Annotated in this window: 58 protein-coding genes, 3 tRNA genes, 1 pseudogene and 1 riboswitch (2 of these 63 running past the window's edge); of the genes and pseudogenes, 57 read left to right on the top strand and 5 right to left on the bottom strand. The window is 31.4% G+C overall.

All coding sequences use genetic code 11. From position 1 onward, the window contains the following. The 3 genes and pseudogenes from Ctaglu_RS04085 to Ctaglu_RS25845 all read left to right on the top strand — a co-directional run. Positions 1–824, top strand: the 3' portion of a protein-coding gene (locus Ctaglu_RS04085) for a retron St85 family RNA-directed DNA polymerase (RefSeq protein ID WP_207669446.1). 385 nt of this gene lie to the left of the window's left edge; 824 of the gene's 1,209 nt are visible here — the last part of the coding sequence; its start codon lies off the left edge, out of view; its stop codon occupies positions 822–824. Next, positions 824–2,209 (top strand): SH3 domain-containing protein, encoded by a 1,386-nt coding sequence (locus Ctaglu_RS04080; protein WP_124998325.1) that lies wholly within the window; start codon positions 824–826, stop codon positions 2,207–2,209. Before Ctaglu_RS04085 ends, Ctaglu_RS04080 begins: the two co-directional genes overlap by 1 nt. Positions 2,210–2,367: 158 nt before the next feature. Then, a pseudogene (locus Ctaglu_RS25845) lies at positions 2,368–2,892 on the top strand (DUF3387 domain-containing protein). Here the strand turns inward: Ctaglu_RS25845 and Ctaglu_RS25840 are convergent. Continuing rightward, the gene (locus tag Ctaglu_RS25840) at positions 2,873–3,190 is read right to left on the bottom strand and encodes a hypothetical protein (RefSeq protein ID WP_124998319.1); all 318 of its coding nucleotides are present in this window, start codon (positions 3,188–3,190) and stop codon (positions 2,873–2,875) included. The pseudogene Ctaglu_RS25845 and the gene Ctaglu_RS25840 overlap by 20 nt on opposite strands. Positions 3,191–3,306: 116 nt before the next feature. On the opposite strand from Ctaglu_RS25840, the gene Ctaglu_RS04060 reads away from it, so the two are divergent. Next, positions 3,307–4,272 (top strand): RipA family octameric membrane protein, encoded by a 966-nt coding sequence (locus Ctaglu_RS04060; RefSeq protein WP_124998317.1) that lies wholly within the window; start codon positions 3,307–3,309, stop codon positions 4,270–4,272. A 59-nt stretch (positions 4,273–4,331) separates the two neighbouring features. Here Ctaglu_RS04060 and Ctaglu_RS04055 read toward each other — a convergent pair whose 3' ends face one another. After that, positions 4,332–4,742, bottom strand: a complete 411-nt coding sequence (locus Ctaglu_RS04055; protein WP_124998315.1) for a TIR domain-containing protein — start codon at positions 4,740–4,742, stop codon at positions 4,332–4,334. Between the two features lie 248 nt (positions 4,743–4,990). Here Ctaglu_RS04055 and Ctaglu_RS04050 point away from each other — a divergent pair, with 248 nt between their 5' ends. The 6 genes from Ctaglu_RS04050 (at position 4,991) to Ctaglu_RS04025 (ending at position 9,902) form a co-directional block, all read left to right on the top strand. Next, positions 4,991–5,404 carry a TIR domain-containing protein gene (locus tag Ctaglu_RS04050; protein ID WP_124998313.1) on the top strand — a complete coding sequence of 138 codons (414 nt, stop codon included), beginning with the start codon at positions 4,991–4,993 and terminating at the stop codon, positions 5,402–5,404. Between the two features lie 569 nt (positions 5,405–5,973). After that, complete coding sequence (locus Ctaglu_RS04045; protein WP_124998311.1) at positions 5,974–6,573, top strand: recombinase family protein; 600 nt, start codon at positions 5,974–5,976, stop codon at positions 6,571–6,573. Positions 6,574–6,969: 396 nt separating this feature from the next. Beyond that, the gene (locus Ctaglu_RS04040) at positions 6,970–7,386 is read left to right on the top strand and encodes a 2-thiouracil desulfurase family protein (RefSeq protein ID WP_124998309.1); all 417 of its coding nucleotides are present in this window, start codon (positions 6,970–6,972) and stop codon (positions 7,384–7,386) included. Positions 7,387–7,621: 235 nt separating this feature from the next. Beyond that, entirely contained in the window at positions 7,622–8,260 is a 639-nt protein-coding gene (locus tag Ctaglu_RS04035) for a chloramphenicol acetyltransferase (protein ID WP_124998307.1), read from the top strand. Positions 8,261–8,482: 222 nt separating this feature from the next. Beyond that, a complete protein-coding gene (locus tag Ctaglu_RS04030; RefSeq protein WP_124998305.1) occupies positions 8,483–9,121 on the top strand; it encodes an HD domain-containing protein in 639 nt (212 codons plus the stop codon). 274 nt (positions 9,122–9,395) lie between these two features. Next, a complete protein-coding gene (locus tag Ctaglu_RS04025; RefSeq protein ID WP_124998303.1) occupies positions 9,396–9,902 on the top strand; it encodes a 2'-5' RNA ligase family protein in 507 nt (168 codons plus the stop codon). Between the two features lie 1,059 nt (positions 9,903–10,961). Here the strand turns inward: Ctaglu_RS04025 and Ctaglu_RS04020 are convergent. Continuing rightward, positions 10,962–11,048 (bottom strand) — tRNA-Leu (locus Ctaglu_RS04020). Between the two features lie 234 nt (positions 11,049–11,282). On the opposite strand from Ctaglu_RS04020, the gene glsA reads away from it, so the two are divergent. The 39 genes from glsA (at position 11,283) to Ctaglu_RS03830 (ending at position 46,930) form a co-directional block, all read left to right on the top strand. After that, positions 11,283–12,200, top strand: a complete 918-nt coding sequence (gene glsA / locus Ctaglu_RS04015) for a glutaminase A (RefSeq protein WP_124998301.1) — start codon at positions 11,283–11,285, stop codon at positions 12,198–12,200. Between the two features lie 36 nt (positions 12,201–12,236). After that, a complete protein-coding gene (gene polA, locus Ctaglu_RS04010) occupies positions 12,237–14,852 on the top strand; it encodes a DNA polymerase I (protein WP_124998299.1) in 2,616 nt (871 codons plus the stop codon). Positions 14,853–14,914: 62 nt separating this feature from the next. After that, on the top strand, positions 14,915–15,529 hold the full coding sequence (gene coaE / locus Ctaglu_RS04005) for a dephospho-CoA kinase (RefSeq protein ID WP_124998297.1): 615 nt from the start codon (positions 14,915–14,917) through the stop codon (positions 15,527–15,529). Next, complete coding sequence (locus Ctaglu_RS04000; RefSeq protein WP_124998295.1) at positions 15,519–16,085, top strand: lytic transglycosylase domain-containing protein; 567 nt, start codon at positions 15,519–15,521, stop codon at positions 16,083–16,085. The genes coaE and Ctaglu_RS04000 overlap by 11 nt, the downstream gene beginning before the upstream one ends. 117 nt (positions 16,086–16,202) lie before the next feature. Beyond that, a tRNA-Leu gene (locus Ctaglu_RS03995) sits at positions 16,203–16,284 on the top strand. A gap of 359 nt (positions 16,285–16,643) precedes the next feature. After that, positions 16,644–16,766 carry a hypothetical protein gene (locus Ctaglu_RS26135; protein ID WP_258880941.1) on the top strand — a complete coding sequence of 41 codons (123 nt, stop codon included), beginning with the start codon at positions 16,644–16,646 and terminating at the stop codon, positions 16,764–16,766. Between the two features lie 200 nt (positions 16,767–16,966). Continuing rightward, positions 16,967–17,500, top strand: a complete 534-nt coding sequence (locus Ctaglu_RS03990; RefSeq protein ID WP_124998293.1) for a hypothetical protein — start codon at positions 16,967–16,969, stop codon at positions 17,498–17,500. Positions 17,501–17,700: 200 nt separating this feature from the next. Beyond that, complete coding sequence (locus Ctaglu_RS03985; protein ID WP_124998291.1) at positions 17,701–18,231, top strand: GNAT family N-acetyltransferase; 531 nt, start codon at positions 17,701–17,703, stop codon at positions 18,229–18,231. Positions 18,232–18,297: 66 nt separating this feature from the next. Then, positions 18,298–18,446, top strand: a riboswitch (cyclic di-AMP (ydaO/yuaA leader). Then, on the top strand, positions 18,446–19,066 hold the full coding sequence (locus Ctaglu_RS03980) for a C40 family peptidase (protein ID WP_124998289.1): 621 nt from the start codon (positions 18,446–18,448) through the stop codon (positions 19,064–19,066). Its footprint overlaps the riboswitch before it by 1 nt. A gap of 136 nt (positions 19,067–19,202) precedes the next feature. Then, complete coding sequence (locus tag Ctaglu_RS03975) at positions 19,203–19,937, top strand: SPOR domain-containing protein (RefSeq protein ID WP_124998287.1); 735 nt, start codon at positions 19,203–19,205, stop codon at positions 19,935–19,937. Positions 19,938–20,185: 248 nt separating this feature from the next. Next, positions 20,186–20,446: a DUF4321 domain-containing protein gene (locus Ctaglu_RS03970; protein ID WP_373861654.1), complete on the top strand. Its 261-nt coding sequence runs from the start codon at positions 20,186–20,188 to the stop codon at positions 20,444–20,446. Positions 20,447–20,456: 10 nt separating this feature from the next. Further along, positions 20,457–21,032: a Maf-like protein gene (locus Ctaglu_RS03965; protein WP_124998285.1), complete on the top strand. Its 576-nt coding sequence runs from the start codon at positions 20,457–20,459 to the stop codon at positions 21,030–21,032. 12 nt (positions 21,033–21,044) lie between these two features. Next, positions 21,045–21,731, top strand: a complete 687-nt coding sequence (radC, locus tag Ctaglu_RS03960) for a RadC family protein (protein WP_124998283.1) — start codon at positions 21,045–21,047, stop codon at positions 21,729–21,731. A gap of 20 nt (positions 21,732–21,751) precedes the next feature. Further along, positions 21,752–22,759: a rod shape-determining protein gene (locus Ctaglu_RS03955; protein WP_124998281.1), complete on the top strand. Its 1,008-nt coding sequence runs from the start codon at positions 21,752–21,754 to the stop codon at positions 22,757–22,759. Beyond that, positions 22,760–23,626, top strand: coding sequence for a rod shape-determining protein MreC (gene mreC / locus Ctaglu_RS03950; protein ID WP_124998279.1), 867 nt, complete (start codon positions 22,760–22,762; stop codon positions 23,624–23,626). A gap of 10 nt (positions 23,627–23,636) precedes the next feature. Beyond that, the gene (gene mreD, locus Ctaglu_RS03945; protein WP_124998277.1) at positions 23,637–24,128 is read left to right on the top strand and encodes a rod shape-determining protein MreD; all 492 of its coding nucleotides are present in this window, start codon (positions 23,637–23,639) and stop codon (positions 24,126–24,128) included. Between the two features lie 16 nt (positions 24,129–24,144). Beyond that, positions 24,145–27,033, top strand: a complete 2,889-nt coding sequence (locus tag Ctaglu_RS03940) for a penicillin-binding transpeptidase domain-containing protein (RefSeq protein ID WP_124998275.1) — start codon at positions 24,145–24,147, stop codon at positions 27,031–27,033. A gap of 221 nt (positions 27,034–27,254) precedes the next feature. Continuing rightward, positions 27,255–30,119 carry a penicillin-binding transpeptidase domain-containing protein gene (locus Ctaglu_RS03935; RefSeq protein WP_124998273.1) on the top strand — a complete coding sequence of 955 codons (2,865 nt, stop codon included), beginning with the start codon at positions 27,255–27,257 and terminating at the stop codon, positions 30,117–30,119. Between the two features lie 330 nt (positions 30,120–30,449). Further along, positions 30,450–31,082: a septum site-determining protein MinC gene (gene minC, locus Ctaglu_RS03930; RefSeq protein ID WP_124998357.1), complete on the top strand. Its 633-nt coding sequence runs from the start codon at positions 30,450–30,452 to the stop codon at positions 31,080–31,082. A 14-nt stretch (positions 31,083–31,096) separates the two neighbouring features. Next, positions 31,097–31,903 (top strand): septum site-determining protein MinD, encoded by an 807-nt coding sequence (gene minD / locus Ctaglu_RS03925; protein WP_124998271.1) that lies wholly within the window; start codon positions 31,097–31,099, stop codon positions 31,901–31,903. A 12-nt stretch (positions 31,904–31,915) separates the two neighbouring features. Next, on the top strand, positions 31,916–32,179 hold the full coding sequence (gene minE, locus Ctaglu_RS03920; protein WP_124998269.1) for a cell division topological specificity factor MinE: 264 nt from the start codon (positions 31,916–31,918) through the stop codon (positions 32,177–32,179). A gap of 98 nt (positions 32,180–32,277) precedes the next feature. Then, positions 32,278–33,381: a rod shape-determining protein RodA gene (gene rodA, locus Ctaglu_RS03915; protein ID WP_373861658.1), complete on the top strand. Its 1,104-nt coding sequence runs from the start codon at positions 32,278–32,280 to the stop codon at positions 33,379–33,381. 20 nt (positions 33,382–33,401) lie between these two features. Next, positions 33,402–33,773: a methylglyoxal synthase gene (locus tag Ctaglu_RS03910; RefSeq protein WP_124998265.1), complete on the top strand. Its 372-nt coding sequence runs from the start codon at positions 33,402–33,404 to the stop codon at positions 33,771–33,773. Positions 33,774–33,966: 193 nt separating this feature from the next. Next, positions 33,967–34,353, top strand: a complete 387-nt coding sequence (locus tag Ctaglu_RS03905; protein ID WP_124998263.1) for an endopeptidase — start codon at positions 33,967–33,969, stop codon at positions 34,351–34,353. 29 nt (positions 34,354–34,382) lie between these two features. Next, on the top strand, positions 34,383–35,243 hold the full coding sequence (locus tag Ctaglu_RS03900; protein WP_124998261.1) for a M50 family metallopeptidase: 861 nt from the start codon (positions 34,383–34,385) through the stop codon (positions 35,241–35,243). A gap of 204 nt (positions 35,244–35,447) precedes the next feature. Next, entirely contained in the window at positions 35,448–37,301 is a 1,854-nt protein-coding gene (locus Ctaglu_RS03895; RefSeq protein ID WP_124998259.1) for a TIGR03960 family B12-binding radical SAM protein, read from the top strand. Then, a complete protein-coding gene (locus tag Ctaglu_RS03890; protein ID WP_124998257.1) occupies positions 37,252–37,992 on the top strand; it encodes a TIGR03936 family radical SAM-associated protein in 741 nt (246 codons plus the stop codon). Before Ctaglu_RS03895 ends, Ctaglu_RS03890 begins: the two co-directional genes overlap by 50 nt. 21 nt (positions 37,993–38,013) lie before the next feature. Next, entirely contained in the window at positions 38,014–39,456 is a 1,443-nt protein-coding gene (locus tag Ctaglu_RS03885) for an Rne/Rng family ribonuclease (protein WP_124998255.1), read from the top strand. A 141-nt stretch (positions 39,457–39,597) separates the two neighbouring features. Then, complete coding sequence (gene rplU / locus Ctaglu_RS03880; RefSeq protein ID WP_124998253.1) at positions 39,598–39,909, top strand: 50S ribosomal protein L21; 312 nt, start codon at positions 39,598–39,600, stop codon at positions 39,907–39,909. A 2-nt stretch (positions 39,910–39,911) separates the two neighbouring features. Then, a complete protein-coding gene (locus Ctaglu_RS03875) occupies positions 39,912–40,244 on the top strand; it encodes a ribosomal-processing cysteine protease Prp (protein ID WP_124998251.1) in 333 nt (110 codons plus the stop codon). A 4-nt stretch (positions 40,245–40,248) separates the two neighbouring features. Next, entirely contained in the window at positions 40,249–40,560 is a 312-nt protein-coding gene (rpmA, locus tag Ctaglu_RS03870; protein WP_124998249.1) for a 50S ribosomal protein L27, read from the top strand. Positions 40,561–40,613: 53 nt separating this feature from the next. Next, positions 40,614–41,150, top strand: a complete 537-nt coding sequence (locus Ctaglu_RS03865) for a Spo0B domain-containing protein (protein ID WP_124998247.1) — start codon at positions 40,614–40,616, stop codon at positions 41,148–41,150. Positions 41,151–41,216: 66 nt separating this feature from the next. Continuing rightward, positions 41,217–42,500: a GTPase ObgE gene (obgE, locus tag Ctaglu_RS03860; RefSeq protein ID WP_124998245.1), complete on the top strand. Its 1,284-nt coding sequence runs from the start codon at positions 41,217–41,219 to the stop codon at positions 42,498–42,500. 77 nt (positions 42,501–42,577) lie between these two features. Then, positions 42,578–42,868 (top strand): ribosome assembly RNA-binding protein YhbY, encoded by a 291-nt coding sequence (gene yhbY / locus Ctaglu_RS03855; RefSeq protein ID WP_124998243.1) that lies wholly within the window; start codon positions 42,578–42,580, stop codon positions 42,866–42,868. Between the two features lie 168 nt (positions 42,869–43,036). Next, positions 43,037–43,639, top strand: a complete 603-nt coding sequence (gene nadD / locus Ctaglu_RS03850) for a nicotinate-nucleotide adenylyltransferase (protein ID WP_124998355.1) — start codon at positions 43,037–43,039, stop codon at positions 43,637–43,639. Between the two features lie 49 nt (positions 43,640–43,688). Further along, positions 43,689–44,261, top strand: coding sequence for a bis(5'-nucleosyl)-tetraphosphatase (symmetrical) YqeK (gene yqeK / locus Ctaglu_RS03845; RefSeq protein WP_124998241.1), 573 nt, complete (start codon positions 43,689–43,691; stop codon positions 44,259–44,261). A gap of 4 nt (positions 44,262–44,265) precedes the next feature. Next, a complete protein-coding gene (locus tag Ctaglu_RS03840) occupies positions 44,266–45,528 on the top strand; it encodes an LCP family protein (protein ID WP_233439677.1) in 1,263 nt (420 codons plus the stop codon). A 69-nt stretch (positions 45,529–45,597) separates the two neighbouring features. Then, positions 45,598–45,981, top strand: coding sequence for a RidA family protein (locus Ctaglu_RS03835; protein WP_124998239.1), 384 nt, complete (start codon positions 45,598–45,600; stop codon positions 45,979–45,981). After that, positions 45,971–46,930: an RluA family pseudouridine synthase gene (locus Ctaglu_RS03830; protein ID WP_233439675.1), complete on the top strand. Its 960-nt coding sequence runs from the start codon at positions 45,971–45,973 to the stop codon at positions 46,928–46,930. Before Ctaglu_RS03835 ends, Ctaglu_RS03830 begins: the two co-directional genes overlap by 11 nt. A gap of 44 nt (positions 46,931–46,974) precedes the next feature. On the opposite strand, the gene Ctaglu_RS03825 is transcribed toward Ctaglu_RS03830, so the two are convergent. After that, the gene (locus Ctaglu_RS03825) at positions 46,975–48,264 is read right to left on the bottom strand and encodes a D-alanyl-D-alanine carboxypeptidase family protein (RefSeq protein ID WP_124998235.1); all 1,290 of its coding nucleotides are present in this window, start codon (positions 48,262–48,264) and stop codon (positions 46,975–46,977) included. A gap of 149 nt (positions 48,265–48,413) precedes the next feature. Between Ctaglu_RS03825 and Ctaglu_RS03820 the strand changes: the two genes are divergently transcribed. The 5 genes from Ctaglu_RS03820 to Ctaglu_RS25000 all read left to right on the top strand — a co-directional run bounded on the left by Ctaglu_RS03820 (position 48,414) and on the right by Ctaglu_RS25000 (position 53,999). After that, positions 48,414–49,121, top strand: a complete 708-nt coding sequence (locus Ctaglu_RS03820; protein WP_124998233.1) for a helix-hairpin-helix domain-containing protein — start codon at positions 48,414–48,416, stop codon at positions 49,119–49,121. 119 nt (positions 49,122–49,240) lie between these two features. Next, positions 49,241–50,269, top strand: coding sequence for a selenide, water dikinase SelD (selD, locus tag Ctaglu_RS03815; RefSeq protein ID WP_124998231.1), 1,029 nt, complete (start codon positions 49,241–49,243; stop codon positions 50,267–50,269). A gap of 66 nt (positions 50,270–50,335) precedes the next feature. Beyond that, positions 50,336–51,724 carry an L-seryl-tRNA(Sec) selenium transferase gene (gene selA, locus Ctaglu_RS03810; RefSeq protein ID WP_124998229.1) on the top strand — a complete coding sequence of 463 codons (1,389 nt, stop codon included), beginning with the start codon at positions 50,336–50,338 and terminating at the stop codon, positions 51,722–51,724. A gap of 43 nt (positions 51,725–51,767) precedes the next feature. Then, a complete protein-coding gene (gene selB / locus Ctaglu_RS03805) occupies positions 51,768–53,684 on the top strand; it encodes a selenocysteine-specific translation elongation factor (protein ID WP_124998227.1) in 1,917 nt (638 codons plus the stop codon). A gap of 218 nt (positions 53,685–53,902) precedes the next feature. Beyond that, positions 53,903–53,999 (top strand) — tRNA-Sec (locus Ctaglu_RS25000). Positions 54,000–54,089: 90 nt separating this feature from the next. Here the strand turns inward: Ctaglu_RS25000 and Ctaglu_RS03800 are convergent. Continuing rightward, positions 54,090–54,371 (bottom strand): hypothetical protein, encoded by a 282-nt coding sequence (locus tag Ctaglu_RS03800; RefSeq protein ID WP_124998225.1) that lies wholly within the window; start codon positions 54,369–54,371, stop codon positions 54,090–54,092. A 309-nt stretch (positions 54,372–54,680) separates the two neighbouring features. Here Ctaglu_RS03800 and Ctaglu_RS03795 point away from each other — a divergent pair, with 309 nt between their 5' ends. The 3 genes in view from Ctaglu_RS03795 to Ctaglu_RS03785 are tightly spaced (at most 38 nt apart) and all read left to right on the top strand, a layout consistent with a single transcriptional unit that may run on beyond the window. Next, a complete protein-coding gene (locus Ctaglu_RS03795) occupies positions 54,681–54,995 on the top strand; it encodes a hypothetical protein (protein ID WP_124998223.1) in 315 nt (104 codons plus the stop codon). Between the two features lie 12 nt (positions 54,996–55,007). Continuing rightward, positions 55,008–56,048, top strand: a complete 1,041-nt coding sequence (locus tag Ctaglu_RS03790; RefSeq protein ID WP_124998221.1) for a V-type ATPase subunit — start codon at positions 55,008–55,010, stop codon at positions 56,046–56,048. Between the two features lie 38 nt (positions 56,049–56,086). Continuing rightward, positions 56,087–57,671, top strand: partial view of a V-type ATP synthase subunit I gene (locus Ctaglu_RS03785; RefSeq protein WP_124998219.1) — the 5' portion only. The gene runs 383 nt beyond the window's last position; 1,585 of the gene's 1,968 nt are visible here — the first part of the coding sequence; its start codon is at positions 56,087–56,089; its stop codon lies beyond the right edge, outside the window.

Raw genomic sequence — 57,671 nt, 5'->3', positions numbered from 1 at the left:
ATATTCATAGAGAAAAAGTTTTTTATTTTTTTTATAACTTGGGATATAATAATTTAATATCAAACATTCTAAGTAATATTTGTACATTTAATGATGTTTTACCGCAAGGAGCAGTTACTTCACCAAGTTTATCAAATTTATTATGTAAAAAATTAGACTCTAGATTAGAAGGCGTAGCAAGCAAAAGAGGTATCTCATATACTCGATATGCAGATGATTTAATTTTTTCATGTAATGATAAAGTTCTATTAATAAAAACACAGAAGATGATATATGAAATAGTAGAGGACGAAGGATTCCAAGTAAATAGTGAAAAAGTGAAATTTATGGGACCAGCTACTAGAAAATCTATAACAGGCTTACTAATCGTAGAAAATAAAGTAATAGTACCTAGGTCACTTAAAAGAAAGGTAAGAAGGATGATTCACTATATGATAGCTACATCTGATTACTCGAGGTTGGATGTGGTTAAAGGGTACATTTCGTATATTTCTAGTATAGAAAAGAAATATATAGAAAAAATCAAAAGGTATATAAATAATATGGTTAACAATGATCAATATAAAGTGTTTGATGACATTGTTAATTTATATAACGAAAATATATTTTTAGAATGTAATGAAATGGAGCATGTTTCATTTGAGTCATGTATAGATATTGTAGATGGTACTGTGCTTGATTTTGGAGAGCATTATGTGGATGAGAGAATAACCTTTTTTAAAAAACATAATATATGTGGCAGGTTAAGTAGTCTAGGAATTGAATATGAAGAGATAGCAGCAACAGTGAATGTAACATCAGAAAACGATGGGGGGGGTAAATAGTGAAAGAAGATGGAGACAAGTTATCTCTAAAATTCACTTTAGGTTTGGCTGAAAATACATTAAGCAAACAATCTGAAAGTACAAGTAAGATGTTGAGTGGTATGGCACTTAGTAATATGGCGGCAATGAGTACATCATCAATTAGCGCATCAATACTAGGCATTAGTGAAGTGATGGAACAGTTTCAAAACAAATTGGGAAAACAGTTTAAAGGTAAAGACTTTAGCATGATTTCAGCACTGAGTACATATTCAACGAATACATCATCAATTATTGCATCAATACAAGGTATTAGTGGAGTGATGGAACAGTTTCAAAACAAATTGGGAAAACAGTTTAAAGGTAAAGACTTTAGCATGATTTCAGCACTGAGTACATATTCAACGAATACATCATCAATTATTGCATCAATACAAGGTATTAGTGGAATGATGGAACAGTTTCAAAACAAATTGGGAAAACAGTTTAAAGGTATAGACTTCAGCATGATTTCAGCACTGAGTACGGCAACACTAGGAATTAATGGAATGATGGCACAATTTCAAGATAAATTGAGCGACCAGCTTAAAGGTATAGACCTTAGTAATGTAAAAATAAATGAGAATGGAACAGTTGATTATTTAGATGAAACTATTAACATTAAAGATGCCATAGAGGATGTTAGTTCATATTTCTTAGAGAATATGGAATCAGAACAAGAAGTGGAACAGAGCGCTAAATCCGTAACAAAAATAAAGTCTATTATTAATATATTAATGTTTATTTTCATGTTTGTACTAATTATAAACACACAGCCCCAATTGGTTAGTACATCACTTGAAAAAACACCTATTAAACAGCAAATAGCAGAAAATATAGGGAAACTAAGTGGAAATGTTGAATCTGGATTAGATGAGATGGCAAAATTTTTTCTTTTTATTTTTGCATTTGGGAACAAAGTAAGTGGGGAAATAAATGGGTTTGCCATTGTGAATCCTGCATCGTTTATCTTTAGATATGAGGCAATAAAATATATTTTAAAAAGAATTTACAATACTCTAAAGAAAAAAAGAGAAAGCATTATCTATCCAGATGAGATTTTAAATGATAGAAAAAGGATTATAAAATTGATTAAAAGCCAATTTAAAGTTTCGATTGAAAAGCATTTTAATAGCGAAATAATCAATAAGATTTATCAAGGCAATTTTGGCTTAGTTAGTAAAAATTCATTAGATGTGAGGACAAGCAATAATTTTAAATCGCCAATAATATATAAATTGATATTAGGTGAGGTAGTTATTATTATAGGGAAAAATAGGGAATGGACGGAAATACAATTTGTTGGTAAGGACAATTGCGATTATTTGGGGTGGGTATCTACTAAATACATACACAGAGTTGATTAAAATAGAGGTCTTATATTATTATCTAGAGAGTAGAAAACATAAATTTCCAGTTTGTGGTACAAGCTCGGGGGACGTAAAAATAACTGGAAGTTATTGGTCGCTAGTGTCAAAATGAATTAAAAAGCTGAGGAACTACAGCAAGTAAGAAGTCTTAGTACATGAATAGTATCAAGAATATGAAGCATAAAAACATAGCTGCTGAGATGTTAAGAAAGCTACTGGCTGATAATATAAAAGTATTTCAAAGAAGCAATATAGTTAAATCAGAGCTGTTCTCTAAAAAATTAACAGACCTGATGAAAAAATATAACAATAGAATGATTACTAGTGCAGAAGTAATTCAAGAATTGCTTAACCTATCTAAAGAAATAGTGACAGCAGTAAAAGAAGGCGAAGAGAAAGGTTTATCTGTAGAGGAATATGCATTTTATGAGGCTTTAGTAGCTGACCCTAAAGTTCTAGAATAGATGCAAGATTCCATTTTAATAGCAATGGCTCATGATTTAACTGACATGATAAGAAAGAATAAGACTATAGATTGGGATAAAAAGGAATCAGCAAGAGCAGCTATGCGAAGAATGGTTAAGAGATTGTTAAGAAAATATAAATATCCTCCTGAAAAAGCAGATGGGGCTGTAAACATAGTTATTAAGCAGGCAGAGCTTATGAGTGCAGGGATATAAAATAGGAAATAACAGGCTTCACTGAAATGGAGGAATAAAGATGAACGATATAAAAATGGAAATGTATATTCCTACTGTCAATCCCTGAAACAATAGCATTTTCTAATTTTTGCTTCGGTTTCTTACTCACATTAAAGGTTAATCCACCGCCTTTGAACTGATGCTCAAACTTCTCCATTTTTTTAAATAGAATGTCCATAGTAACATTTTTAAACATCTTTATAGCGATTTCTAGCATGTATTCTGTCAAATAATTTTCACTTTTTAATCCACACTCAGGACACCATATTTCAATCACATCATCTGCTTGAACACGATAAAATGTTAAAAAACACCAAAAGTTATAAACGCATTAAGCCGTTTTTTACAATTTATCATTGATATATATAGGATACATTAAAAAGGAGCTAATCTATGAAAGTATTTTTAATACACTCATTTTCAGATAAAGTTGATATAGATAAATTTATAGATAAATTAAAAAAGTATAAAAAATTGAAATTTGTAAAACTTAAATATAATGAGTTGTTTAAATCGAAATTTACAAAGCGTGTAAATATATGTACTTGGAAATCAAGAGCTAAAAAAGGGATTTATAAGTCGAATTTTGTTATATTTATTGTAGGGGAAAATTCACATAATAGTAAACATATAAAATGGGAATTAAGGACTGCTAAAAAAGCTAAGAAAAAAATTTATATAGTTAAACTTGATGATAGTTTTGAAGTATCAGATGAAGTAGAGGACATAAAAATTATTACTGAGGAAGAGTTCGATAATATTATTGAACTTGAATTGAATATTAATAAGAAGATGGAAAAAGTTCTTTTTAATAAAAGAGAATTTGAACTATCAAATGTTGCAATTGCAATTGAATCAAAAAAAATATTATTTGATGAATATAAATTATTACTACAGACTTCAGAAAACCTTATTGCAAGAAGACAAATTATGAATACATTTTTTTTAACAGCAAACGGAGTATTAATTTCTCTGTTTGGCTTGATTACAGGCACAATAAAAAGTAACGTACACCTACATCAATGTACATTTGCTATTGTAGGGGCTTTATTATGCTTATCTTGGTACAGTCTAATAATTTCCTATGGACAATTAAATACAGGGAAATTTGCAGTGTTAAATAAATTAGAGCAATATTTACCAGTCTCTATTTTTTCTGCTGAATGGGTTGCTTTAGGTGAAGGCAAAGACAAGAAAATATTTAGGTCTTTCACCAAATCCGAAAAAAAAATCCCTCTACTTTTTTTAGCTATTTATAGTTTTTTATTTTTAGCTATTATTTTTCTTAATGTAGTTCCAATAATCAATGCGATATCTAATTATTATTTTATAATACGGCAAATGGTAATTCATATGTAATTTCCATAAAATATTAAAACCTCATATCAATAATGATGTGAGGTTTTAATATTTTTACATTAATTATTTTTACCTTCAGTCATTACTTTATCAATTTGAGAAGCTATTCCTTCCCATCCCCAAGATATTGTTCGACTGCGTACTAATCCGTTAGGCAAGGTGTTTAATGCAGTTGCACTGTCTACATAAACTCCGAAAATAGGGACATTACATTCTTTAGCAAATTGTATTTCTTTAACTACACCTGTAGCTGAAGCCATCTGTTTGCCAACTAGAACTATAAGCATATTGCATTTATTTATTTTTTCTTTAATTATCCTTTCCCATTCAGATTGAGTCAAAGATTGTTTTGACGACCAATCCTCAATATTAAATGGGGTACGTGAATTTTTCGATTGTCCAATAAAATAATTTTTCTGGCCTTCATTATTATCAAAATCAAAACTAATAAATGCTCTTGGATTTGCCATAATAATATCCTCCTCGTATAATGTAGTTGTATTACTTGTATATTTTACATAGCAATCTATATAAATTATACCATTATTGAACATTAAAAAAAAGAATTTAAATGTAAAACAACGGAAATTATAGTATAATTTAATAAATTTGTTTCATGGTAGAATTATTTATAATTATTCTACTATTAATAAAACAAAGAGTTTTTTTAAAAAAAGGAAAAGTTTTAGTGATGTGAATTTAAGGAGGAATAATAAATATGAAAAAAATATTTTTAGGAGGATCTGTTACTGGGACTAACCCTTTGTATGGTTGGAGAGGAAAACTAATACCCATGTTACAGATTGAGTATTTTAATCCTGTAGTAAAAAATTGGAATGAAAAAGCAATTAAAGAAGAATATAGACAAAAAAATGACGTATGTAATTTAGGATTATTCGTAATAACCCCAGATATGGATGGATATTTTTCTATAGCAGAAGCAATTGATTTCAGTAATAAAAAACCAAATGGAGCAATATTTTGTGTGATAAATGAAACTTTTGAGAATAATAAAAAATTTGATAGTAATCAGATAGAATCACTTAACAACGTGGGCCTATTAGTAGAAAAAAATGGTGGAAAATACTTTAAATCGCTTGAAGAAATTGTACATTATATAAATCAAAAATAATTCACAATCTTATACATTAAGGCATAAATTTCATAGTATATAAGGAGTTCGTAAAGAAATGTTAGCATAAAAGAAATTTATGTTAAATATGATAAAAATAATATAATATTCACACAAAAGGGTAAGGTTTTAACATAAAATTAAATGTTACGATAATTTAGTAATTTATGAATATTAGAAGGGACTGTCTCAAAAAATAGAAAGTGATTTCTATTTTGAGATGGGTCTTTTTTCTTTTTCAAATACAAAGTGGATAGAAAGTACAATTACACCTACTAAGTAGTAGTGAAGTGATTAGTGATATTAAAGCTAGCATAATATTGAGAAAAATCCTGCTATATTCGGGGAGAGTTTTGAACATTATGAATAAATATTGTTTCCTTTCTGAAATTCGTCGTCGCAAAAGGTATACTTAATGGAACAGTATTGTCAATACCATATATCAACAGTTTGTATAGTATCAATAAGTTAGAATTATATATTTGGAACGTTTCTAAAGTGTATTGACTATATGAAGCGTAAATTATATAATTAAGTATCACAAGGATAATAAAGGAAGGATTGATACTATGAAAACTGTAGCATATTTAAGAGTAAGTTCAAAAGACCAAAATTTAGATAGGCAATTAGATGAAATTAAGAAGTTAGGCATAGAGGAAAAATTTATATATACTGATAAACAGAGCGGTAAAGATTTTGATAGAATAGGTTATAAATATATGAAAAAAGGATTAGAAAAAGGAGACTTACTAATAATTAAATCACTTGATAGATTCGGTCGTAGTTATGAGGATATAATGAAACAATGGAATGATATTACTAAAACTATAGGTGCTGATATTAAAGTATTAGACATGGAGCTATTAGATACTACCAAACATAAAGATATCCTAGGTACATTCATTAGTGATTTAATATTACAGGTATTATCATTTGTAGCACATCAAGAGAGAGAGAATATTAAACAACGCCAAAAGGAAGGCATTGTAAGTGCTAAAAATAAAGGTATAAAGTTTGGTAGACCTAAGTTAGAAGTTAATAGTGATAGTTTTGAGGGTATATATAAACAATGGAAAGATGGAAAAGTTAAAGGTGTTGAGGCTACGCAGATGCTAAACATGACTAAAGCTACATTTTATCGTAGAGTTAAAGAGTATGAAGGTAGATAGGTCGTGGAATGAAGAGGAAGGACAAGTAAATAATAGCTTACGTAAATAATTTAAGCATGAGGTTAGAGAAATCTGGCTTTAGGCTTTATTTTTTACCTAAATTTACAAACGTGCAGGAAAAAGGTAGTTCCGTATTGAAATGAGTATATATATAAATATCATCTAGAGTTACAATACACGACATCAATGTCGGGAATACATCTATATTTTATGAATAGCCAGACATTTGTGTCGGGGTGACACTAGTTGAACTAAACCGCTTTCCAGCGGTGGCAAGGTGTTAGATAAATTTAAAATTTAGACAAAAATGAAATTTAATTTAGAGATTAGTAACTCCTTTATATGTTTTGGCAATAATAATGCGTGGATAAATCCGAATTGTTGGGAGCGATGTACATGAATATTTTAGTAAGTGCCTGTGTAATAGGACAAAACTGCAAATATAATGGCGGAAATAATTTGAATAGAAGTGTAGTTGAATTCATACAAAGACATAATGTGATTGAAATATGTCCTGAACTGCTGACAGGTATGAAATGCCCAAGGGCATGTGTTGAGATAGTAAACGGCATTGTAATGTCTGAGAATGGTGAGAATGTAGATGCAGAATATCGCAAAGGGGTAGAACTTGCAATGGAAAAAATTAAGGGACAAAAGATAGATTTAGCAATATTACAGTCAAGAAGTCCTACTTGTGGTGTAAACACTATCTATGATGGGTCTTTCAATGGTACTTTAATTGAGGGACATGGTTTATTTACTGAAGCCATCATTGAAAAAGGTATTAGGGTATTAGACTCCGAAAATTTTTAAGTTGCTGAATTCGTAAGTTAACTTATCTAAATGATACAGGGTATGAGAATCAACGCCAAGGCACATTCCTTCATCAAGCCCGTCGGGCTAAGGTTTAGGAACGTCGGCAACAAGAGACGTTAGCAGAAAGAATATTTTATCGAAAGTTTATGTTCCATTTTATCATATCTTTTATTTATAACAGTATGATAGTGTGCAATATAGATATTAAAATTTTTATGGAGAGTGATTACTAATGAAGTTTATAGATATAGAAAACTGGAAGAGAAAAGACCACTATAATTATTTAAAACAACTTAATTATCCCCATTTTAATATCTGTGGAAATCTTGATATTACAAGGTTTAATAGGTACATTAAAGAAAAGGAAAGCCCATTTTTTATATCCATGTTGTATGCTTCGGTAAAAACAGCAAACATCATAAAAGAATTTAGATTTAGGATAAGAGAAGATAAGGTGGTTGAACATGAAACTGTAAATCCCTCTTTTACAGTAATGACTGAAAATGAGGTATTTAGTTTTTGTACAGTAAAATTCATAGATGAATTTAATGATTTTAAGACTAATACATCAAAGGAAATCCAAAAAGCAAAGAATAATGGAAGTATAGAAGATGAACCAGAGCGTGATGACCTTTTATATATTACAAGTATTCCTTGGATTTCCTTTACTAATGTAACTCATCCAATTCAGATGAATCCTGTTGATAGCATTCCAAGAATATCATGGGGTAAATACTTTGAGGAAAACGGGAAAATTAAGTTACCGATATCTGTACAGGCACATCATGCTTTGGTTGATGGTATACATGTTGGACAATACTTTAGTACAATTCAAGAAATTTTAGACAATCCTGCGAAGCACCTTGATTAGATAATCCTTGAAGCGGGACAAACTATACTGACAAGTATACATTTCAAATTAAGAAAATTAAAAAAATAACGCCAAGGCACATTCTTTCGCCAAGCGCGTCGCGATAAGACTCAGGAATGTCGGCAACACGAAACGTTATGTGCCATATGAAATTGGTGCTAGGGCGGGGCTTCGAAGGATTTTGTACATTAATACACAGTTAGAAAAGGGGGTATCTATTATATGGGTTATTTTAAAGAAATTGAACAGGAAGCTAGAAAGATATTGATAAATACTAGAAAAAGCCATGATTGGGAACATACATTAAGAGTATATAATTTATGTCTGAAAATTGCATCAGTAGAAAAAGCTGACTTAGATGTTTTAAAGTTATCAGCTATATTGCATGATGTGGGCCGAGAAGAAGAGGACAAAGTTAAAGGAGAGATTTGTCATGCAGAATTGGGAGCCAAAATTGCTTTTGAAATATTAAAAAAATATAATGTTGATCAATTTATGATTAATAAAGTTTGTCATTGTATCGAGACACACAGATTTAAGGGAAATAAAAAACCAGAGAGTGTGGAAGCTAAAATACTATTTGATGCGGATAAGTTAGATGCAATTGGTGCTATTGGATTGGCAAGGGCGTTTGTTTATTCAGGAGAGATAGGTGCAAAAGTACACAATATAAATTCAAAAATAGATGAAACACTTCCCTATACGGAGGAAGATACTGCGTATAGAGAATATTATTTTAAACTAAGAAAAATTAAAGATACATTATTTACAATTACAGGAAAACTAATGGCAGAAGAAAGACACCAATTTATGGTTGAATTTTTCGAAAGATTGAATAAAGAGGTTGAGGGTGAAGTATAGATTTATTTGAGTTATGCTTCGTAAGAAGCAATTTCATACGTCACATAACAAAATGTTGCCATTCGCCTTGGCTAGAGAGTTCTTTGAAGAAGGAGAAGTTAAGTACCCAAGTATATCTTTCAAACCAAGAAAATCATGAACCAACGCCAAGACACATTCCTTCACCAATCCCGTCGGGCTAAGGTTAAGGAACGTCGGCAACAAGAAACGTTATACGCCATTCAGCGTTTATCGCAGCCTCGTGCCGCGGATTAATAGAGAGAGAGGTAATAGAATGTTTAGTCGTGCAATCGTAATTTTTCCCCAATTCAACAATGTCAGGTTAATAAATGAAATACGAGAGAAATATGACCCACTTTTTGACTATATTGCTCCACATATAACGTTAGTATTTCCGTTTGAAAGTAATATTACGACAAGTGAATTAATTAAGTACATTAAGCAGTCACTTGTTGGGGTTGAGAAGTTTAGCCTTGCTATGAGAAGAATAACTGGAAGCTCAGATGAATACATCTTTCTAGATGTGAAGAAAGGTAATGACAAGATAATCGAAATACATGATAAGTTATATGAAGGACTTCTTAAAGAACACCATAATAGGTTTATTCCATACTTTACGCATTTGACATTAGGCAGATTAAGAGATGAGAAGATGCATCAAGAAATCGTTAAGTCATTGTTTACATTTGATGAGATATTCGAGATCGAAGTAGAAGAAGTTGCAGTTGTAAGGTTAGATGAAGAAGAGAAATCAATAATTGAGTATATACATAAGTTTTAATGTTTTTGGGTGCTTGGCCTCCTTGCCAAGCTCTGAAGTTAGGGCCGCTGAACAGCTTATAACAATGAACCCGCGCAAGGGTTCTAGGCTTTTCGTGTTCTGCTTAGGACTCAGTGTTTTTAGAAGCCCATCCCCACATCCCTTCAGCCTAAGATAGGAGCTATCTAAGGCCGAAGGGCGTCACGTGTTCGAAGTCGTTATGCGTCATTTACAAAATGGCGCCAAAACATATTCCTTCACGGCGCAAGCGCAGCCCGGAGGTATTTCTTTGGGTCCGGTATTGATGTAGCACGATAGATAACTCTTAAGTAAGATTATTCATATAAATAGCAGACTATAATGTCTGTTTGAATAATTCATTTTGTTCGTATTGTATGAAGTAAAATAAAGATTATTTAAATAGGTTCAGCCGAAAATGTAACGGCTAAAGCTGCATATAACAATGCACTCAAGTTTGCTTTGGCTAATTAGGGCAAGCCTTCGAAGAAGTCAAAGCACATTCCTTCACCGGTGCAGCACGCCAAGGAGTATTCCTTTGGGGTCCGGTTCACGAACGTCTAGAGTGCAAATATACATTTAAGAAATAGTTAATGTAACGTTGGGGATGTTTATATCAGCCATAATAATTTTTGCCCCTTTTTTTGCCCCTTATAGTTTAATATTAATAGGGATAGACAAGTATAGTTTAAAAAGTAAAATGAGCATTTAAGCCACTTTGAGTACTATTTAAAATTGCTTAAAACATCACATTACGAACCAGTTGGTCGCAGGTTCAGCCGTTGTCAGCAACTCTAAAGAGAGTTGTCTAACTTATTTAAAATAGCTTTAGTTTTCACTTGATTGGGAATTAAAGCACATAGAGCTATTTAGGTTATAATCTAAATAGCTTTAATACATAAAAACTATAAAACTTAAGATAATATAATCTCGCACAAAGATATTTATATGGTGTATTGATATACATTTAGTCTAGTAGTACCAATTATAGTACCAAATAAATAAAAAAGACTGCATCATTTAGCTTTAAAACTAAGTGATACAGTCTTTCTTTAAAATACATGGTGCCGGAGGCGGGAATCGAACCCGCACGGTATTGCTACCACTGGATTTTGAGTCCAGCGCGTCTGCCAGTTCCACCACTTCGGCATGTCTGACAAGAATTATTTTAACATATATTTATAATTAATGCAATAGTTATAGTGAAAATTTATATCTGCTTTCATTTTGATTAAAGTATTCATTCCATATTAAGCAATGTAACATTTAATTTTCCACAATCAATTGAAAAAACCACTCAAGGTATAGTATTATATGTAGTGTACATGTAAATACTAATATAAAAAAATACATTTTATTGTATTGTTTAGTCAGGGGGGTAACATGAAAAGAATATTGGATACTATCATTGAAAAAAATAGACACTATACTAAGGAAGGCAAAGTTGCCTCATATATACCAGAACTTTCTAAAGCAGATGGAGAGGCTCTAGGTATTTGCGTAACTACTCTTGATGGAGAAGAATTTTCCGCAGGGGATTATGAAACAAAATTTACAATACAAAGTATATCAAAGGTTGTTACACTTATGCTAGCAATAATTGATAATGGAGTAGATTATGTGTTTACTAAAATAGGAATGGAGCCTACAGAAGCTGGTTTTAATTCCATAATAAATTTAGAGAAAAATATTGACCAAAGACCCATAAACCCAATGATAAATGCTGGAGCGATTGCAGTAGTTTCATTAATTACAGGTGATACTGCAGAGGAAAAATTTAATAGGATTTTAAAGTTTACGAGGAAAATTACAGGTAATCCTGATATTAATATTAACGAAGGTGTTTATACCTCTGAAAAAGCTACAGGGGATAGAAACAGATCACTGGCTTATTTCATGAAGAGCACAGGTGTTATTGAGGGTGATGTGGAAGAGGTTTTAGATGTATACTTTAAGCAGTGTTCAATGGAGGTCAATTGTAGGGATATAGCAAGAATAGGAGCTATGCTTGCTAATTCAGGTGTGATTTTTTCTAAGAATGAAAGAGTTTTATCTAGAGAAGCTACTAGAATAATTAAAACTATAATGGTTACTTGTGGCATGTATGATGGTTCAGGTAATTTTGCAGTACATATAGGAATACCTGCAAAAAGTGGCGTAGGTGGAGGCATAATGGCAGCAGTGCCTAGGAGAATGGGTGTTGGCGTAATTGGACCCGCGCTGGATCAAAAAGGTAATAGTATTGGTGGTATAAAGGTTTTAGAAGAATTGTCTAAGGAATTAGATTTAAGTATATTCTAAAAAAAATGTAATCATAGCAGAAAGAAGGGATTTAAAATGTCTAAAGAAAGGTTATTAATTTTAGATGGTCATAGTCTTATGTATAGAGCGTTTTATGCATTACCAGCCCTAACAAATTCAGATGGGATATATACTAATGCAGTTTATGGTTTTACAAATATGCTCTTAAAAATGAAAGAGGAATTTGAGCCAGATTATATTGTTACAACCTTCGACAGAAAGGCACCTACTTTTCGTCATGAAGAATATAGTGATTATAAGGCAGGCAGAAAGAAAATGCCTGATGAGCTTATAGGACAGTTTGCTATAGTTAGGGAACTTTTAGAGAAAATGGCTATAGACATTTTTGAATTAGATGGATTTGAAGCAGATGATTTAATAGGAACACTATCTGTAATTGGAGAAAAAGAGGGACTAGAAGTCTTTATAGTAACAGGAGACAGAGATGCACTTCAGCTTGCTACAGATAATGTTAAAGTTGTAATAAATAAAAAGGGAATGTCAGAAAAAGAAATATATGATAGAAATCGAATAATAGAGGATTTTGGAGTAACCCCTACTGAATTTATAGATGTAAAGGGCTTAATGGGAGACGCCTCGGATAATATTCCAGGAGTGCCAGGAGTTGGTGAAAAAACTGCGTATAAGCTTATAAAAGAGTATAAGAGTATAGAAAATGTCCTTATGAATATTGAAAAAATCAGTGGCAAAAAGCTTGTAGAAAATTTAATGACTTATAGTGAGCAGGCTATTTTTAGTAAAAAATTAGCTACTATTATTACTAGCGTGCCTATGGAAATAGATTTAGATTCAATTAAATCAAAAGAAAACTATGATGTACGTGCTGTAAAAGATTTATTCTATAAATTGCAGTTTAAATCACTAATAGGAAAAATAGCAGATGATAAGGATTCAATTGAAGAAATATTTTCAGCTGATTTTACAGTAATAGATAAGTTACCAGCGCTTAAAAAATTAGTAGAAGAGGTTAAAGATACAATTTATATAATATTTGATATTACAGACGCCAATGTTTTTTCTAAAATTACTTTAAATAACATATACCTGAGTTATAAGGAAAAAAACTATGCTATTAAGGTTATTGACCTATTTAATGAAGATGAAGAAAAAGCTATAGGTTATTTAAAAACTATGCTTGAAAGCAAAGATATTAAAAAGGTAAGCCATTCCTTAAAAAATGCTTATACAGCTCTTAATAAAAAAGGGATTGTGCTAGAAGCAGTAAAATTTGATACAGAACTATCAGCTTATTTGATAAATTCAGCCCAAAGTGAATATAGCTTAGAAACTCTTATTGATACATTTCTTAGAATTAGCATAGTAGGTGAGGGTGATGCAAAAGAGATTAATAAAGTAGCATTACTAAAAAAACTTTATGAACTATTAGAAGTGAAGATTAAAGAGTATAAAATGGAAGAACTTCTATATACCATGGAGCAACCATTAACAGAGGCTATATCATATATGGAGGCAGAAGGGTTTACAATAGACAAAGATAAATTAACGGAACTTAATATAAAATTTGCAAAAGACATAAATGAAATGGAAAGCACTATTTTTGCATTAGCTGGAGAAGAATTTAATATTAAATCTCCAAAACAATTAGGAAAGATATTATTTGAAAAATTAGATTTACCTGTTATAAAGAAAACAAAAACAGGATATTCAACTAATGCTGAGGTTTTAGAGGCACTAGTAGATAAGCATCCTATTATAACAGAAATAACTCGCTATAGAGGGCTTACAAAGATTTTTTCTACTTATATAGAGGGACTACAAGCTGTTATTGATACAGATTGTAGGATACATTCCAACTTTACTCAAACAGTAACTACAACAGGAAGATTATCAAGTACAGAGCCTAATTTGCAAAATATTCCTATAAAACATGAAATGGGTAGAGCTATAAGACGAGTATTTATACCACACAATGATCAGTGTGTTATATTATCTGCGGATTATTCACAAATAGAGCTTAGAGTTTTGGCTCATATATCTGGGGATGAAAATTTAATTGAAGCTTTCATTAACCATAGTGATATTCATACTAAAACTGCTTCAGAGGTGTTTAATGTACCGCTTCAAGAAGTTACATCACTTATGAGAAGTAATGCTAAAGCTGTAAACTTTGGAATAGTATATGGCATTGGAGAATTTAGCTTAGCAAAGGATATAAATGTATCTAGAAAAGAAGCTAAAATTTATATAGATGCCTATTTTGCAAGATATCCAAAAGTTAAGCAGTATATGGAGGATATAGTGGTTGAAGCTGAGAAAAATAATAGTGTTACCACAATCTTTAATAGAAGAAGAGCAATCCCTGAAATAAACTCCTCAAATAAAATTGTCCAGTCCTTTGGAAAAAGGCTTGCTATGAATACACCAATACAAGGGACAGCAGCAGATATCATTAAGCTGGCTATGGTAAATGTATTCCATAAATTAAAGGAGTCAGGGTTAAAAAGTACTCTAATACTTCAAGTACACGATGAATTAATATTAAATGTATATAAAGATGAGGCACAGCAAGTTGAGAGTTTAGTTAAAGAGCAGATGGAAAATGTTATAAAACTTTCAGTTCCTCTAGAAGTAGGAATAAGTATTGGAGAAACTTGGTATGAGGCGAAGTAATTAAAAATTGAGAATTAAAGCCATAACTTTCAATTCTTAATTTAAAAAAAGGGAGGGAGAATATGCTTAAGGTAGGGATAACAGGTGGTATTGGTAGTGGAAAGAGCACAGTAACTAATATGCTAAAAGAAAAGCTCCTTCCTATTATTGATGCTGATATTGTAGCTAGAGAGGTTTTTATAATAAATCCTGAGCTAATCTCTCAAATTAAAGAAGAATTTGGGTATGAGTTTTTTGACGAGGAAGGTAAACTAAGGAGAAAAGAGTTTGGAAATTATATATTTAAAAATGATACCCTAAGAAAAAAGCTAGAGTGTATAATTATGCCTTTTATAATAAATGAAATAAATCGTAGGATAAAAGCCTATGAACAAGATAATTGTAAGATATGTTTTCTTGATGCGCCTACTTTAATAGAGAATAATTTACATACCAGTATGGATGTAATTATATTAGTTTGGGTAAGTAGCGATGTTCAGATACAAAGGATTATGCTTCGGGACGATTTAGATTTAGATGCGGCAATAGATAGAATAAGAGCTCAAATGCCAATAGATGAAAAGAGGAAGTTTGCGGATTTTATTATTGATAATGGAGGAAGCATTGAAAATACAAAGTTACAACTAGATTTGATTATTACACAATTAGAAAGGTTAGATGTGAAAGATGAAGTTTAAAAAAATTATAAAAATTTTATGCATAATTTTTTTGTGCATTATAGTAATTAATATTAAAAGTATTTTTAAAAGTTTTTATCCAATAAAATATGAAGAGCATATAGTTACGTATTCTCAAAGGTATAATGTAGATCCCTGTTTGGTTGCAGCTGTAATTAAAGCAGAAAGTGATTTTAATGGAAAGGCTATGTCTAATAGAGGTGCCTATGGGCTTATGCAGATAATGCCAGATACTGGACTTTGGATTGCTCAAAATATGCAATTAAAAGACTATAAAGTAGAAAAATTATACGATAATGAAATTAATATTGCTATGGGATGTTGGTATATTAATAATTTAAATACCGAATTTAATGGAGATATAGATTTAGTGCTGGCGGCCTATAATGGTGGGCGTGGAAATGTTCAAAAGTGGCTTAAAAATAAAGAATATTCACAGGACGGAAAAAAAATAAATAACATTCCTTTTGGAGAAACCGATAAATATGTAAAAAAAGTAAAGACAAATTATAAAATTTATTTTAAACTATATGGTGACAAATTTAAGGTATCTTAAAAAACAACTAATATATTGACAATTCATATTAAACTGATATATAATAAATCTTGTAGTTGTAAGCGGTGTAAGCCAATATGGCTATAAGATTTCCCTTTTATAATAAAAATAACATTTGCGATAGTGGCGGAATGGCAGACGCGCACGTTTAAGGGGCGTGTGGGAGACCATACGGGTTCAAGTCCCGTCTGTCGCACCAAGGTTTTATGGTTTTGGAATACTAGAAAAGAGAGGCGTACATGCCTCTCTTTTCTCAGTTATATAAATAAATTATCAAGAGTAGGGTAGACTGTTTTTATCATCTAGAAGCGGTTATAGAAGTAAAAGCTTGGAATGCAGGTAGGAATGTTCATAATCCAAGTTATGATGTGGTTAAATCGCAGATTACAGCGCGTTATGAAGTAGATCAGGTTTATAGTTCCACTTGCAAATTTTTATTTAGCAGAAGCGTATCATCAAGACTTTTCCATTAAAAATAAAGAAGATAGAGAAAAATCCAGGAGATATGAATTTTTAAAAGAAATATGGAAAAACTAACATCTGAAAGAGGTGTTGTTTATGAAAGATAAAAAGAATAATTCCAATGAAAAACAGGAGAAGTCATTTAAGAATAAAGAAAATAATCCTGTTACTATGAACGGTGACAGTAACATGAGTAAACCTGTAAGAGGATTAAAGTAGCAAGGCAAATAAAGAGGGTGTGATTACCCTCTTTATTTTTATGTCATTTTTTCATTTGGTACCGTGAACAAAGGGTATATTACGTGAAATGCATTTGTAGTAAAATACCCTTTCAAAAATTTATTATAAAAATTAGTATCAAAACGTTGCCTCTAGCATAAATTGTTAATGTATTAGTAATATGGAAAGTAGGGAGGGCAATGATGAATCTAGAGGGCAGAAACTTTGAAGATACAGACATGGATGAAGAATATGAAATGATTCCATTTGAACCTATGATGTATGGGTATGGGCAAATGAATAGCATGCCGAATATGGGTATGAACACAAGTATGGGTATGAACCCAAATATGGGTAGGCCAATGGAATACATGCAAGATGTGAATCCAAATATGGAAATGGACCCAGGTATGGGAATGAATCAATTTAATGAAGATATGTCTATGAATGGGCTTGATTCAATGTCTATGATGTATGGAGATGCATCTATGAAAGATTATGGGGATGAGAATGAAGGATTAAGGCAAATGGATAAATATGAAGATGAAGGTGAATATAATAATCAAAATAGAGTTAATCCAAAATACAATGATGTTGATGCTATTGTAAGAAAAATTGAAAGGTATAATCCTGCTATATTTAGAAGTTTGACTAGGTATGGTATGCCTTATGCAGAGGCAAGAAATATAGTTAGAAGAATTGTTAGACTTACACTTATGTATAGTGAGGAATAAAAATAGTCTTAAGTTCAACATAGAGCACAAATAAATTACAGAAATCATTTATTTTATAACCCTATAAAAAAATATAGGGTTATAAAATTTATATGGCATTTTAAATGCTTAGTAATATATACTTTTTTTATTGAAGGAAATTTAAATGTAATGTAGAATTAATTACTAACGTAGATTTTAATTATCCAAGAGGTGAGAATATGTTTAATATAGATATTATGTTTGATGATGTTAGTATCATGAGTGTAGAAAAAGAAGATATTACTAAAATTGAAGATTGGATTAATTCTAAGCAAGGATTTAATATAGATGCGAGTCAGGATTACGGGATTGTGGATTTCTACGAAAGATATTTAGAGTATTATGTAAGTGAGGGAGAATACTTTCTTAAAGTTTTAAGGGATAGTGAACTTATAGGAATTATTAAAGGGAGAATAGAATTTAAAAATCCAAATGAAGTGTGGATTATGTGCTATTTAATAGAACTTGGATTATGTGATGTTGATGTAGCTACTAAAATTATTGATGAATTCATAAAACATTTGTATAAAAATTATGGAATACGTAATTTCTATACTTTTGTTTCAGCTGATAATAAGGGTATGATGAAAATATGGAAAAATAATAACTTTGAAATAAGTAGAGTAACAAGTAATTTTTTAGAGATAAATAGCAAAGACAAGGATATTTTAATTTTAAAAAAAGAATTTAATGTCAATAAAATGAAATAATGATTATAATATTCAGTTCTTTTCAAAGGCCATTAAAGCTATTGACATTTTTATGAAAAATATTTACAATAAATCAAGCTGAATCCTATTTATATATAGGTACGGAGGAACCAAGAATTATGGGGTTAATCTAGAAAATAGTAGATATTTACTAGTAGGGAGCCTTCAATCCCGAACCCGTCAGCTAACTTCGGAAGCTTTAGGAGGGAGTGGAGTGAACACTTTAAAATCTAATTTAGTCAAAATGCCAGTTTTTCTATTATTCATAGTTTTTTTTACAAGTATGAAAACAGAAATGGTAAAAGCTGATATTGTAATTAAAGGGCCCACACAAGTGTTTCTTCGTTGTGTAACTTTTAAAACAGATAAGGTTATTAAAGTTCCAGAAAGAAGTGCGCAAAAAAAGAAAAAAGAAGTGGAAAAAAGATTATCTAGAGGTGGAATTTCAACTAAAGAATTAGTTGAAGGTAGCGAAATGGATTTAATTTCTTATGCCTATGATTTTATTGGGAAACCATACGTATGGGGAGCTTCGGGACCTAAATCTTTTGATTGTTCAGGCTTTACAAAGTATGTTTATAATGCTTTTGGAGTAGATTTACCACATTATACAGGTTCTCAAATAGGTGAGGGAAGTTCAGTACCTAGAGACAATCTAAAACAAGGAGATTTAATTTTCTTTAATACAGATGGACCAGTTTCACATGTTGGTATTTATGCAGGGGATGGAGAGTTTATACATGCCTCATCAGGAAGTAGGAAAGTTACAGTGAGTAATTTAGATAAAAGTTATTACAATGAAAGATTCGCTGGTGCAAGAAGAATACTCAATTAGATATACTATAATCCGACATTCATTGTCGGATTTTTTTATCTATATATGCCTAATATATTTTCCTTTTTTTATTCTAAAATTAGTTTTCAAATAATAATATTTTAAATAAGGATTTATTAAGTTGGGGGATGTTAGAGTGAAATATACTAGATATAATTATAAACCACCTAGGAAAAAAAATAATTTTATGCTGGTTTTTATATTAATTATAATAGCAGCTATTGCACTGGGCAGCATATTTTCCAAACTATTACCTAAGAATAATACAAATGCAACTATAGGGGATAAAACTACTAAAATAGGTTTAGAAAAAGATAAAGTAACAAATAAAAATACTAAAGATACTTCTAAAGTAGTTTCTGAAAGCATTATTAATGAGTATGTAGGAATACAATGTGGTAACTTTAGTAACAAGGCAAATGCTTTGGTTTTGAAAAATAGTTTGATGAAGGCTGGTACACCCTTTATTATTGAAGAAAATAATTCAAATAAGGTTTTACTTGGTATTTATCCCAAGGCTAGTATTGATATTATAGCTAAACAGTTACAAGCAAGTAAGATAGATTATGTTAAAATAAATTTTCAAGTGATTGGCAATGATGCCACCGGTTCGCAAATCATTGAAATGGTAAATGCAGACCTTAAAATATTAAATAAACTTTCGGAAAAAGATATTAGTGCAGTTCAAACTGTGGAATTAAAAAAGTGGCTAGGAACGCTGCAAGGGGAGGATAAAAAAAGTGCAAGTTTTAATAGCATGACAGAAATAAAAGCATATTTAACAGCGATGCCTGCGGAATTAAAAAAAGAAAAAACAGAGGAAGGTTATATATATATCTATAAATTTATAAAAAAGCTATCAAAGATATAAGTAAATATTTTTTTGTATTTTGTAAACAAATTGTAAAGAAGTCCTATGAAATAAGATGTAAAATATAAAAATACAAGTGGATTATTAAAATCTATTTGTATTTTTTTAATGCAACTTTATAGACGTTGCAACCATAACTAAACCTTCTGCAATTATAAACTTTTCTTGAATAATATTTTATACACTTGTTAATGAATTTATTAAATGTTAAAATGTATAAGATATATAAGTAAAGTGGGGGTTATAATTTGAAAAGTGCAGAAAAAAGAAGTTCATATTTTATTTTTTTTATGCTTATAGGAGCCATTTCTGGAAGTTTTATAGGTGAGTTATTAGGAAATAATATAGGTGCACTGAAATTTTTGAAGAATACATACACCATAGGCATGAATAAACCTATGCTTATAGATCTGAAAGTATTAGCCATAACTTTCGGTATAAATTTTAATATTAATATTATGTCTATTATAGGCATAGTTTTGGCAATAATATTATATAGAAAATATTAGGAGTGATGTAGTGGATATTATTTTAGCTTCTGCTTCGGTGCGAAGAGCGGAACTTTTAAAAAAAATAACTAGTAATTTTAAGATAAAGGTAAGTGATTTTAAAGAAAGTGACATACCGTTTTCTGGAAATTGTGGGGACTACGTTATGAACTTAGCAAGAGGAAAGGCCATGGATATTTGTAGTAGTGTGAAAAAACCAGCTGCTATAATAGGCTGTGATACTATTGTTTATTTTAATGGCAAGGTTCTTGGAAAACCTAAAGATAGTGTGGAAGCTTTTCAAATGCTTAGTGATTTAAGTGACAATACGCATGAGGTATATACAGGAATTGCTGTAATAAACACTGAAACCCAAAAGATTTCAACGGAATATGTTTGCACGCAGGTGAAATTTTCAAAACTCTCCGATGTTGAAATAACTAAGTATATTGAGACAGGAGATCCTTTTGATAAAGCAGGAGCTTATGGTATACAAGGAGCAGCGTCTTTATTTGTTGAAGAGTTAAAGGGTTGCTACTATAGTGTGGTGGGGCTACCGGTGAATAAATTATATTTTATGTTAAGGGAGATGGGGGTCAATCTATAAAGGAGTTGTTTTATGGGTATGACCTTCAAAATCATGGATTTGCCTCAAAATGAAAGACCAAGGGAAAAGTTATTAAGGTATGGTGCTGAAACGCTTTCAAATAATGAACTATTAGCTATAATACTTAGAATAGGATCCAAAAATGAAAATATTATAAGTCTTTGTGGTAGAATTATTTCTGAGTGTGGCGGACTAAATGGACTTTTAAATTCAAATGCAGAAGAATTTATGAATTTAAAGGGTATTGGGAAGGCTAAAGCAACACAACTTTTGGCTCTTACAGAAATTTCAAAAAGATTTAGAAGTTTTAAATCTGGAGAAGAGTATAAAATTACCACGCCAAAGGATGTTGCTCAGTATCTTATGGAGGAAATGAGATACTTAAAAAAAGAATATCTTAAATTAATTATGTTAAATACAAAAAATGTAATTATAAGCATAAAAGATATCTCAATTGGTAATTTAAATACTTCAATAGTTCATCCAAGAGAAGTTTTTTATGAAGCTATTAGAAAGTGTAGTGCTTCCGTGGTTATTTGTCACAATCATCCTTCGGGAGATCCAACTCCCAGCACGGAAGACATAAACATTACTACAAGACTTAAAGAATGTGGTAAATTACTAGGGATAGAATTGCTTGATCATATAATTATTGGTAATGGAACTTATACAAGTTTAAAAGAAAAAGGAATGCTTTAGATACGAAAGGAGAAATTATAATGGGAATATTTGGAACGTCTCGTGATATGGGAATAGATGTAGGAACAGCAAATACATTAATTTATATGAAGGGGAAGGGAATTGTACTAAGGGAACCTTCTGTTGTAGCTATAAATATAAATACTAATAAGGTACTAGCAGTTGGTGAAGAAGCAAAGCAGATGATAGGTAGAACTCCAGGTAACATTGTTGCCATTCGTCCTATGCAAGATGGAGTAATTGCAGATTTTGATATTACTGAAAAAATGCTTAAGCACTTTATTAACAAAGTCAGTTCAAAGGGATTTACAAGCCCGAGAATTGTAGTTGGATTTCCATCTGGTGTAACTGAAGTTGAAAAGAGAGCATTAGAGGATGCAACTAAAAGAGCAGGGGCAAGAGAGGCATATTTAATGGAAGAGCCGATGGCAGCTGCGATTGGAGCTGGACTTCCTGTAAATGAACCCACTGGAAGTATGATTGTGGACATTGGAGGCGGAACTACAGAGATTGCAATAATTTCACTGGGTGGAATTGTAACAAGTAAGTCTCTAAGAATGGCAGGGGATAAGTTAGATCAATCCATAATAGCCTTTATTAAAAAACAGTACAGTCTTATGATAGGTGAGAGAACTGCAGAAAACATTAAAATTGAGCTTGGATCAGCATTTGTACTCGAGGATGATGATATGAGTATGCCTATAGTAGGAAGAGATTTAATATCAGGGCTTCCAAAAGTTATAGAGATAACACAAAAAGAAGTAAGAGAAGCACTTAGTGAACCAGTTCAAGAAATAATTGAGGCCATAATAACAACTCTTGAGAAAACTCCACCAGAGCTTGCATCCGATATAATGGAAAAAGGAATTATGTTAACTGGTGGTGGAGCACTACTCAAAGGAATTGATACACTTATAAACCGCGAAACACATATGCCTGTGCACATTGCTGAAAACCCACTTGATTGTGTTGCTATAGGAGCAGGAAAAGCTCTTGTTAATATAGACGTTATGAGTAAAAGAAGATAGATGAAATTCGCAAAAAATAAACTGGCAGTAGTTATTATAATACTGTCAGTTACATTTTTATCTTTAATAGGGTATAGTGCAAACAGAGAAAAAATGTCTTTCGTGGAGAACGGTGTGGGGGTAACTATAAACTCAGTGCAGGGTTTATTTTATAATGGGTTTCATAAGGTAATAAATTCTTTTAAATTTATAACAAATATCACAAATGTTAAAAAAGAAAATGAAGAGTTGAAAAAAGCTAATACTGAGTTCAAAATGAAAGCATTACAATATGATACTTCGATAAAAGAAAATAAAAGATTAAAAAGTATGCTTAAATTTTCAGAGCAAAGTGATAAGTACAATTATATTGGTGCTACTATAACTGGATTAAGTGGAAGTAGTTTTTCAGATGGCTTTTATATAAACAAGGGATCAAGTGAAGGTATAAAAAAATTAATGATAGCTGTGACTGGAGAGGGGCTCGTAGGTCAGGTTACCTCCGTAAGTTCCAATTGGTCTATAGTGCAATGTTTATCTAATGAAAATATTGCAGTGGCGGGTCGTGTTGAAAGAACAGGCGATAATAATGGTATGGTAAAAGGCTATAAAGATGAGAATAATAAATTGCTTGCAGAAATACAAGATCTTTCTTTAGATTCGGCTATAAAAAAAGGTGATGTAATAACCACATCTGGTCTTGGTGAAAGATATCCAGCTGGAATTAGAATAGGAAATGTGCTAAGTGTACATGCTGATAAAGGCAAAGTAATGAAAAGTGCTATAATAAATCCATATGTTGACTTTACAAAGATTGAAGAAGTTTTAATAGTGGTACCAAAAGACGCTATAAAAGATGGAGAAATGAAATATAAATATAAATATTAGGGGTTGTATTATGAAAAGAATATTAACAGTGGTATCTTTATGTATTCTATTTTTAATATTAGATAATACTTTGATGCCTTTACTTAAGATACGTGGTGCATGTCCAAGTTTAATATTTACTTTTGCGCTATGTTATTCTATAGTTAGTTCTCCAAAAGATGCAGTGATAATTGGAGTTTTTACTGGAGCTCTTCAAGATTTGTATCTTTTAAACTGTTTTGGAATTAGTATGCTAACAAATATGCTTATGTGTCTTGTAGCTGCTCAAATAGGAAAAAGTATATTTATTGAAAAGGCACTTTTGCCAATAATATCATCTTTCATTTTAAGTGTAGTAAAAGGTTTAATAGTAGTTTCTATGATGTTCTTGATAAAGCAATATACCCATATAAATACAATATTTTATGACGGGATATACAATTTAATAGTTTCTATTTTTATGTATAAATTCGCATATAAACTTTCTCAAAAACAATACATGAAGAAAGAATGGAGATTTTAACGAGGTTGGTGAAATAGTGAGTAAGAAAAATAAAAACAAGAATGAATTTTCTAGATTTAACGTTTTAGTTGTAATTATGATCTTGATTTTTTCTGCTATTATTTGGAGACTAGTAAATATACAGGTAATCAATGGCGAGTTATATAGGGAAACTGCAAATCAACAAAATCACAAGATGATATCAACAGTGGCCCCAAGAGGTGATATAATTGATAGAAACGGTAAAAAGCTGGCTGAAAGTAAACAAAGCTATATATTAACATTTACTAAAACCCAGGAGAGTGAAGCCAGTTTCTTTCCCACTATGGACAATGTATTTAAAACTCTTGATGCAAATAAGACAATTCAGATAGATGACTTTTTGCTTAAGATAAAGACTAGTGAAGATAAAAAAAGTACGGAGTATAGTTTCGATTTTGGTAAGACCCTAGATAAAACAACACAAAATTGGATCGAGCTTAGATTTAAAAAAGATAGAGGCTTTGAGGAGATAGTAATTAAAAAGCTTTATAAGGATAAAAAGATAGATGATTTAACAGATGAGCAAAAGAAAAAAGTTGACGAAGATATTTTAAAGATTACTCCAAAAGAAGTCTATAATGAATTAATAAAACAATACGGAATGATCGAAATTAAAGATTCTAAAAGCAAAGAACTGTTGAGGCGCTATATGTTGGTTAAGGATACTTTGAAGATGCAAAGTTTTTCTGGATATAAACCTATAACTATTGCTAATAATTTATCTAAAGACGTTGCTGGTATTTTTGAACAAATGCAGCCTGAAATTCCAGGCATAAGTGTTACAACTCAGCCAATTCGAGTTTATCCGGGCAAGGATCTAGGGTCAGCTTTCCTAGGGTATATTTCTAAGATAAATCCTTGGGACACCGATAAATATGAAGAACAAGGCTATGATATAAGTTCAGATTATATAGGTACGTCAGGAATTGAAGCAGCCTTTGAAGATGTTTTAAGGGGAACTAAGGGTCAAGAAAGTATTGCAGTTAATAAACAAGGCCGTAAAGTTAGTACACTAGGTCAGATTGAAACTTATCCTGGTCAAACAATACAACTTAACATAGATAAAAATATGCAATACGCTGCAGAGAAATCTTTAGATGCTGTGATGCTCGGTTTACAAAAGGCAGGGAAAAACACGGGGCAAAGTGTAGATACAACAAATGCAAACAGAGGTGCAGTGGTAGTGCTTGATGTTAATACAGGTAAGGTATTAGCGCTGGCAAGTAGACCTGGCTATGATCCTAGCATTTTTGCAGAATCTGGGAATTCCACTAGTGAAATTAATAATTTATTAAATCCCAATATAGCTGGAATGGGACTAAAGTATATTCAAGATCGAGGGCTTGCTAACATTACAGGTGTGCTAAGCGATAAAGACATGGCGGAAAAATCTAAAGCTGAAAGAGAAAATATATTGCTTAATTATATGTTTCCTTTAGACAAAAGTGTAGCGGGTAATACTACAATAAGGAAGGATAATAATGATATTTTCCCAAAATCAACATTCAATTACGCGACTAAATCTCTAATACCACCGGGTTCTACTTTTAAGCCACTTACGGCTATTGCGGGACTAGAAGAAGGAGTTATACATGCAACTGATACAGTGGATGATGGTGGGCCATACAATAAGAGGTATCCATCTGTTACTGCTGCCTGTTGGTTATATAATGAGCAAGGTTATGGTCATGGACTAGTAGATTTAAGAAAGGCAATGAGAGTATCTTGTAATTATTATTTTTATGATGTAGCTGATAAACTTTTTGCAAAGGCTGGCGAAAATAAAGCAGGACTGGATCTACTAGCAAAATATGCATGGAAATTCGGTCTTGGTATAGACCCTAAAAGTGGTGCAAAACCTGCTACAGGAATAGAGATACCAGAAAATTTTGGTCAGGTATATAATTATCAATCTAGTAAAGAAATATTAGCTAATATTCATATAAGTAATCTTGTAGGTTTTCTGCAAAAGGGAATAAATTCTACAGGAAGTAAATATAAACCGCTTGATACTGTTTCACAAAAGGAAAGTGGCACTAAGGATCAAATACAAGAAATTAAAAAAGTAAATGAAAAAAAACTTAAGTTTCAAGCTTTTCTTAAGACTGAAATGAAAAAAGATAATAAAAGCCCCTATAATTCAATTAAACAAAGTTCACAGATTGCTATAAAGGAAGTTATTGAAGCTTCTAAGACATTAAAAAACAATAATTACACAGATAGCGATATAAGAACTATGTCAGAAACTATATATTCGGAAATAAGTAATGCTAATACTGAAATTAATTCTGCAGCTAATGCATATTATGCAGCTATAGGGCAAGGGTTTAATGCGTTTACACCATTACAGTTAGCAAATTTTGTGTCTACTATGGTGAATGGTGGAAATAGATATGAAACGCATTTGGTAGATAAATTTTTAGATCCGGATGGAAATATAATTAAAGAAATTAAGCCTGTAGTTTTAGAAAAAACTAACGTAGATTCTAAAACAATTGATTTAATTAAAGAAGGAATGCTCGAAGTTACTAGTGATATTAATGGAACAGCATATTCTGTATTTAAAGATTTCCCTATACAAAGTGGGGGGAAAACAGGTTCTGCTACTTTTAACGATCTTACTCAAACTGCCTTAGGAAGGACTTCCTATGGATACTATATAGGCTTTGCACCCTATGACAAACCTAAAATAGCTGTTTGTGCAGTGGTTTTTGATGGAGGTCATGGTGGATGGGTTGCACCAGTTGCAAAAGCAGTTTACGAGCAATATTTTAAAGCAGAATTATTAAAATCAGATCCTAAATATAAATTTATGGTTAATCCAGATGAAAACACTAGTAATATAGATTTAAATACTGATGTAACTGGCAATGGTCACGATTAGTTTAATCATGAAAAAATGACTATTTTAAATAAACTCTAACAAATTTATTTGTTAGAGTTTATTTTTGTTTGGGCACATCAAAGCAATTTAGAATTTATTCTCAAATAATAAAAATATTCATAAAAATATACTTATATTGAATTTTAGCAGGAATTTGACTGTAATGCATAGAATAAGTAGTTTAAGTTGAATTATGGAAAAAAGTTTAAAAGGTTGGTGAAATGGTGAGTAAGAAAAATAAAAAGGACAATGAGTTTTCTAGGTTTAATATTGTAACTTCCATTATGCTTGGAATTTTTTTTGTTATTATTTTGAGGTTGGTTAATATACAGATAGTTAATTGTGAGTTATATAAACAAACTGCAAATAAGCAAAATCACAAGGTGATATCTACAGTAGCTCCGAGAGGTGATATTATTGATAGAAAGGGTAAAAAATTGGCTAAAAGTAAGCAAAGTTATATATTAACATTTACTAATACAAAAGAAAGTGAAGAAAGTTTCTTTAGCACTATGGACAATGTGTTTAAAATTCTTGATGCTAACAAGGGAATTCAGATAGATGATTTTTTACTTAAGGTAAAGACTAGTGCAGATAAAAAAAAGACAATATATAGTTTTGATTTTAATAAGACTGTGGATAAAAAAACACAAAACTGGATAGAGCTTAGATTTAAAAAGGATAGAGGCTTTGACGATGAAGTTATTGAAAAGCTGTATAAGGATATAAAGAAAACTGATTTAAAGTCTGAGCAGGTAAAGAAAGTTGATGCAGCTCTTTTAAAGATTACTCCAGAGCAAGTATTTAATAAACTAATTAAAAATTATGGAATGGACGAAATTGTGGATTCTAAAAATAAAGAATTACTCCGTCGCTACATGCTAGTTAAGGACACTTTATACATGCAGAGTTATTCTGGATATAAGCCTGTAAATATCGCTAATAATTTAACAAAAGATGCTGCAGGTATTTTTCAGCAAATGCAACCTGAAATTCCAGGTGTTAGTGTTGCAACTGAGCCTATTCGAGTGTATCCTAATAAGGATTTAGGGTCAGCTTTCCTCGGCTATATCTCTAAGATAAATCCTTGGGACAAAGATAAGTATGAGGAACAAGGCTATGATATAAGTACGGATTATATAGGTGCTTCAGGAATTGAGGCAGCCTTTGAAGATGATTTAAGGGGAACTAAGGGTCAAGAAAGTATTGAAGCTAATAAACAAGGACGAAAAATTAAGACATTAGGTGAGATCGAAACCTATCCTGGTAAGACAGTACAACTTAATATAGATAAAAATATGCAATACGCTGCAGAGAGGGTTTTAGATGCTGTATTGCTAGATTTACAAAAAAAAGGAACAGTCAAAGATGTAGACATGACAAATGCAAATAGAGGTGCAGTGATTGTAAGTGATGTTAATACGGGTAAGATATTAGTATTAGCAAGTAGACCTGGGTATGATCCTAATTTATTTGCAGCATCTAGTGGGTTAACTACTGAAAAGTATGATGAATATTTAGGCCCAGTTACGGAAAAAATGGGACTCGCTTATATTCAAAAGCGAGGGCTTGTAAATATTAAAGGTATACTAACTGATGATGATATGGCAAAATCCAAAGAAGAAAGAGAAAAAATACTACTTAATTATATTTTTCCTTTAGATAAAAGTATAGAAGGTAACACTACGATTAGAAAGGATAATAATGATATTTTCCCAAAAGCAACTTTCAATTTAGCGACTAAATCTCTAATACCACCTGGGTCCACATTTAAACCAATGACAGCCATTGTAGGGCTAGAAGAAGGCGCTATAACCAAGACAAGTCAGGTGAACGATAGTGGACCATACAATACACGTTATCCCACCCTTACTGCTGCATGTTGGAAGTATAATGACCAAGGTTATGGTCATGGAATCGTAGATATTCAAACGGCAATGAGAGAATCTTGTAATTATTATTTTTATGATGTAGCTGATAAGCTTTATCATAATGCAGGAGAAAATAAAAAAGGTCTAAACTTAATAGCAAAATATGCATGGAAATTTGGTCTTGGTATAGATCCTAATAGTAATAAAAAACCCTCTACAGGTATAGAGATACCAGAAAGCTTTGGCCAGGTATATAATTATGAATCTAGTAAAGAAACATTAGCGAGTATTCATAGAAGTAGTTTGGTTTCGAAATTACAAAAGGGAAAAAAATCACTTGACCTTGAATCACAAAAGGAAAGTGGCACCAGCAAAGAAATAGACGAAATTAAAAAATCAAATGGAGGCAAAGTTAAGTTTCTTGCTCTCATTAAGACAGAAATGAAAAAAGATAAAATAAATTCCTATGAGGTAATTATAAAAACTATGGAAATCGCCTTAAAGGAGCTAACTGGAGCTTCTCAAACGTTAAAAAACAATAATTATACAGATACAAATATAAGGGCTATGGCTGAAATTATATACTCGGAAATTAATTCTGCTAATACTGAAATTAATTCTGCGGCTAATGCATATTATGCCGCCATAGGGCAAGGATTTAATGTTTTTACACCGCTACAGTTAACCAATTATGTAGCTACTATGGTGAATGGCGGAAATAGATATGAATTGCATTTGGTGGACAAATTTTTAGATCCAGATGGAAAAGTAATTAAAGAAACTAAGCCCCTAGTTTTAGAAAAAACTAATATAAGTGCTAATACAATTAATATAATTAAAGAAGGTATGTGGGAAGTTACTAGTGTTTATGGAGGTACAGCATATAGCACATTTAAAGATTTTCCTATTCCAAATGGAGGAAAAACAGGTTCAGCTACATTTAAAGAGGATATTCAATCTGCACTAGGAAGGACTTCTTTTGGATACTATATAGGATTTGCTCCCTTTGAAAAACCCGAAATAGCTGTTTGTGTTGTGGGTTTTGATGGAGGTCATGGTAATTATGTTGCACCTGTTGCAAAAGCAGTTTATGAGCAATATTTTAAAGCTGAAATACTTAAAAAAAATCCTAAATATGAATTTATGGTTGATCCAGATAAGGAAACTAGTAATATAAATTTAGATACTAGTATAACTGGAAATGGTCATGATTAGTTAAATTACAAAGAGCTAGGAATTTTAAATAAACTCTGACATATTTATATGGCAGGGTTTATTTAATTGTTAGAACATAAAAATCATAGGAAAATTCACTTTAAACAGTAAAAGTAATTAAAAAAATAAAAAAAATATATTTATATTGAAATTAAGCAGGAATTCAACCATAATATGTTGAAATATTAGCTTAAGCTCAATTATGGATAGAACAATTAATAACTGATTTAGACACATGAAAATAAACAAGGCTAGAATAGACTCGCATACCGATTTTGTATTTATTTGAATCTTCCATAAACCGCAGGGCAGAGCTAGGAGGTTAAAATGATGGTCACAGATAAAATAGTAATTAAGGGAAATAAAGAGGGATTAAATGTAGTTATAAATATGAATCATTTCAGTGATTTTGACGATATGTTAGAGTCTTTAGTTAAGAAGCTCTCACAAGGGAAGAAATTTTACAAAGGAAGTACTTTGAAAATCACTACTGAACTTAAATACATAAATGAAAAAGAAAGCATAAAATTAAAAGAAATATTATTCGATGAATTTTTAATTAGTGATTGTATTTTTCAGGATCAAGATGAATCCACGGTTAGGCTGTTTACAGGTATATACGAGGGAAAAACTAAATTTTTGAGAAAAACCATAAGAAGTGGACAAAGTATAAATTATCCTGGTAATATAGTTATAGTTGGGGATGTAAACCCAGGAGCTGAAATATATGCAGCAGGAAATATAATTGTTCTTGGTAATTTAAGAGGAGTGGTACATGCAGGCACAACTGGTAATGAAAAAGCTATAATTGCAGCATTGAAGCTAGAGCCTCAAATACTTCAGATTGGAAGTATTGTCACAAGATCCCCTGAAGACAACCTTAGGCCTCAATATCCTGAGGTGGCAAAAATTAAAAACGGAAATATTATTGTGGAACCGTATTTAGAGAATAAATATATTTAATGGAGGTAATGAACATGGGAGAAGCTATAGTTATAACATCGGGTAAGGGTGGGGTAGGTAAAACAACTACCACAGCGAATATTGGAACAGCTCTTGCATCTATGGACAAAAAAGTAGTAGTTATTGATGGAGACACTGGACTTCGCAACCTTGATGTGCTAATGGGACTTGAAAATAGGGTAGTATTTACATTAGTAGATGTTATTGAAAAAAGATGCAGACTAAAGCAAGCACTAATAAAAGACAAAAGATTTAGTAATTTGTATTTAATGCCAACAGCTCAAACTAGAGACAAAAATGATGTTAATATAAAAGATATGCTACTAGTAGTAAATGAATTAAAAGAAGAGTTTGATTACGTTATAATAGACTGCCCAGCAGGTATAGAACAAGGCTTTGAAAATGCTATAGTGGGAGCTGATAGAGCTATTATAGTGGTTAATCCAGAACTTACTTCAATTAGAGATGCAGATAGGGTAATTGGAAAATTAGATTCTAAGGGTTTAGATAGACATGAGGTTATAATAAATAGAATAAACTATGAGATGACAAAAAGTGGAGATATGCTTTCTGTAGATGATATTATAGAGTGCCTGGCAATTAAATTAATAGGAATTGTCCCAGATGATAGGAAGGTTACCATTTCAACTAACAAAGGGGAGCCAATTGTTTTAGACGACAATTCTTTGGCTGGTATAGCTTTTAAAAACATTGCTAAAAGAATAATGGGAGAGGAAGTACCATATGCTACATTAGATGGATCATCACGTAGTGAGATGGGATTCTTTGCTTCTCTAAAAAAAATATTTAAGGGAATATAGGGGTGAACTTTAATGAATTTATTTAAAATGTTTTCTAATAAGGATCTCTCAAAAGATATTGCCAGTGATAGATTAAAACTAATTTTGATACATGATAGAGCAGATTTCTCACCTGATTTTTTAGAAATGATTAAGTGTGACATATTAAAGGTAATATCAAAATATGCTGAAATAGAAACCGGAGAAATTGAAGTTAGATTAACAACAACGGAAGAATATGAAGGAAGCTCGCCAGCACTAGTAGCAAATATTCCTATAAAAAAAATAAAAAGATAATGTATTAAAGACTATGTATAATTAACAACTTATGCATAGCTTTTTTTTTGCAATATGATATAATCATATTTGAGATGGAGGTAGGTCAAAGCATGAAAATTTTACAGAACCTAAAGCTTAATAAAAAACTTTTACGAGAATTGGATTATAGTGTAATTATATATGCAATTTGTATAGTCATTTTTGGTTGCTTGAATATTTATAGTGCCACTAGAGGATCATATTATCCTAAATTGCAAGTTGCGTGGATGATATTAGGCCTTATAACAGTGTATCTTATTTTAATATTTGATTATATTTTAATTAAAAATTACGCTATTATAATATATTGGGCAGGGATTTTGTTGCTAATAATTGGTGATTTTGTTTTTAAAACTATTACTAATGGCGCAAATTCTTGGATAAAAATTGGTAGCATAGCGATACAACCATCAGAATTTGCTAAAATTGGTATGATAATAATACTAGCTAAGAAGTTAGATGACATGGAAGGTAAAATTAATGATCCTAAAAATTTATTTATATTAATATTTTATGCGGCAGTGCCAATGTTATTAATTATTATTCAGCCGGATATGGGAATGACTATGGTTAGTTTTTTTATAGTACTAGGGATATTTTATTGTATAGGACTGGATCAAAAAATTATAATCGGGGGGATAACCTCAATTATATTGCTAATTGTAGGGGTTTGGAATTCACCAATTATGAAAACTTATTGGAAAGGAAGATTAACATCTTTTCTAAGTCCTGAGCAATCTGAACTAACTTATGGGCTTCAGCTTATTCAATCAAAACTTGCTTTAGGTTCAGGGGGGGTTCTAGGTCGGGGCTTCGGAAAAGGAATTCAATTTAATTCTGTTCCAGAAAACCATACAGATTTTATTTTTGCGGTACTGGGAGAAGAATGGGGACTTGTTGGTGGGTTACTATTAATACTTTTATATGGACTTCTTATATATAAATTAATAAAAATAGCAAAAAATTCTAAAGATGTTTTTGGAACTGTAATATGCGTAGGATTTATTTCTAATTTATTATTTTCAATAATGCAAAATATAGGTATGACCATGGGTCTTATGCCTATCACAGGAATAACCTTGCCATTTATGAGTTATGGTGGAAGCTCGCTTTTAACAGCATTTATGTCGCTAGGACTTGTGCTCAATGTAGGTATGAGGAAAAAGAAAATAAACTTTTAATAAAATTAGGGGGAGAGAATATGAGAATAGCACTAATAGCACATGATAAAAAAAAGGAAGATATTATTGACTTTGCAAATCGTTATAAGGATACACTAATGCAACATGAATTATATGGAACGGGAACAACAGGAAAATTAATAACTGAAAAAGTGGGACTGACCGTTAGTAGATTTTTGTCAGGACCTCTCGGAGGCGACCAGCAAATAGGTGCAAAGCTAGCACAAGGGGAAATGGATATGATAATTTTTTTAAGAGATCCACTTACAGTACAACCCCACGAGCCTGATATTTCAGCACTTCTTAGATTGTGTGATGTCCATTGTGTTCCACTTGCCACAAATTTAGGGACAGCGGAAGTTTTGATGAGAAGTTTAAGAAATCGTGAATAAAGCAACGTAAAATAACAAGCACTGCATATTCTGCAGTAAACACTGCATATTCTGCAGTAAGCACTGCATATTTTGCAGTGCTTTTTATTTTTAAATCATAAATATATACTTTTTCTTTTTACTTATAATATGTAATATAAATGGATAATTTTAAATATATATAAATAGTAAAATAATGAATTAGGAGGATAAAATGGGCAATTATAATACGCAGTATCAAAGCTATTATAATAATTTGGCTAAAAGACAAAGGGGCACAAATAATTTTGCCAGTGAAAGTAACAAGCAAGGTGGAATATGGAATTTCTATATAAAGAGATTAACAAGGGAACTTATTGGCGTACTCACATTGTTTATAATTGTATTACTTTGCAAAGTAGTAGTCACGACTAAAACTCAATATGTTTATAATTATTCAAAGGAAATAATAAATAAAAAATATGATTATAGTATATTAATAGATAAGGCCAAGGGTTTTAAAATAAAAGATATAGAAATTATTACAGTAAATTTTATGGAGAAGATTAAGAGCACAATTTCAAATGAAAATGAGTTAAATAATAAAAACATTGGGCTTTGATTATTTTAGTAATTACTATGGGGGATTAATTGATAAGAATAAGTAAATTCTTTTTGCCGTACATTATATTGCTATTGATACTAGGGTTTAAAGGAGAAATTATAATAGCCTTTTTTCTAGTGTTCATCCATGAGTTAATGCATTATTTAACTGCCAGAATTTTGGGGTTTTCGGGTTTTGATATAGAAATACTTCCTATAGGGGCCGTACTTAAGGTTAAGGATTTAGACGAGGCAAATGCTAAAGAGGATATAATTATTTCACTATCAGGCCCTTTATTAAACCTAATACTGGCAGCTGTTTTTTATATTTTATTTATATTTTTTAATAGACCCTATTTGCATTTAATATATAGTAGTAATTTAGCTATAGGTATTTTTAATCTTATCCCAGCCTTTCCACTGGACGGGGGAAGGGTACTTCGGGATATACTTAGTATTAAAACTATATATAGAAAAGCTAATGAAATTTCTGTTAGGGTTAGCATGATCCTTGGAAGTATTTTCATGTTCATATATTTTGTAAGTGTTGCAGCAAATAAGAGTAATTTCAATTTAGGACTAATTTCTATATTTATTTTAATATCTTCAATTAAAGAGAAGGAAAGGATAGTATATTTGATTATGGGCTATATTATTAAGAAAAAATACAGATTTATAAAGAGAGGATATATAGAGAATAGAAGTATGTCTATTTTTTATAAAAAGGATTTATTATCGGCTCTAGGAATGGTTGATAAGAATAAGTACAATTTATTTACGGTACTCGATGAAAATATGGCTGTGCTAGAAATTTTATATGAAGAAGAAATAATTCAGGCAATAAAGGCTTATGGAAATATAAGCTTACTTTCATACATTGATATTAAGAAAGGGAAAAACACACTATGAAATGTAATCTTAAAAAATAACTAGTAAATATATCGGTTTATTAAAGACTGATATATTCACTAGTTATTTTATTTGAGATGAATAAAACTAATTTTCGTTTTGAAATTTAACTTTCATGTGTTAAAATAAAATAATGCAAGAAAGGTAAGGTAGATTGAGATGCAATTATTAGCTACCTTAGTGAAAAAACCAGGAGGGATTTCTATGAACAAAATTTCTGATGATATTTTATTTAAAGTTGAAAAGCCTGCCAGATATGTAGGCGGAGAACTTAATTGTTGTTATAAAGATATAGACAGTGTGGATATAAGATTTGCTTTTTGCTTTCCAGATGTATATGAGGTGGGTATGTCCCATTTAGGAAGCAGAATACTTTATCATGTGTTAAATTCTAGGGCTGACACCTATTGCGAAAGGGCTTTTGCTCCTTGGCCAGACATGGAAAAACAAATGAGAGAAAATAATATAGCCTTGTATGCACTAGAGAGCAAAGATTCACTAAATGAATTTGATTTTTTAGGGTTTACTCTCCAATACGAGATGAGTTACACTAATATACTTAATATGCTAGATATGTCAGGTATAACTATAAGAGCCTCAAAGAGAGGCGAAGAGGAACCTATAATAATGGCTGGGGGTCCTTGTGCTTATAATCCAGAACCACTACATGATATAGTGGATTTCTTTGAGATTGGTGAAGGCGAAGAAATAATGAATGACGTTTTAGATGTTTATAAAAAGTACAAAGGAAAAGGGAAGAAAAAAGAATTTCTAAGAGAAATATCTAAAATAAGAGGAATATATGTGCCTTCATTATATGAGGTATCTTATAACGAGGATAACACTATTCGTGAATTTAAACCTAAATACCCAGATGTTCCTAGTCGCGTTGTGAAAAGGTTCGTTGCAGATTTTAATAAGGTTGCCTATCCAGAAGAAACGGTAGTTCCATATATAGAAATAGTACATGATAGAGTAATACTCGAGACCTTTAGAGGATGCACCAATGGATGTAGATTTTGCCAAGCGGGCATGATATATAGACCAGTAAGAGAAAAAACTACGGATACCCTTGTAGAGGCAGCAGATAAGCTACTAAAAAGTACAGGATATAGAGAAATATCACTAAGTTCACTGAGCATTTGTGATTATTCAGATATACATAACCTTATAGCTACTCTTATGGAAAAAAACAAAGAAAACCACCTTAGCGTATCTTTGCCTTCCATTAGAATAGATTCTTTTTCTGTGGATTTAATAAATCAAATACAAAAGGCGAGAAAAACTGGCTTAACATTTGCACCAGAAGCAGGAACTCAAAGAATGAGAGATATTATAAACAAGGGTGTTACAGAAGAGAAAATATTAGAAGCAGCTAGTAGTGTATTTGCTTCCGGTTGGTCAACTATAAAGCTTTATTTTATGGTGGGGCTTCCTTATGAAACTATGGAAGATGTACGTGGTATTGCAGAGTTATCAGATAAGGTTGCAGGAGAATATTTTAAAATTCCTAAAGAAGTAAGAAAAAGAGGACTAAGGGTCACTACAAGCTCTGCTATATTTGTACCAAAACCATTTACACCTTTTCAATGGGCACCGCAAAGCACCATGGATGAGGTAGTAGAAAAAATTAAAGCAGTTAAGTATGCTATAACAAGTAAGGCAGTTACATACAACTATCATGAATCTATAGTTTCATACTTAGAGGCGGTTGTTGCTAGAGGAGACAGAAGAATTTGTGATGTTATAATAAAGGCTTTTGAGAAAGGTGCAAAATTCGATGGCTGGTCTGAGCATTTCAATTTTGAAATATGGAAGGAAGCTATGGAGGAATGCAACGTGGATGGTAGTTTCTATGCTTATAGGGAGAGAAGTTACGATGAGATACTTCCTTGGGATTTCATAGACATTGGAGTGAATAAAGAGTACTTAATTTTAGAAAATGAAAAAGCTAAAAAAGCAGAATTAACACAAAATTGTAAACTAGGATGTACGGACTGCGGTGTTAATGTTAATTTTAAAGAAGGGACGTGTTTCCATAGTGCGTTATCTAATTAAGTATACTAAAGACAGTGAGATAAAATTTATTGCTCACTTAGATTTAATGAGAACACTACAAAAAATAATTAAAAGATCGGAACTTCCAGTAGAATACTCAAAAGGTTTTAATCCTCACATGGCAGTGTCTATTGCACAGCCATTGTCTGTAGGAACATATTCTAATGGAGAATATATGGATGTAGTTTTAAATTGTGAGCTAGAAGAAAAATATATCATGGATAAAATGAATGATAATTCGCCAAGGGGAATCAAAGTTTTAGACGTGGTAAAAGTTATTCCTGGTGAGGGAAAAAAACCGTCACAAGCTATGGCAACTATAGATGCTGCAAAATATACAATTAAACTAAAGTGTACTCAGGAAGAGGACGCATTAGAAATTTTACAAAGCCTCCTTGACAAAAGCGAATGGAACATTATTAAGACTAGTAAAAAAAGTGGTGAAAAAATGGTTAATATAAAACCATTAGTGTATAAATTCGAATATGAGGTAGAGGGTTCTATACTTGTTATAAAGACGCTTGTTGCTTGTGGAAGCCGCAATAATTTATCAGCGCAGCTATTGGCAGATTATATTGTAGGAAATACTGCTTATATCAATAAAGAGGCTTTTGTTGATATAGAGAGAGAAGAAATGTATGGAACTAAAGACGATAAATTAGTCACTCTTAGCGAGTTTTTTAAAAATTAGTAAAACAGGAGCTGAGTTAAAGTGAAAGAAATATATATTGAAAGACAAGAAGAATTTCTAAGAATAGCTATAAAAGAAAATAACAAATTAAAGGAATGCTTCATAGAAGAGGATTCAAGTGGTCCTATCCCTGGAGAAATATATAAGGGTGTTGTAAAAAATATTGTTCCAGCAATTAAGTGTGCTTTTATAGATATTGGGCATAATAAAGATTGTTATATGTATTTAGATGAAAAGTTTAATAATACAAAGATAAAAAAAGGCGACGAAATAATAGTTGAAATTTTAAAAGAGGGAATAGATAAAAAAGGAGCAAAAGTTACTAGTGCTTTTGGTATTGCAGGAATATATTCTGTAATTGTAAACATAAATAAGGACATAAGTTTTTCTAAAAAGATAAACAATAGAGAGTTTGAAGATATGGTGACTAGTGGATTAAATAAACCAGAGGATGTAGGGGTTATGATTAGGACCAATGCCTTTGATGTAGACCTTAGCGTTCTAAATGATGAAGTTGAGGAATTGTATGAAATATACAAAGGGGTTATAAATCATGCGCAGTATTCAAGGAATCCTATTTTGCTATTTAGCGATGCTGGAGCAATAAATAGAACTCTACGTGATATTTTAGATAAAAACACTTTTAAAATAGTATTAAACAATGAAAGTGATTTTGAATACGCAAAAAAATTTACAGATCACAGGTCTGATATCTCAGTAAAGGTTGAGCTTCATAAAGAAAGTAGAATGTTATTTGATTATTATGGAATAGAAAAAGAAATACTGAGTCTAAGAAATCATAAGATTTCATTAAAATGTGGAGGAAATATTGTAATTGATAAAACTGAGGCAATGTACGTAATTGATGTTAATTCTGGAAAGAATGTTAAGAGTCATTCATTGCAAAAAACTGCACAAAGTACTAACATTGAGGCAGCTGAGGAGATCGCAAGACAAATAAGACTCCGAAATTTAAGTGGAATCATTATAATAGACTTTATTGACATTGAAGATTTAGAGGTTAGAAAAAGTATACTAAATACTCTAAGAGTAGGCTTTGCAGACGATAAAAACAAGACTGTAGTTTATCCCTTTACGCAACTGAATTTAGTTCAAATTGCAAGGCGTAGGCGCGGAAAGTCTATATATGAGTTTATTGAGGAACCTTGCAAGCATTGTCTTGGTAAAAGCAGTAGGGTCAAATTATCCTATATTCAGTTTTTGATAAAAAATGAAATTTCTAAGATTCATAAAGAACAGGGTATAAAAGATATATATATAGAAATCGATGGAATTTACCAAAAGGATATAATGGAGGACGTTTTAGAATTTGCAACGCAAATAGGAGCACTAGAAAATAGTGTTTACGTGAATTTTATACCTCACTTAGAAAAATTCAAAGTGGAGTCGCTAATTTTTGCAAATCAAATAAGAAATTTGCAGACATATAAGATATATGGGTAAATAGGCTTTACAAAGGTGTAGATATATGTTAAAATGGCTTTTGTAGACCGCTCACACAAGGTTATGAAACATACTTGATTATAGAAATTACATAGTGGTATGTACCTGGGATGGCGAGACTGGATCAAGGAGGTGTATTTTATGTACGCAGTAGTACTTACTGGTGGAAAGCAATACAGAGTTCAAGAAGGAGACGTTTTATTCGTTGAAAAATTGGATGCTGAAGTTGAAACAACAGTTGAATTTGGAGATATTCTTGCAGTAGGCAAGGAAGAGGGTTTAGTAGTTGGAAAACCTCTAGTTGAAGGAGCTAAAGTTGTTGCTAAAGTATTAGCACAAGGGAAAGCTAAAAAAGTTATAGTTTTCAAATTCAAGAGAAAGTTAGATTATAGAAAGAAACAAGGACACAGACAATCATATACTAAGATTCAAATTGAGAAGATTGAAGCTTAATTATGGTTAAAGTTGAATTTGTTCGAAGAGCAAGTAAAATAGTTTCTTTTAAAATAAAAGGTCATGCTTTGCCAAAAGAAGAACAATTAGGTGTAGATTTAATTTGTTCTGCTATTTCAGCAATTTCTCAAACTACAGTAATTGGAATTGAGGAAGTTTTGAAAATTAAAGTGAAGTATTATATAGAGGATGGATTTCTGAATGTAAATTTAGAAAATCAAACTTTGGAAGATATTGAAAGATGTCAAGTTTTATTAGAAACAATGATGCTTGGACTTAAAAGTATAGAAATTACTTATGGTGACTATATAAAACTAGAAACAGAGGAGGTGTGATACTATGCTAGTTATTAACCTTCAGTTATTTGCTCACAAAAAAGGAGTAGGTAGCTCAAGAAACGGTAGAGATAGTGAATCAAAAAGACTTGGGACTAAACGTGCAGACGGTCAATTCGTTCTTGCAGGTAATATTTTAGTAAGACAAAGAGGAACAAAAATCCATCCAGGAACAAATGTTGGAATAGGTGGAGACGACACTCTTTTCGCTAAAGTTGATGGAGTTGTAAAATTCGAAAGAATGGGAAAAATGAAGAAAAAAGCAAGCGTTTATCCTGTTGATCAAGAAGTAGAAGCAATTGCAATGGCTGAATAGTTTAAGGCACCCTTAAAGGGTGCTTTTTTAAAATTCTCTTTCGGAGGATAGTAATGAATGAATTAGAAAAGTATATAAGCTTACTTAGAAAACAAAGACACGATTTTATGAATGATCTTCAGGTTATATATGGTTATTTGCAGATTAAAAGACCTCAAGGTGCATTAGAATATATAGATAGATTATCTAAGCAAAATGAAACTATTAGTGAAATTTACAAATTACAAGATGATGGATTTTCACTATGCCTTGAGAATAACATTAAAAAATTATGGGCAAATGAAGTTAAAGTGGAAATAGATATTGAAATCAGTAATTTTAAAAATAAAATTTTTGAAAATGAATATAATAAAAAAAATGATTTGGTTAACACTATATTTATGGAGATAGAAGCTACTGATCAAAAATTTGTATATATTTATATATTTCAAGATGAATTAGGCGAAAGTTTACTCCTTGCTAATAATGAAGCCATGTTAGGCGAAATAAGTTGGATGGATGAATGGCAGCAAATAGATATGGCGATAGATGGTTTTAAAATTTATAGATGTGATTTTGATAATAATATAGCTTATAGATTAATATTCTAAGAAATTAGAGTTTAGTTAATAGATTAAAATACAAAATAGAAAATGCGCTAAGGTAAGGTGAAATATATGTTTATTGATACAGCCAAGATTTTTGTTAAATCAGGTAATGGTGGAAATGGATCAGTTTCCTTTAGAACAGAAAAGTATATACCTCTGGGTGGACCGGATGGTGGAGATGGTGGAGACGGTGGAGACGTAATACTGGTAGTTGATGCTAGTATGACAACTTTATTAGACTTTTCATATTCAAGAAAATTCGTAGCAAAAAATGGAGTACAAGGTTCTGGATCTAAATGTTACGGAAAAGCTGGAGAAAAATTGTATGTAAAAGTTCCAATGGGTACAATTGTACGAGATTCAGAAACAGATAAAATAATGTGTGATTTATCACATGATGGTCAAACTTTTGTAATTTGCAGAGCTGGAAAAGGCGGAAAAGGTAATGTTAAGTTTTGTACACCTACAAGGCAAGCGCCAACCTTTGCTGAACCTGGAATGCCAGGAGAAGAAAGATGGATTAAGCTTGAACTTAAGTTACTTGCTGATGTTGGGCTACTAGGATTTCCTAATGTAGGTAAGTCAACTTTGCTTTCAGTAGTTTCAAAAGCAACACCTAAAATAGCTAATTATCATTTTACCACTTTAAAACCAAGTTTAGGAGTAGTAAATGTGAAAGGCATACCGAGTTTTGTTATGGCTGATATACCAGGAATAATTGAAGGAGCAGCTGAAGGAGTAGGTCTTGGAATAGGATTTTTAAGACATATTGAAAGAACTAGAATGCTTATTCATGTGGTTGACATTTCAGGAATTGAAGGTAGAGACCCTGTAGATGACTTTATAAAGATAAATGAAGAACTTAAAAAATATGACGTTAAATTATGGGATAGACCACAAATAGTAGCTGCTAATAAAAGCGATATGTTATTTGATGATGAAGTTTTTGAAAACTTTAAGAAAAAATTAAACGCAATGGGATACGATGATAGTAAAATATTTAAAATATCTGCAGCTACAAGTCAAGGCGTAGAAGCACTGATGAAAGAGGCAGCAAGAATGTTATCTACTATTCCAGTTGTAGAACTGGTAATAAAAGATGAAGATAAATTCATAATAGAAGAAAGAAGATTCACCTACACTATTAATGTAGACGCCGAAGGAACTTTTGTTGTTGAAGGAAGCTTTGTTGATAGATTGCTAAATGCTGTAAATGTAAATGAACCGGATTCTCTTAAATATTTCCACAAAGTATTAAGAAATAAGGGAGTATTTGATGCACTAGTTGAAAAAGGAATTCAAGACGGGGATTCAGTAAGATTACAAAACTTTGAATTTGAATTCTTATTATAATCAATGACAAATGACCAATGACCACAATTGATCATTGATCATTAAAAATTGATCATTGCTCAAACTAGGAGGATATTATGATTACAAGTAAGCAAAGAAGTTATTTAAGAACCCTTGCAAATCCATTACAACCAATATTTCAGCTTGGAAAAGCAGGGGTAGAAGAAAATTTTTTAAAGCAGTTAAATGAGGCGCTAGAATCTAGAGAGCTTATTAAAATTAAAGTTCTAAATAATAGTGGACTAACTGCTAGAGAAGCATCAGATATAATTTGTGAGGCCATAGGTGCTGAAGGAGTTCAGACTATTGGTAGCAAATGCGTATTATACAAAAGGTCTTTAAAAAAGCCTACAATTGAATTACCATAAAAGCATGTAATTTTACATGCTTTTTCCTCTATGGAAAATCATATTTTGTGTTATTATTTTCCAAGTTGTCCATGAAAAACATACTATCAGTATCTGCGGCTGTAAGCCGAAGCTAGTATAGTGATTGCTAAAAGTTTTGATACCTTATTAGAAAATAAAGAGGGTGTTATATTGAAAAAGGCCATTTTTGGAGGAACTTTTGATCCAATTCATATCGGGCATATTCATATTGCCTATGAAGCATTATACAGTTTACATTTAGATAAAATTATATTCATGCCTGCAGGAAATCCACCACATAAAAAGAATAAAAAAATTACAAATGCTAAAATTAGATATGATTTAGTTAAAAGGGCAATAGAATCTGAAGTCGACTTTGAAATAAGTGATTATGAAATAAATAAAAAAGAAAATAGCTATACCTACGAAACTGTTGAACTTTTCAGCGGATTGCAACGTAATATAGAATGGTATTTTTTAATTGGCGTAGATAGTTTAATGGAGCTAGATAAGTGGAAAAATGTAGAGAAGATTTTCAATAGTTGTAAGATTGTAGTTTATAATAGGGCAGGATTTACAGCGCAGGAAGTTGCGAAAAAGAAGCTCTATATAGAACAAAAGTTCAATAAAAAAATAATTTATATTGATATGCCAATTATAGACATATCTTCCACGCATATTAGGAACAATATAAAAGAGGGTAGGCAAGTTAATTATCTTTTGCCTAGAGGGGTAGAGGAAATTATTCGTGCAAACAATCTATATAAATAAAACCATCTGTAATTATCTTTTGCAAAAGATGAATATTAGGAGGAGTTAAATGTGGAATGAGAAAGAAATGCTCCATTATTTGCATACAAATTTAAGTGAAAGCAGATTGAAACATAGTTTAAGTGTTAGTGAAACATCGGTAACTCTTGCAGCTAAATATGGAGAAAATATAGAAAGCGCAAGAATTGCAGGATTAGTTCATGACTGTGCTAAGAATGTGAAGGGTGCTGAACTTATAAAAATAGCTAGTGAGCATGAAATACATATAGACGAAATATATACAACTAATCCATCAATTTTGCATGGATTAGTTGGAAGCATAATAGCTAGAGAAATAATGGGGATCCAAAATGAAAATATTTTAAGTGCTATTCGCTATCACACTACTGGTAGAAAAAATATGAGTACTTTGGAAAAGATAATTTATATATCAGATTACATTGAGCCATTAAGAAAGTTCAAAGGTGTAGAGGAACTTAGAACCTTAAGTTTGATGAATTTAGATGCAGCAGTAATGCAGTCTCTTGAAAATACCATTATCTATGTTATAAGCCAAAAGGAATTATTACATATAGATACAATTCACGCAAGAAATTATTTATTAAGTAAAAATAGAAGGTGATAAGATGAAGAAAAAAACAAAAAGAAAAGTAAATTATAAAAAAATTGCAATTGGTACTATTGTTTTTGTGGTGACAGCTGCTATATTAATTTTTGCAGGTTTATATTTATATTTATCTAGTTTTAACAATAGTGCAGTTGATTTATCTAAAAAAGGCGTAGGATCTAAGTTAAGTAAGGGTGAGGTAGAACAAATAGTTAAGAATGGAGAATCTTGTAACATATTGGTCATGGGTGTAGATGTAGGTACTCCTGGTGCTACAAATGCCAATGATCCTAAGAGGACAGATACACTGATACTCGCACATTATGATGCAAAAGATAAAAAAATAAGTATGGTTTCCATTCCTAGGGATACTCTAATTAAAATAAATAACAAAAATCAAAAAATTAATGCTGCTCATGCTATTGGTGGCGTGATTTATACTGTTGATGCCGTAGAAAAGCTATTAGGTATTAGAATTGACTATTACGGTAAAATTAATTATGAAGGCTTTAGGAAAGTTATCGATGCTATAGGTGGAGTGGATATTGATATAAAAAGAACCATGAGTTATGATGACCCCACTCAAAATTTAAGCATTCATTTTGAAAAAGGTAAAATCCATTTAGATGGTAAAAAGGCTGAAGAATTTTTTAGATGGAGAAAAAACAATGATGGAAGTGGCCTGGCAGATGGAGATTTAGGCAGAATAGAAAACCAACATATGTTTATTAGTAAAATTATGGATAAAATAAAAAGCCCAGGTATATTAATTAAGGTTCCAGGTATTTTAAAAGCAATTGAAAGCTCTGCGGAAACTAATATGGAAGCTAAAGATATAATTAAATATGGATACATATTTGCAAGTAATAAAGGACAGTTATCTATGGATACCATAAAGGGTGATTTAAAGCTAATAAATGGTCAATCATATTTAGTATATAATGAAGCTCAAAATAAGAACATTATCTCAAAATTATATGATAATAAAGCCATATATGTTGATAAGTCAAAACTTAGAATAAAGATAATTAATGGCACTAAAAAATCAGGCCTGGCTAGTGATTTTTCAAAATATTTAGTTGAAAAAGGCTATAATAAACCTGTAACAGAAAATGGTGGCACTGCTAGTAAATCTAAGATTTCAGTATACAATGGCAATAACGATATAAAAACTGCTCTAATAAAAGATTTCAAAATAGACAATATTGAGTTTTTATCGTCAACACAGGAAAAATTTGATATAATAGTCTTGTTAGGTGAAGACCATGAATACATGTATTAATATTTTTTACCTATCAACACTATATAAAGATAGTCTTAACACTATCTAAAGTTATGAGGAGGAGAAAAAATGGAAAAACAGATTATAAGCACAATTAAAGCACCAGCAGCTCTTGGACCATATTCTCAAGCAGTAAAAGTTGGAAATATGGTATATACTTCAGGATCACTTGCAATAAACGCTGCTACTGGAGAATTCATAAATGATGATATAAAAAAAGCTACAGCACAATCATTAGAAAATTTAAAAGTTATATTAGAAGAAGCAGGAACATCATTAGATAAGGTAGTAAAAACTCTAGTATTCTTAAAGGATATGAATGATTTTGCTGATATGAATGAAGTATATGCACAATATTTTACATCAAATCCACCAGCTAGATCTTGCGTTCAGGCGGCAAAACTTCCTAAGGATGCATTAGTAGAGATAGAAGTAATCGCGATTGCTAACTAATAAATTATTGTCAACTAATAAATTAACATATGTTGTTAAGGAAGATATTCATGAAGTTAAATTAAGAGATTATTTAAAGTATACGGAGAATTTATCTAGTAGATTTTTAAAAAGCTCAGGACTTAGTGGGAAAATAAGTGTAAATGATAAAGTTGCTAGGCTAAATCATAGAATAAATTCAAATGATAAAATAGAAATTGACATGAAGAGTAATGAGCATCAAAACATTGAACCAGAGAAGATGGATCTAGATGTTATATATGAGGATATAGACCTTATAGTTATAAATAAGAGTCCGGGCATAGTGGTTCATCCCACGAAGGGATATCCCTTTGGGACACTTTCTAATGGAGTTTCATATTATTTTAAAGAAAGAAATGAAAAGTGCATTGTTAGGCTAGTGAGTAGATTGGATATGGATACTTCAGGTCTTATAATAATTGCAAAAAATCAATTTGCACATATGGCCTTAGCGAGAGATATGCAGAGTAAAGACTTGCAAAGCAAAGACGTGAACTGCAAAACCTTTGAGAAGAGTTATATGGCGGTTGTACATGGTAATATGAAAAATAAGTCAGGTACTATTGATTTGCCTATTGGAAAACCCAATGAAGAGGGTGCAAAAAGAGAAGTGTGGGAAGAAGGACAAAGAAGCATAACTCATTATGAAGTTATTGATTCGTTTAAAAATGGTGACCTTTTAAAATTGATTTTGGAAACTGGTAGAACACATCAGATTCGTGTTCATTTAAGTCATATTGGACATCCGATTTATGGTGATAGTCTCTATGGAGAATCTGAAAGTCATTATATTGAGAGGCAGGCACTTCATGCTTATAAATTAATTATTCCTCACCCAAGAACTGGTGATGAACTTATACTTGAGGCGCAGCTTCCGGATGATATAGTGAAGTTAATAAGCAAACTAAAAGATGAAAGTGAAATATAAGAAAGCACTAGGTTTATACTATTTAGTATGACCCTAGTGCTTTTTTATGTTTTATCTTTACTATTTATATTGGCTGCAAATTTCCTCAACTTGTTTTTTTTTCTTCTTCTTATATGACTTAATCTAAAAAATACTATTAATACCGCAATTATAATAGCAAAATATTTTATTAAAACTGCAGAACTTTTCGATTTTTCTGAATCGCCTTTTAAAAAACCATTGTTTGGGGAAGAAGGTTTAGAATAATTTACTCCGCTAGACAAATCTAAATTGTAAGAATCTTTATCAAAAGTAATTGTTGCTTTACTTATTTTATCACCTTTAAGGATAGAAGAAGGTTTTAAATTTTTTTCCTCAGTCTTAATAACTGGAGTTGAAACTTCCGTTGAATTTTTAGCTTTAACTATATAAAAATCTCGCGATGCAAGCAGTGGAATCGATGTACCATCATCTAAAGTTGCTTTTGATACTTCATCATTTATATCAAAATATTTAAATAGCTCAAAATTATCAAATCCATAGTTTAATAGTTTTATACTGTCCCCAAAAAAAGTTTTTTTAGAGTCGTGTACAAGAGCTACTATAAGCTTTTGACCATTTCTACTAGCTACGGCAATATAAGAATGTTGAGATTGGATAGTATAGCCTGTCTTTCCACCTTCACAATCTTTATAATAGTATTGGTCGTTTTTTTGTATTAGCCTATTGCCATTGGAAAGAGGACGTTTTTCTACAGATTTATTAGTTGATGCCATTGCATATGAAGGAGTTATGGCTATCTTTTTGTATTCCTCATGTTTAGTAAGTTCCTGCATAATCAAAGCTAAAGCGTAGGCTGAAGTTTTATGATTAACATTATATAAGCCATTAGGATTCACAAAATTAGTGTTTTTACAACCTAGTGAACTTGCTCTCTCATTCATAAGTAATGCAAATTTTTCTGTGGAGCCACTTACATGCTCGGCCAGGGCTACAGCGCAGTCATTAGCAGAAGCTAATATCAATCCGTATAACAATTCTTTTACAGTAATCTTTTCGCCTTCAAATAGATATATTTTTGAACCATCAGCCATCTCCGCATTTTTGCTTACAGTTACCACATCGTTTAAATTACATCTTTCTAAGACTAGAAGTATGGTCATTATCTTAGTAGTGGAAGCTGGGGGATAAGCAGAATTCTTATTTTTTTCATAAAGTATTTTACCTGTAGTAGCATCCATTAAAACTACACTATCAGCTGATGCCACTGGTGGAGTTACTAATGCTTGTACCGCTAGGGATACATTAAAAAGCAAAAAAAATGATGCGAATATTGTTGTAATTAATTTCCTCATAAATTACCTCCCAGTTTTCAATACTTACATTATATCAAAATAAATCTTTCTTAGCGACAGTATTTACGAAAAGTTGTCAATAATTTTATATATGAAGGTAAAATAAATTAGTGATTGTTTCCCATTACTGAGGATGGAAAGGAGAAATTATGAAAAATAAAGAAAAAATAATTGGGTCTATAGTTATTCTATGTATAAGCATTGTATTTATAATTGTTGGATATACAATGTCAGGTCCAAAAGAATCCATTAAGGATAAAGATTATAAAGATATATTTGTAGAAACTGATAAAGCTTCAGAAAAAAAAGATGCAAATAAAAGTGCCACTAAATCAAATACAACTATAAAATCAAATATAGCACTTCAATCAAATGCAGCTGTTCAATCAAATGCAGTAGAAGATAGTAATATTAAAGTGGACATAAAGGGTGCGGTAGCATGTCCAGGGGTCTATGAAATAAAAAAGGAAAGTAGGGTGAATGACATTGTAAAGCTAGCAGGAGGTGTTACCCTAGATGCAGACCTTTATGCTACAAATCTTTCTCAAAAACTAAAGGATGAAGATTGTATTGTGATTTATAAAAAGGGTGAGGCAGATAAGCTGCAAAAGTCCCAGAGTAAAAGCAGTGATTCTACGGTTTCAAGCTCTAAGGTAGCGAAGGATATTGTTAACATAAACACTGCAAATAAAGAAGAATTAAAGACTCTTACAGGTATAGGAGATACAAAAGCGGATGGGATAATTAAATATAGAGAAGAAAACGGAGGATTTAAGTCTGTAGAGGAGTTAAGAAAAGTAGATGGTATTGGGGAAAAGACCTTAAGTAAATTTATAGATAAGGTAGACATAAAGTGACTAATGGTATAAAATTATCTTGAAGAATTAGTAATAATTATTACTAATTAGAGAGAACTACGAGGAGGGAAAACAATTGATAATTGTTTTCTGACCCAGAGAGCTACAAGGAGGTTAACATGGAAAAAAGACTTACAGAACTATCAAAAACCTCTGGCTGAGCAGCGAAAATAGGGCCAGGGGCCTTGGCGAAGATACTAGATAAATTACCTAAAATGGAAAGTGAAAACTTGATTGTTGGAATTGAAACCTCAGATGATGCAGCAGTGTATAAGTTAAGCGATGAAATTGCAGTAATTCAAACCTTAGACTTTTTTACACCTGTGGTAGATGACCCTTATATCTTTGGGCAAATAGCAGCAGCAAATTCATTAAGTGATGTTTATGCTATGGGAGGCAAACCAACACTCGCTTTAAATATAGTATGTTTTCCTAATTGTTTAAATATAGATATACTTGGACAAATTTTAAAAGGTGGAGCAGATAAAGTAATAGAAGCTGGAGCAATAGTAATAGGTGGGCATTCAGTACAGGATGATGAACCTAAATACGGTCTATCTGTTATGGGCATAGTACATCCAGATAAGGTGCTTAAAAATTACGGCTGTAATGTAGGGGACCTTCTAATTTTAACAAAGCCCTTGGGTACAGGAATAATTACTACCGCAATAAAAGCTGAAATCGCTTCAAAAGGAGCTTATGACATTGCAGTTTTGGTTATGAGTACTTTAAATAAATATGCTGGAGAAATTATTATGGAGCATGAGATAAGTGCTTGTACGGATATAACGGGCTTTGGTATTATGGGCCACTGCTATGAAATGGCTAAGGGATCAGATGTAAGCTTCAAATTATTTAAAGAAAATATACCATACATAAAAGAAGCTAAAGAATATGCAAAGATGGGACTAGTGCCTGCAGGTAGCTATAACAATAAAGCATACATAGAGGGTAAATATGAACTTAGAGGCATACCTGAGTGGCTAGAGGATATATTATTTGATCCTCAAACTTCAGGTGGTCTTTTAGTATCTTGCACAAAAGCTGAGGCGACAAAACTTATGAGTAGATTAAATGAGTTAGAATTAGAATCACAAATTATTGGAGAAGTAATTCCTTTGCAAGATAAATATATAATTGTGGAGTAAAGAAAACCCTCCATACTGAAAGGCTTATGGTGATGATTTAACAAAATAAATGCGGGGTGAATTACCATGAATAGAGAATTATTAAGAAGCTTACCTAAAGTAGATGAGCTTCTTCAAGAAGAAACTATAAAGATGCAATTAGAAAGTAACATAAGAGTTCTTGTATTAGATTCTTTAAGAGAGGCTATAGAACTTTATAGAAAAGCAATTTTAAATGATGAAATACAAGCATTAACCAAGGAAGAAGTAATAAGCTATTCTATTAAACTATTAAATAAAAAGAATAGTCCAAAGCTTAGAAAAGTTATAAATGCTACGGGAACTGTGGTTCATACAAATTTAGGTAGATCTCTTTTATCAAAGGATGCAATAGATCGTGTAATTAATGTTGCCGAGAATTATAACAATCTTGAATATGACATTGAAAAAGGCAAAAGGGGATCTAGATATTCACATATAGAAGACATTCTTATAAAAATAACTGGCGGCGAGGCCGCTATGGTGGTAAACAACAATGCAGCAGCAGTTATGCTTGCCCTAGATACATTGTGTAGGGAAAAAGAAGCGATAGTGTCTAGAGGGCAATTAGTTGAAATTGGTGGGTCTTTTAGGGTTCCTGAAGTTATGAAATTTAGTGGTGCTAAACTAGTAGAGGTAGGTACAACTAATAGAACTCATTTATACGACTATGAGGATAATATTACAGAAAATACAGGAGTACTATTAAAAGTACATACTTCCAATTTCAAGATTATGGGCTTTACAGAGGAAGTATCTATAGAAGACTTAGTAGTGCTAGGAAATGGAAAAGATATACCCGTAGTTGAAGACATAGGAAGTGGAGTGCTAATAGACTTTTCAAAATATGGATTTGTCTATGAGCCAACAGTTCAGGAAAGTATAAAAAAGGGTATAGATGTAGTAACATTTAGTGGAGATAAGATGTTAGGTGGTCCTCAAGCTGGAATTATAGTAGGAAAAAAGAAGTATATTGATAGAATGAGGAAAAATCAATTAACTAGGGCGCTCCGAATAGATAAAATGACTTTGGCAGCTTTAGAAGGTACGCTTGCACACTATTTAGAAGAAGCAGAGGCTATAAAAAATATACCAACTTTAAATATGCTTTTATGTAACAAAGAAGAACTTAAGAAAAGCGCTAAAAAACTAAAAAGAATGCTTCAAAATAAAACTGATAAATTCACTTTCACTATAGATAATGACTATTCAATGGTTGGTGGGGGTTCCATGCCCACAGAAAAAATAGAAACTTATGTTATAAAAATAAAAAGTGAAAGCTACGGCGCGCAGCAAATAGAAGAGATTTTGCGGATGAATGAAGTAGCTATAATTGTAAGAATTAGTAATAATGAAGTTATAATGGACCTTAGGACACTATTCGAAAAAGATTATGGGCTTATTGTAGAGGCTTTTAAAAGCATGCAAAATGTATAATTAACTTGCATGCCCATATTTTTATGGAAAGGATGTTGCTTGTATGAAGCATATTATTATAGGAACGGCAGGGCATATAGATCATGGAAAGACTACCTTAATTAAAGCATTAACCGGTAGGGAGACAGATACTTTAAAAGAAGAAAAGGACAGAGGTATCTCTATAAATTTAGGATTCACTTATTTCGATTTACCATCTGGCAGAAGAGCTGGACTTATTGACGTTCCAGGTCATGAAAAATTCATTAAAAACATGCTAGCAGGAATAAGTAGCATAGACGTGGTTCTATTGGTTATAGCAGCAGATGAGGGTATTATGCCTCAAACTAGAGAGCATTTTGAAATATTGCAACTACTAAATGTTAAGAAGGGAATTATAGTTCTTACAAAAGCAGATTTGGTTGATGTTGAATGGATTGAAATGATTAAAGGTGATTTAAGGGATGAATTTAAGGGCACATTTTTAGAAGATGCACCTATTCATGCAGTATCCTCAAAAACAAAAATGGGATTTGATGGCTTAGTTAGTGATATTGATAAAACCACAGAAGATGTTTCTGGTAAAGATACGGAAGGTCATTTTAGGTTACCTGTGGATAGAGTATTTTCTGTAAGTGGGTTTGGAACGGTGGTAACTGGAACAATAATAAGTGGAAGAATAAAAGTGGGAGATACGGTAGAAGTATATCCTTCAAAGGTAGTTACAAAGGTTCGTGGCATTCAAATCCATGATAAACCAGAGGAGTTTGGAGAAGCAGGGCAAAGATGTGCTATAAACCTGGCTAATATAAAATTAAGTGAAATAGGCAGAGGCGATGTAGTTTCTAAATTAAATATAATGGAGCCTTCTTTTTCAATAGATTGTACGCTTTACTATCTAAAGAGTGCAGAAAAACCACTAGTTAATAGGCAGAGAGTTAGATTATATCATGGAACGGATGAAATCATTTGTAGAGTTGTTATATTAGATAAAGAAGAAATAGCACCAGGGGAAAGTGCTTATGTACAATTAAGACTGGAAAAACCTATAAATGCTCAAAGAAATGATAGATATGTAATTAGAAGCTATTCACCTATGCATACTATAGCTGGGGGCACTATTATTGAACCTGCTGCGCAAAAGGCTAAAAGATTTAATGAAAAGTATATAGAAGATCTTAAAATTAAAGAAAGCGGTAAAACTGAAAATATCTTAGAGAATACTCTTAGCAAATTAAGTGGGGATTATCCAGATGCTTCTGTGATTTTAAAAGCACTAGGAAAAAATGAAGAAGGCATAGAAGATAAATTACAGACACTTGTAGATGATAATATAATAATTAAATTAACATCTTTAGATAAGACAATATACATACATAAGAGTTTTCTAAAGCAAAAGATAGAGGAAATAGAGGAACTCTTAATAAAGTATCATAGAGAAAATCCACTTAAGGGTGGTATGCCAAAAGAGGAAATAAAAAATAAGGTTTTTGGAAAAAATATAAAGCAGAAAACATATGATGAAATGTTATTGCTTATGGAAGATAGAAATGCTATAAAAATATATGAAAAATCTGTATGTTTATACGGATTTAGGATAGAATATACAGTGGAGCAAGAAAAATTAAAACAGAGCATTATTGCGGCTTATGATAAGGGTAGGTATAATACCCCTAAATACAATGACTTAGCTATAAATGAAAAGGATAAAAAGACCTTTAAGATGGTTTTTGATTCCCTTATGGATAATGAAGAATTAATAAAAGTAGCTGAGGATTGTATTTTTACAAAAGAGCATTATGAAAATTCAATAACAATTGTATGTAACTACATTAAAGAAAACGGTAGCATAGCGGCAGCCACCGCTAGAGGAGTATTTGACACAAGTCGAAAATTTGCAGTAGCGCTTTTAGAACATTTTGATAGCATAAAATTAACAAAAAGAGTAGAAAATGATAGAGTACTATATAAAGATAGTTAAAGCATCATCTGCGATGCTGTAATTAACGACTTCAGAAGGAAATTTAGCCGCTCACTGAAATTTTATTTTTGTTATAGTATATTACTCCCACTTATAGAAGTAGGGGACTTCCTTCTGAAATGTCGTTAAAATAGGGACTAAATATTAATTCATTCGACAAAATTATGCATATTGCTATTGAGTATAGTGATAAGATATGCTATAATTAGCATGTTCCTGGGAGTAGATAGGTGCTGGTGTGCCTGCCAGTCTTCAAAACTGTGTTGTCGTGCTAATACCACGATGGGTGTGTTCGATTCACACATATTCCCGCCAATTAAATCGACATATTGCGGCTTAGATACATAATTTTTTATGTTATCTGGGCCGCTTTTTATTATACAAAAAAGAGCCTTAGGCTCTTTTTTAATTTCCCTGAATATTCTCAGTTTCTACGATATCTACAGTTCCTTCGATATGCTCTATTCCAGTGTCATTAATTTTATAATTTCCTCTGTCCTCTTGTTTTTTTATAAACTTCTTATTAATTAGTGATTCAAGTGATGCCTTAAATAATCTAAGATCACCCTTACCTTTACCTAAATTAATACCTAACTTTATTTTTGCTACACTTTGTGGTGATGCAGCTTTATTTTCATAAAGATAGTTTAATACGTTACCTTCAGTTTCTTCTATGTTATCTTTCATAAGTACCTCCTTTAGTAATAAATTTATTTAGCAATAGTACTTAATTATACTACATCAGCTAGTTAATAAAAAGGTATAGTTTAAGGCCGGGATTTTTATATGTGAGTATGCGAGATAAACACAGGTAAGGTTAGCTAACTACTGAATATATTGTAAGGGCGTTCAAATTCATTACTAAATGCTTGAATAATGTCAAAAATAGCTTTCGACATTAGTATTGAAAGAGTCTATAATGGAAGAATGGTTATTTCAAAATTCTAGAAAAAAAACAAATCGATGTATTATTTTAAAAATATTGGGGGTGATGCTTTGGAATTTGTAATGAATAAAGTAATGAGTATAGACAAAGATGCTGAAAGGTATAGAAAGGGCATTGATGAACTGATAAAAGAAAAACAAGATGAACTTGAAAAAACAATACTAGATATGAGGAGTAACTTTGAAGAAGAATCTAAAATTATTAAGAGTACTATAAGTAATGAAAAAATAACTAAGGCAGATAATAGAGCTGAAAACATAATAAAAGAAAAGGAAGAAGGATTAAATGATATTAATGCCAAATATCAAATTAATAAATTGAAAATAGTAGATGAAGTATTTAATAGAATAATAAAGTCACTATAGGGGTGAAAATATATGGGAAGTGTTGTTAAGTTTAGTGCTATAAATACTAAAGTAAAGGCAATGATGGGAAAGATGCTGAGCTTAGATCAGTACTCAAAATTACTAAATTGTAAAGACCTTAAAAGCACTCTTAAAGTATTAAAAGAGGAAACTAGCTATGGTGAACTTTTAGAAGCGTACAATTTAGAGAAAATTCATCGGGGTGATTTAGAGGTTATTTTACATAAGTATTACATAAGTACTTATAGTAAATTTATAAATTATTTTGATGGTGAATATAGAAGTCTCGTAAAAACTTTTTTTATAAGATGGGAAATAGAAGATTTAAAAGTAATTTTAAGGGGTAAATATTTAGGCCTTAGCGGTGAGGAAATAGACAAAAAACTAATTGCCAGAAGTTCCTTAAATAAAGTAGATTATGATTACTTATTAGCTTTAAAAAGCGTAGAAGATGTAATAGATGGGTTAAAAGGTAGCATATATTATAAGAGTTTAAAAAATTTAGCTAAAGATACAAGTACAAAAGGTTTGTTTAGAATTGAAACTGAACTTGATTTTGTTTATTTTACGTCAATACGCCGGGAACTTAAGCATTTAGATAAGGAGAACAAAGAAGTAGTATATAGTGTAATGAGCCTTGAAGCAGACCTTTTAAATTTGGGCTGGATATATAGGGGAAAGACTTTTTACAAGATATCTCCAGAGGAACTGTTTAACTATACTATCTATAATGGATATAAGCTTTCAAAGGAAAAACTTAAACAGCTTTGTTATATAAATAATATAGAGGAATTCAACAATATATTAGAAAAAACGCCCTATGCATCCATATATGAAAAGGATGATTATAATTTAATTGAAAAACGAGAACGTGAATTTCAAAAAAAATATTTTAAAAAAATTCTTAGAGAAAATAAAACTAATATTAGTATGGTTATAAGTTATCTTGTTGTTTATAGGATTGAAATAAGAGATATTATTTCTATAATAGAACAAAAAAGATATGACATGGATATGAGTGAAGGTATTAATTATGTTTCTGTCACGTTATAAATTGTTAACTACCATATAAAAGCGCAGGAGGTGATTTTGTGTCTATAGAAAAAATGCATATGGTTAATTTGGTTGGGGCTATTAAGGATTTTGATAAACTGACTAAAATGTTAGCACTAGAAGGCTGTATGCAACCGGTAAGTGCTTTGCAAGAAATAAACTCGTCAGACTTTGTACTGAAAACTTCCACGGATAATATAGAGGCTTTAATGGATGTAAACTATATAAGACCTTACTTATATGATAAAGAATATAATATAAGTTTAAAATATATTGAGAAGCTTAAGGATGCTCAAAAGATCTTTGGTAAAAGCCTTGAGTACGCTGGCCAGGTTATTTTTGACTTTGATACAATGGAAACAGAACTAGAGTCAGTCTATGGCAAATATAAGGTTTTAAGCACAGAACTGGAGGATTCAAAAGAAAAACAGCAATATCTTAAAAACACTTATGAGGCATTAGAATTTTTAAAGAATGTATCTCTCCCTATGGAAGATATTACTACTATGAAAAATTTTCAAATGGGATTATACAAAGTGCCAAAGGAAAACATGCTTAAAGTAAAAGCAAATTATGAAAATATACCCTCAATAATTCAATCTGTCTATGAAGAAAAGGATTCTGTTATATTTATAGCATTCACTCCAATACTTTTGCTCGTAGAGGCGGAAAGAATTTTTAAATCTGCAAATTGCGAAAAAATTCTAGTACCTGAGCATTATACGGGGGTTCCAAGAGATGTGTCAGCGATAGTTTCCGCGGAAATAAATGAGGCGGAGCAATCTACAGTGAAAATTAAAAAACAACTTAGCAATTTCCTAGATGAAAATTATGAAACTATAAAAAATATTCAAAAGAGTTATGAATTAGAGCAAAAGTCAGGAGAAATAAAAAAAAGTGCGGCTTGTACAAATGAATTTTTTTATCTTTCAGGTTGGATACCTAAAAGTTTTATGGACAAATTTAATGAGCTACTTTTGAGTTTTGATGGTAGAATATTGACCATTGAAAAAGATCCTAACGAAAGAACGAATAAAGATGTAGCTCCACCAACAATGCTTATAAATAATAAATTATTCAAACCTTTTGAGAGTATGGTTTTCATGTATGGTGTCCCTAGTTATGGTGAAATAGACCCTACCATGTTTTTTGCAATAACATATACATTAATGTTTGGTGCTATGTTTGGAGATGCAGGCCAAGGATTAGTATTGTTATTAGCTGGGTTTTTGCTAAAGAATAAGCTAGGTAAAAATAATTTAGGCGGAGTTTTTGAAAGACTTGGGATAAGTTCTATAGTATTTGGATTTTTATATGGAAGTGTATTTGGCTCTGAAACAGTAATCCCAGCCCTTCTAATTAGACCCATGGAAGATATTAATGACATATTAATTGTGGCAATAATATGTGGATGCGGTTTTCTTATTTTAGCTTTTATATTAGGAATTACTAACAGTTTAAGGCGGAAAGACTTAGAACGTGGACTTTTTGGAAAAGAAGGACTAGCAGGTTTTATGTTCTATATTGGAGCTTTAACATTAATAGTATCTGTAGTTTATAAGAAACCATTATTACCAATAACTATTTGGATAATATATTTTATTTTCTTTTTATTATTGATAT

The organism is Clostridium tagluense, assembly GCF_003865095.1.
Lineage (GTDB): Bacteria > Bacillota > Clostridia > Clostridiales > Clostridiaceae > Clostridium_AD > Clostridium_AD tagluense.
Note: the sequence above shows the minus strand (reverse complement) of the source record. Positions and strands in the feature narration are given on the sequence as shown.

What these genes read in the sequence shown, in the direction of transcription:
- Ctaglu_RS03890 (WP_124998257.1), top strand. Translation starts at nt 37,252, where the DNA reads ATGTTAATTTTAAAGAAGGGACGTGTTTCCATAGTGCGTTATCTAATT.
- glsA (WP_124998301.1), top strand. Translation starts at nt 11,283, where the DNA reads ATGAAAAGAATATTGGATACTATCATTGAAAAAAATAGACACTATACT.
- Ctaglu_RS03990 (WP_124998293.1), top strand. Translation starts at nt 16,967, where the DNA reads ATGATGAATCTAGAGGGCAGAAACTTTGAAGATACAGACATGGATGAA.
- mreD (WP_124998277.1), top strand. Translation starts at nt 23,637, where the DNA reads ATGAAAAGAATATTAACAGTGGTATCTTTATGTATTCTATTTTTAATA.
- yhbY (WP_124998243.1), top strand. Translation starts at nt 42,578, where the DNA reads ATGATTACAAGTAAGCAAAGAAGTTATTTAAGAACCCTTGCAAATCCA.
- Ctaglu_RS03985 (WP_124998291.1), top strand. Translation starts at nt 17,701, where the DNA reads ATGTTTAATATAGATATTATGTTTGATGATGTTAGTATCATGAGTGTA.
- obgE (WP_124998245.1), top strand. Translation starts at nt 41,217, where the DNA reads ATGTTTATTGATACAGCCAAGATTTTTGTTAAATCAGGTAATGGTGGA.
- rpmA (WP_124998249.1), top strand. Translation starts at nt 40,249, where the DNA reads ATGCTAGTTATTAACCTTCAGTTATTTGCTCACAAAAAAGGAGTAGGT.
- Ctaglu_RS04050 (WP_124998313.1), top strand. Translation starts at nt 4,991, where the DNA reads ATGAAAAAAATATTTTTAGGAGGATCTGTTACTGGGACTAACCCTTTG.
- mreC (WP_124998279.1), top strand. Translation starts at nt 22,760, where the DNA reads ATGAAATTCGCAAAAAATAAACTGGCAGTAGTTATTATAATACTGTCA.
- Ctaglu_RS03955 (WP_124998281.1), top strand. Translation starts at nt 21,752, where the DNA reads ATGGGAATATTTGGAACGTCTCGTGATATGGGAATAGATGTAGGAACA.
- minC (WP_124998357.1), top strand. Translation starts at nt 30,450, where the DNA reads ATGGTCACAGATAAAATAGTAATTAAGGGAAATAAAGAGGGATTAAAT.
- Ctaglu_RS04055 (WP_124998315.1), bottom strand. Translation starts at nt 4,742, where the DNA reads ATGGCAAATCCAAGAGCATTTATTAGTTTTGATTTTGATAATAATGAA.
- Ctaglu_RS03865 (WP_124998247.1), top strand. Translation starts at nt 40,614, where the DNA reads ATGAATGAATTAGAAAAGTATATAAGCTTACTTAGAAAACAAAGACAC.
- rplU (WP_124998253.1), top strand. Translation starts at nt 39,598, where the DNA reads ATGTACGCAGTAGTACTTACTGGTGGAAAGCAATACAGAGTTCAAGAA.
- Ctaglu_RS03905 (WP_124998263.1), top strand. Translation starts at nt 33,967, where the DNA reads ATGGGCAATTATAATACGCAGTATCAAAGCTATTATAATAATTTGGCT.
- selB (WP_124998227.1), top strand. Translation starts at nt 51,768, where the DNA reads ATGAAGCATATTATTATAGGAACGGCAGGGCATATAGATCATGGAAAG.
- selA (WP_124998229.1), top strand. Translation starts at nt 50,336, where the DNA reads ATGAATAGAGAATTATTAAGAAGCTTACCTAAAGTAGATGAGCTTCTT.
- Ctaglu_RS03910 (WP_124998265.1), top strand. Translation starts at nt 33,402, where the DNA reads ATGAGAATAGCACTAATAGCACATGATAAAAAAAAGGAAGATATTATT.
- Ctaglu_RS03825 (WP_124998235.1), bottom strand. Translation starts at nt 48,264, where the DNA reads ATGAGGAAATTAATTACAACAATATTCGCATCATTTTTTTTGCTTTTT.
- Ctaglu_RS04030 (WP_124998305.1), top strand. Translation starts at nt 8,483, where the DNA reads ATGGGTTATTTTAAAGAAATTGAACAGGAAGCTAGAAAGATATTGATA.
- Ctaglu_RS03840 (WP_233439677.1), top strand. Translation starts at nt 44,266, where the DNA reads ATGAAGAAAAAAACAAAAAGAAAAGTAAATTATAAAAAAATTGCAATT.
- Ctaglu_RS04060 (WP_124998317.1), top strand. Translation starts at nt 3,307, where the DNA reads ATGAAAGTATTTTTAATACACTCATTTTCAGATAAAGTTGATATAGAT.
- Ctaglu_RS03820 (WP_124998233.1), top strand. Translation starts at nt 48,414, where the DNA reads ATGAAAAATAAAGAAAAAATAATTGGGTCTATAGTTATTCTATGTATA.
- Ctaglu_RS04000 (WP_124998295.1), top strand. Translation starts at nt 15,519, where the DNA reads ATGAAGTTTAAAAAAATTATAAAAATTTTATGCATAATTTTTTTGTGC.
- polA (WP_124998299.1), top strand. Translation starts at nt 12,237, where the DNA reads ATGTCTAAAGAAAGGTTATTAATTTTAGATGGTCATAGTCTTATGTAT.
- Ctaglu_RS03895 (WP_124998259.1), top strand. Translation starts at nt 35,448, where the DNA reads ATGAACAAAATTTCTGATGATATTTTATTTAAAGTTGAAAAGCCTGCC.
- Ctaglu_RS26135 (WP_258880941.1), top strand. Translation starts at nt 16,644, where the DNA reads ATGAAAGATAAAAAGAATAATTCCAATGAAAAACAGGAGAAGTCATTT.
- coaE (WP_124998297.1), top strand. Translation starts at nt 14,915, where the DNA reads ATGCTTAAGGTAGGGATAACAGGTGGTATTGGTAGTGGAAAGAGCACA.
- radC (WP_124998283.1), top strand. Translation starts at nt 21,045, where the DNA reads ATGGGTATGACCTTCAAAATCATGGATTTGCCTCAAAATGAAAGACCA.
- Ctaglu_RS04025 (WP_124998303.1), top strand. Translation starts at nt 9,396, where the DNA reads ATGTTTAGTCGTGCAATCGTAATTTTTCCCCAATTCAACAATGTCAGG.
- Ctaglu_RS03790 (WP_124998221.1), top strand. Translation starts at nt 55,008, where the DNA reads ATGGGAAGTGTTGTTAAGTTTAGTGCTATAAATACTAAAGTAAAGGCA.
- Ctaglu_RS03800 (WP_124998225.1), bottom strand. Translation starts at nt 54,371, where the DNA reads ATGAAAGATAACATAGAAGAAACTGAAGGTAACGTATTAAACTATCTT.
- Ctaglu_RS03935 (WP_124998273.1), top strand. Translation starts at nt 27,255, where the DNA reads ATGGTGAGTAAGAAAAATAAAAAGGACAATGAGTTTTCTAGGTTTAAT.
- yqeK (WP_124998241.1), top strand. Translation starts at nt 43,689, where the DNA reads ATGTGGAATGAGAAAGAAATGCTCCATTATTTGCATACAAATTTAAGT.
- Ctaglu_RS04035 (WP_124998307.1), top strand. Translation starts at nt 7,622, where the DNA reads ATGAAGTTTATAGATATAGAAAACTGGAAGAGAAAAGACCACTATAAT.
- Ctaglu_RS04045 (WP_124998311.1), top strand. Translation starts at nt 5,974, where the DNA reads ATGAAAACTGTAGCATATTTAAGAGTAAGTTCAAAAGACCAAAATTTA.
- minE (WP_124998269.1), top strand. Translation starts at nt 31,916, where the DNA reads ATGAATTTATTTAAAATGTTTTCTAATAAGGATCTCTCAAAAGATATT.
- Ctaglu_RS03835 (WP_124998239.1), top strand. Translation starts at nt 45,598, where the DNA reads ATGGAAAAACAGATTATAAGCACAATTAAAGCACCAGCAGCTCTTGGA.
- Ctaglu_RS03875 (WP_124998251.1), top strand. Translation starts at nt 39,912, where the DNA reads ATGGTTAAAGTTGAATTTGTTCGAAGAGCAAGTAAAATAGTTTCTTTT.
- minD (WP_124998271.1), top strand. Translation starts at nt 31,097, where the DNA reads ATGGGAGAAGCTATAGTTATAACATCGGGTAAGGGTGGGGTAGGTAAA.
- Ctaglu_RS04040 (WP_124998309.1), top strand. Translation starts at nt 6,970, where the DNA reads ATGAATATTTTAGTAAGTGCCTGTGTAATAGGACAAAACTGCAAATAT.